The sequence below is a fragment of the Halanaerobiales bacterium genome (assembly GCA_035270125.1).
Classification (GTDB): domain Bacteria; phylum Bacillota; class Halanaerobiia; order Halanaerobiales; family DATFIM01; genus DATFIM01.
The window spans coordinates 1-40,511 of the sequence record DATFIM010000049.1 but is presented as its reverse complement, the minus strand read 5'-3'; the positions used below and the strand labels follow the sequence as shown (position 1 = coordinate 40,511).

General features: G+C 28.5%; 38 protein-coding genes. 34 read left to right on the top strand and 4 right to left on the bottom strand.

The genetic code is table 11. The features are described from left to right. The 29 genes from VJ881_02515 to VJ881_02375 all read left to right on the top strand — a co-directional run. A partial coding sequence (locus VJ881_02515; protein ID HKL74915.1) for a nicotinate phosphoribosyltransferase occupies positions 1-303 on the top strand: 303 nt, incomplete at its 5' end. Between the two features lie 119 nt (positions 304-422). Next, the gene (gene whiA, locus VJ881_02510; protein HKL74914.1) at positions 423-1,376 is read left to right on the top strand and encodes a DNA-binding protein WhiA; all 954 of its coding nucleotides are present in this window, start codon (positions 423-425) and stop codon (positions 1,374-1,376) included. Further along, positions 1,367-3,961: a CBS domain-containing protein gene (locus VJ881_02505; GenBank protein HKL74913.1), complete on the top strand. Its 2,595-nt coding sequence runs from the start codon at positions 1,367-1,369 to the stop codon at positions 3,959-3,961. Before whiA ends, VJ881_02505 begins: the two co-directional genes overlap by 10 nt. A gap of 9 nt (positions 3,962-3,970) precedes the next feature. Next, the gene (locus VJ881_02500; protein HKL74912.1) at positions 3,971-4,603 is read left to right on the top strand and encodes a site-2 protease family protein; all 633 of its coding nucleotides are present in this window, start codon (positions 3,971-3,973) and stop codon (positions 4,601-4,603) included. 14 nt (positions 4,604-4,617) lie between these two features. After that, entirely contained in the window at positions 4,618-5,355 is a 738-nt protein-coding gene (locus tag VJ881_02495; GenBank protein ID HKL74911.1) for a segregation/condensation protein A, read from the top strand. Further along, positions 5,355-5,897: an SMC-Scp complex subunit ScpB gene (gene scpB, locus VJ881_02490; GenBank protein HKL74910.1), complete on the top strand. Its 543-nt coding sequence runs from the start codon at positions 5,355-5,357 to the stop codon at positions 5,895-5,897. Before VJ881_02495 ends, scpB begins: the two co-directional genes overlap by 1 nt. Before the next feature lie 22 nt (positions 5,898-5,919). Continuing rightward, on the top strand, positions 5,920-6,639 hold the full coding sequence (locus tag VJ881_02485) for a pseudouridine synthase (protein HKL74909.1): 720 nt from the start codon (positions 5,920-5,922) through the stop codon (positions 6,637-6,639). Between the two features lie 118 nt (positions 6,640-6,757). Further along, on the top strand, positions 6,758-7,018 hold the full coding sequence (locus VJ881_02480; protein ID HKL74908.1) for a stage V sporulation protein S: 261 nt from the start codon (positions 6,758-6,760) through the stop codon (positions 7,016-7,018). A gap of 145 nt (positions 7,019-7,163) precedes the next feature. Then, positions 7,164-10,724: a chromosome segregation protein SMC gene (gene smc, locus VJ881_02475; protein HKL74907.1), complete on the top strand. Its 3,561-nt coding sequence runs from the start codon at positions 7,164-7,166 to the stop codon at positions 10,722-10,724. 32 nt (positions 10,725-10,756) lie between these two features. Next, positions 10,757-11,896 carry a peptidase S7 gene (locus VJ881_02470; protein ID HKL74906.1) on the top strand — a complete coding sequence of 380 codons (1,140 nt, stop codon included), beginning with the start codon at positions 10,757-10,759 and terminating at the stop codon, positions 11,894-11,896. Between the two features lie 44 nt (positions 11,897-11,940). After that, positions 11,941-12,903, top strand: coding sequence for a signal recognition particle-docking protein FtsY (ftsY, locus tag VJ881_02465; protein HKL74905.1), 963 nt, complete (start codon positions 11,941-11,943; stop codon positions 12,901-12,903). Positions 12,904-12,999: 96 nt separating this feature from the next. Continuing rightward, positions 13,000-13,350: a sigma factor-like helix-turn-helix DNA-binding protein gene (locus VJ881_02460; GenBank protein HKL74904.1), complete on the top strand. Its 351-nt coding sequence runs from the start codon at positions 13,000-13,002 to the stop codon at positions 13,348-13,350. Between the two features lie 15 nt (positions 13,351-13,365). After that, positions 13,366-14,709 (top strand): signal recognition particle protein, encoded by a 1,344-nt coding sequence (ffh, locus tag VJ881_02455; GenBank protein ID HKL74903.1) that lies wholly within the window; start codon positions 13,366-13,368, stop codon positions 14,707-14,709. A gap of 36 nt (positions 14,710-14,745) precedes the next feature. After that, on the top strand, positions 14,746-15,009 hold the full coding sequence (gene rpsP, locus VJ881_02450) for a 30S ribosomal protein S16 (protein ID HKL74902.1): 264 nt from the start codon (positions 14,746-14,748) through the stop codon (positions 15,007-15,009). Between the two features lie 21 nt (positions 15,010-15,030). After that, positions 15,031-15,258: a KH domain-containing protein gene (locus VJ881_02445; GenBank protein HKL74901.1), complete on the top strand. Its 228-nt coding sequence runs from the start codon at positions 15,031-15,033 to the stop codon at positions 15,256-15,258. Between the two features lie 23 nt (positions 15,259-15,281). After that, positions 15,282-15,794, top strand: a complete 513-nt coding sequence (gene rimM / locus VJ881_02440; protein HKL74900.1) for a ribosome maturation factor RimM — start codon at positions 15,282-15,284, stop codon at positions 15,792-15,794. A gap of 39 nt (positions 15,795-15,833) precedes the next feature. After that, entirely contained in the window at positions 15,834-16,592 is a 759-nt protein-coding gene (gene trmD / locus VJ881_02435) for a tRNA (guanosine(37)-N1)-methyltransferase TrmD (GenBank protein ID HKL74899.1), read from the top strand. After that, positions 16,579-17,163, top strand: a complete 585-nt coding sequence (locus VJ881_02430) for an RNA methyltransferase (protein ID HKL74898.1) — start codon at positions 16,579-16,581, stop codon at positions 17,161-17,163. The genes trmD and VJ881_02430 overlap by 14 nt, the downstream gene beginning before the upstream one ends. A 46-nt stretch (positions 17,164-17,209) precedes the next feature. Beyond that, the gene (gene rplS / locus VJ881_02425; GenBank protein ID HKL74897.1) at positions 17,210-17,554 is read left to right on the top strand and encodes a 50S ribosomal protein L19; all 345 of its coding nucleotides are present in this window, start codon (positions 17,210-17,212) and stop codon (positions 17,552-17,554) included. Positions 17,555-17,620: 66 nt separating this feature from the next. Continuing rightward, positions 17,621-18,490 (top strand): ribosome biogenesis GTPase YlqF, encoded by an 870-nt coding sequence (ylqF, locus tag VJ881_02420; protein ID HKL74896.1) that lies wholly within the window; start codon positions 17,621-17,623, stop codon positions 18,488-18,490. Between the two features lie 2 nt (positions 18,491-18,492). Continuing rightward, positions 18,493-19,272, top strand: coding sequence for a ribonuclease HII (locus tag VJ881_02415; protein ID HKL74895.1), 780 nt, complete (start codon positions 18,493-18,495; stop codon positions 19,270-19,272). Positions 19,273-19,296: 24 nt separating this feature from the next. Then, positions 19,297-19,746 (top strand): QueT transporter family protein, encoded by a 450-nt coding sequence (locus VJ881_02410; GenBank protein HKL74894.1) that lies wholly within the window; start codon positions 19,297-19,299, stop codon positions 19,744-19,746. A gap of 75 nt (positions 19,747-19,821) precedes the next feature. Further along, a complete protein-coding gene (locus VJ881_02405) occupies positions 19,822-20,703 on the top strand; it encodes a VIT1/CCC1 transporter family protein (protein ID HKL74893.1) in 882 nt (293 codons plus the stop codon). A 1-nt stretch (position 20,704) separates the two neighbouring features. After that, on the top strand, positions 20,705-21,064 hold the full coding sequence (locus tag VJ881_02400; GenBank protein HKL74892.1) for a YraN family protein: 360 nt from the start codon (positions 20,705-20,707) through the stop codon (positions 21,062-21,064). An 81-nt stretch (positions 21,065-21,145) separates the two neighbouring features. Next, positions 21,146-22,681, top strand: coding sequence for a YifB family Mg chelatase-like AAA ATPase (locus VJ881_02395; protein ID HKL74891.1), 1,536 nt, complete (start codon positions 21,146-21,148; stop codon positions 22,679-22,681). 69 nt (positions 22,682-22,750) lie between these two features. After that, entirely contained in the window at positions 22,751-23,530 is a 780-nt protein-coding gene (locus VJ881_02390; protein ID HKL74890.1) for a tRNA 2-thiocytidine biosynthesis TtcA family protein, read from the top strand. A gap of 65 nt (positions 23,531-23,595) precedes the next feature. Further along, the gene (locus tag VJ881_02385) at positions 23,596-25,887 is read left to right on the top strand and encodes a glycoside hydrolase family 65 protein (protein ID HKL74889.1); all 2,292 of its coding nucleotides are present in this window, start codon (positions 23,596-23,598) and stop codon (positions 25,885-25,887) included. A 30-nt stretch (positions 25,888-25,917) separates the two neighbouring features. Next, positions 25,918-26,613 carry an aspartate/glutamate racemase family protein gene (locus VJ881_02380; protein ID HKL74888.1) on the top strand — a complete coding sequence of 232 codons (696 nt, stop codon included), beginning with the start codon at positions 25,918-25,920 and terminating at the stop codon, positions 26,611-26,613. An 84-nt stretch (positions 26,614-26,697) separates the two neighbouring features. Then, a complete protein-coding gene (locus tag VJ881_02375; protein HKL74887.1) occupies positions 26,698-28,521 on the top strand; it encodes a patatin-like phospholipase family protein in 1,824 nt (607 codons plus the stop codon). 45 nt (positions 28,522-28,566) lie between these two features. On the opposite strand, the gene glgP is transcribed toward VJ881_02375, so the two are convergent. Genes glgP through glgB form a run of 4 tightly spaced genes read right to left on the bottom strand, consistent with a single transcriptional unit; the run spans position 28,567 to position 34,436 of the window. Further along, a complete protein-coding gene (gene glgP, locus VJ881_02370) occupies positions 28,567-30,183 on the bottom strand; it encodes an alpha-glucan family phosphorylase (GenBank protein ID HKL74886.1) in 1,617 nt (538 codons plus the stop codon). A gap of 15 nt (positions 30,184-30,198) precedes the next feature. Beyond that, entirely contained in the window at positions 30,199-31,308 is a 1,110-nt protein-coding gene (gene glgD, locus VJ881_02365; protein ID HKL74885.1) for a glucose-1-phosphate adenylyltransferase subunit GlgD, read from the bottom strand. A 43-nt stretch (positions 31,309-31,351) separates the two neighbouring features. Then, positions 31,352-32,527 carry a glucose-1-phosphate adenylyltransferase gene (locus VJ881_02360; protein ID HKL74884.1) on the bottom strand — a complete coding sequence of 392 codons (1,176 nt, stop codon included), beginning with the start codon at positions 32,525-32,527 and terminating at the stop codon, positions 31,352-31,354. A gap of 1 nt (position 32,528) precedes the next feature. Continuing rightward, the gene (glgB, locus tag VJ881_02355) at positions 32,529-34,436 is read right to left on the bottom strand and encodes a 1,4-alpha-glucan branching protein GlgB (protein HKL74883.1); all 1,908 of its coding nucleotides are present in this window, start codon (positions 34,434-34,436) and stop codon (positions 32,529-32,531) included. Positions 34,437-34,646: 210 nt separating this feature from the next. Between glgB and glgA the strand changes: the two genes are divergently transcribed. The 5 genes from glgA to VJ881_02330 form a co-directional block, all read left to right on the top strand. Then, complete coding sequence (gene glgA, locus VJ881_02350) at positions 34,647-36,086, top strand: glycogen synthase GlgA (GenBank protein HKL74882.1); 1,440 nt, start codon at positions 34,647-34,649, stop codon at positions 36,084-36,086. A 47-nt stretch (positions 36,087-36,133) separates the two neighbouring features. Next, a complete protein-coding gene (pulA, locus tag VJ881_02345; protein HKL74881.1) occupies positions 36,134-38,044 on the top strand; it encodes a type I pullulanase in 1,911 nt (636 codons plus the stop codon). Positions 38,045-38,082: 38 nt separating this feature from the next. Then, the gene (locus VJ881_02340; GenBank protein ID HKL74880.1) at positions 38,083-38,637 is read left to right on the top strand and encodes a hypothetical protein; all 555 of its coding nucleotides are present in this window, start codon (positions 38,083-38,085) and stop codon (positions 38,635-38,637) included. Positions 38,638-39,002: 365 nt separating this feature from the next. After that, on the top strand, positions 39,003-39,575 hold the full coding sequence (locus tag VJ881_02335; protein ID HKL74879.1) for a TetR/AcrR family transcriptional regulator: 573 nt from the start codon (positions 39,003-39,005) through the stop codon (positions 39,573-39,575). Positions 39,576-39,632: 57 nt separating this feature from the next. Beyond that, on the top strand, positions 39,633-40,511 hold an 879-nt coding region (locus VJ881_02330), incomplete at its 3' end, for an MMPL family transporter (GenBank protein ID HKL74878.1).

The following is a 40,511-nucleotide window of genomic DNA, read 5'->3' as shown; positions in this document are numbered from 1 at the left end:
GCCTATAAAGAATGGAATTTAAGAGGAGAAGAAAGAAAAAGAGCTAAAAAATACTGTGAAAATGTTAAAATTATAGCAACAGGTGGTTTTAAACCAGAAAAGATAAAAAGATTTGAAAAATCTCAAGTTCCTGTGGATATATATGGTATAGGAAGCTGGCTGCTTTCAAACAGTTCAGCGGAAGGAACCAATACTGATTTTACTGCTGATGTTGTAAGAGTAAAAAAAGGTGGAGAATGGATAGATATGAGCAAAGTTGGTCGAGAACCCTGTGATAATGAAAAATTAGTCAAAGTAAAATAAATATAGTATTATTAAAACAGTCCAGAATTATTTAAAAGGGCTGTTTTATTTTTTTGATTATAATCCAGTATTGTGTTAAAATTTAATCAGGAATAAATCTAAATTAGAAAGGGAATTATATGTCATTTTCAGATCAGGTTAGAAATGAAATTACAAGAGAAAAAAATTCAGAAGAAGATTGTCATTTGGCTGAATTAGCTGCTATTATAAAAGTAGAAGGAAGTTTGCAAATTGCCAATCATAAAACAGGTTTAAAAATGGTAAGTCAAAAGGCTGTTGTCGCTCGTGAATTATATAAATTGCTGAAGGAAAAATATAATTTTAAGACTGAGATAAGAGTTGGTAAAAAAAGCAGTTTTGATAAAGGGAATTATTATATAATTAATATACCTCCCCAGGAAGGTATTAAAGATTTATTGATTGAAATAGGTCTAATAGATGAAAATTTTAGTTTTAATCACAGTATAAAAAGTGAATTTTTAAAAAAACAAAGTTGTCGTAAAGCTTATTTAAAGGGACTTTTTCTAGCTACAGGAATGTTGGCTGATCCTAATAGTGAATATCATTTAGAATTTTTTGTTAAATATGAAGATTATGCTGAAGAACTTATAGAATTATTTAATAAAATAGATATTGATATAAAAATGAGAAAAAGAAAAGAAAATTATTCTCTTTATATCAAGAAAGCTGAAGATATTATAAAAATCTTGAATTTAATAGGAGCAAAAAGTACTCAATTAAAAATTGAAAATACTAGAATATTAAAAGAAGTAAAAAATGAAGTAAATCGAAAAGTTAATCTTGAAACAGCTAATTTAAGTAGAACAGCTATTGCTGCTCAAAAGCAATTGGAAAATATTGAATTTATAAATAGAACAATAGGATTAAATAAAGTGAGTAGCAGTTTACAGGAAATTGCTGAATTACGAAAAGAAAATCCTTTTGCAAGTTTAAAAGAATTAGGAGAAATGATTGGAATTTCAAAATCAGGTGTTAATCATAGATTAAGAAGAATAAAAAAGATAGCTGAAGATATAAAGGAAAATAATTTGGAGGTAGAAAAGTGGAAATAATAGTTGGACATCAACACACAGATTTCGATGGGTTGGCAGCTATGGTAGCTGCCAAAAAATTATATCCTGAAGCTAAAGCTGTCTTTCCAGGAAGAGTTCAGGATCCAGTCAAAGATTTTATGGCATTATATAAAGATGAGGTTGAGATTTTATATCTAAGTGATATAGATATAACTAAAGTTTCTAAAGTTGTAATTGTTGATACTGCTGAAAAATCTGCTTTAGGAGAGCTAAGTAAGAAATTAAATTTAGATGAAATAGAAGTTATTGTTTATGATCATCATCCTCATTCTCCAAAAGACTGGATTAATTATGATTATAGTCAAAAAGTTGGTGCCTCAGTTACTATTTTAATAGAAGAAATAATAGAAAAAGGAATTGAGTTAAATCCTCTCGAAGCAACGATTTGTGCTCTTGGTATCTATGCAGATACAGGGTCACTTACTTATGATATGACTAGGGCTAAAGATGTTAAAGCTGTATCATATTTATTAGAATATGGCGCTAATTTAGAAATAATTAGACAATTTTTAGAAGAAGCTTTAAATGCAGAACAACAAAAAATATTAGATAATTTACTTGAAAATAGAAATATTATAGAAATTGATGGTATAGAAATTAATATATTTTCCTATGAACAAGAGAAATATGTTACTGGTTTAAATAATATTACTGAAAAATTAAAAGATATTTATAATTTAAAGTCTGTTTTTGTATTAGTAAAAATGGGTAAGAAACTTCAATTGATAGCAAGAAGTAATGATGATGCAGTAGATGTTGGTAAAATATGCAAATTGATGGGAGGAGGAGGACATCAAGGAGCTGGAGCTGCTCAATTAAATGCTGATATATCTGAAGCAAAAGATAAATTAATAAATACAATTGAAAATAACATAGAACCACTTGAAAGAATAAATTCAATAATGTCAACTCCTGTCAGAACTATTTCTCCTGATACAACTATTAAAGAAGCTCAAAAGTTTATGGAAAAATATGGGCATAATGGAGTTGTTGTTTGTAATGGAAAAAGAATAAGTGGAATTTTTTCTCGAAGAGATTTAGATAAAGTAAAAGGTCATAATTTAATGCATGCACCGGTAAAGGGTTATATGTCTAAAAATGTAATTACTATTAATTATGATGATTCAATTAAAAATGCTCAGGAATTAATGGTAAAATATAATATTGGAAGATTACCTGTAATTAAAGATAAAAAATTAGTTGGGATTGTAACTAGAAGTGATATTTTAGGTTCTTATTTTGAAAAAGAAACTCCCCATCAATATCAAAATCGTTATGGAAGCAGTTTAGTTAGTATTAAAAGAAAAGTAATTGATATAAAAACTAAATTAGAATTTTTTCCTGAAAGAATATTAAATTTATTAAAAAAAGCTGGACAGATTGCTGAAAAAGAAAATAGTAAATTATACTTAATTGGTGGTATGATAAGAGATATAATGTTAGGGAGAGAAAATTATGATCTTGATCTTGTATTAGAAGGAGATTTAAAAGGATTTTTAGATCATTTTTCCAAAGAAATAGATGTAAAAATAAATTACAATGATCAATTTGGAACTGCTACTATAAATTTAAACTCAAAATTTAGTATAGATTTTGCTACCAGTAGAAAAGAAGAGTATTTAAATTCAGGAGCCCTACCTCGAGTAGAAAAAACTAATATTTTAGAAGATTTATTCAGAAGAGATTATACAGTTAATGCTCTAGCCCTTTCTTTGAATCCAAAAGATTGGGGAAAATTATACGATTTTTTTAATGCCCGGGAAGATTTAGAAAAAAGACAATTAAAAGCTTTACACAGATTTAGTTTTTTAGATGATCCAACCAGAATTATTAGAGGAGTCAGATTAGCGCTGGATCTTGATTTTACTTTTGAAGATGAAACTAAAAAATTAATAAAAGAGGCTTTAAAATTAGGAGATTTTAGTGAATTATCTTCAGCCAGAGTATTTAAAGAAATAAAGATTCTTTTTGAAGGAAGATTTGATGAAAATTCTTTAAATTATATTGAAGAATTTCCGATATTCAAATTGATTGATAATAACTTTGAATTTAAAGAAGATTATAGAGAAACTTTCTTGAACATAAAAAATTATATGAAAAAATATAAAAAGTTAGGATATAATGTTAATAAAGAATTATTATTTATGGCCATTTTCTTTAATAATATGCCAGCTGAAAAATATACAGAACTAAATCTGAATGCAAAAGAAAGAGAAATTTTTAATATAGATGTTGATAAAATTGTTAATAAATTAGGTAAAGAATTAAATAAAGTTAAGCTAACTAAAATTATTAGTAATATCAAAAAAGAAGAGTTACTATATGTGATGGCAGTAACTAAAAATGAAAAATTAAAAGAAAATGTAGATTTATATTATGATGAACTAAGACATGTAAATATTAATATTGATGGCCATGATCTTATTGAAATGGGTGTTAAGCCAGGGCCAGAGATAAAAGAAATTTTACAAAAAGTATGGCAAAAAAAATTAAATAAGGAAATTGAAACTGAAGAGGAAGAAAGAGAGTTTGTAAGTAATTTAATAAATAAAAGAATGGAGTGATAAAATAAATTGCAATTAATACAACAATTGATTTTTTTAATACCAATATTATTGATTTCATTATCTTTTCATGAGTTTTTGCATGGATATGCTTCCTATAAATTAGGAGATCCTACCCCAAAAATTAATGGTAGATTAACTTTAAATCCACTTGCCCATTTAGATCCTATTGGTAGTCTGGTTTTATTAATAACCAGAAGATTTGGCTGGGCTAAACCTGTACCAATAAATCCTAATTATTATAAAAATCCTCGTAAAGGAATGATGATTGTTGGCATTGCAGGACCAGGAGCCAATTTTATGCTTGCTTTGTTATTTTCAGCCACAATTAAATTGATATTAAACTTTAGTCAATATTCATTAAGAGGTTTTGGAGGAAATTTTGTAAACTTGTTATTACAATTTTTAGTAATGGCTATTATGATAAATTTAAGTTTAGCATTTTTTAACTTAATTCCTATTCCTCCTTTAGATGGTTCTAAAATATTAAGAGGTTTTTTACCAGCTAAATTTGATCAATATTTTAATAAATTAGAAGGACCTGCAGGAATGGTTGTTTTGATTATTCTTTTATATACAGGAATAATCTGGAATATCATTGGTCCTATTATTAATTTTTTATTGCAGATACTTGTATATTAAAAGGAGAGAATTGTATGGAATACGAAATTCAGGCTGGTGATTTTCAGGGACCACTTGATTTATTATATAAACTTGTTAAGAAAAATCAAATTGAGATAAGTGAAATATCACTAGCTAAGATAACTGAAGAATATCTTTATCACATAAAAAAATTAAATAAATTTAATTTAGATCAGGCAAGTGAATTTATGGTTTTAGCAAGTGAGCTTTTGGAAATAAAAGCTCGTCTTCTTCTTCCAAATCAAAATGAAGAAGATGATGAAGATGAATCTGATCTGGTTCAAAGATTAGAAGAATATGAACTTTTTAAAAATATTGCTGTAGAACTGGAATTATACTTAGATAAAGCTGCTCGCACCTATCGAATTCCTCCAGAAAAGGAATTGATAAAAGGAGAAGGGAAATTAAATATTGATATTTCCTTAAAAGAGTTCAAAAATCTTTACCAAATAGCCTTAAAAGCAAATAAAGAAGATAATGAGGAAAAAGAAGATCCTCATTATTCAGAAATGGATCATATTAATTCTGATCGATTAGATGTAGAAGAAAAAAGAGATGATATTAATAAAATAGTAAAAAGACATCCTGAAGGTGTAAGATTTAAAGATCTTTTATATAATAAGGATGATATTTTGGAGATAGTAGTGACTTTATTAAGTCTTTTAGAGCTTGTTCGTCTAAGAAAAGTTGAAATATATCAGGATAAATTATTTTCAGAAATGAAAATAATTGATAGAAAGCAGGTGGTTTAATGGAAGAAATTGATTTAGCCAGAGTTGAAGCTTTTATTTTTGCTGCAGAAGAACCAATGCCTATTAAAGTTATTTCAAATGCAGTAGATTTAAATAAAAGAGAATGCAGAAAATGTATTGATAAATTAAGAAAAAAATATAGTAAAAAAGAACATGGAATAATTTTAAAGGAGTATGATGATAAATATATTTTTAAAACTAAAAGTCAAATGGCATCATTTATAAGTAAATATTATGAAAAAGAACGAGAATTTAAATTAAGTAGTGCTGCTCTGGAGACTTTATCAATTATAGCCTATAAACAACCTGTAACCAGATCAGAAATAGAGGAAATAAGAGGAGTAAAAGCAGAAAAAACATTGTTCACTTTAAGTAAATATAATTTAATAAAAGAACTTGGCAGAAAAGATAGTATAGGGAATCCAATTTTGTATGGAACTACAGATGAATTTTTGGAGCATTTTGATATAACAGATCTTTCTGAATTACCTCCACTAGAGGACGGTAAAAATAATAAAGATAAATATAGTGATAATAATTAATTTCAATATGGAGGGTATTAATTTGGCAGATGATAGATTGCAAAAAGTAATGGCTCATGCAGGAGTAGCATCAAGAAGAAAATCTGAAGATATTATTAAACAGGGCCGAGTGAAAGTGAATGGCTCAACAGTTACTGAAATGGGTTTTAAGGTAGACCCTGAAACTGATGAAATAATAGTTGATGGTGAAGTGATTAGTAAAGAAAAACAGGTTTATTTACTTTTATATAAGCCAGTTGGTTATGTAACTACTGTTGATGATCCTCGTGGTCGAAAAACTGTTCTTGATCTTATAGATAGTATTAAACAACGTATTTATCCAGTAGGTAGACTGGATTACAATACCAGTGGACTTTTATTATTAACTAATGATGGAGAATTAACATATATTCTAACTCATCCTTCACATGAGATAGAAAAAACCTATTTAGTTGAAGCTAAAGGTTATGTAGATGATAATAAATTAAATAAATTAGAAAAAGGTATTAAACTTTCAGATGGGATGACTGCCCCGGCAAAAACTGAATTAAAAGAAAGAAATTCTGTTTCCACAAAATTTACAATAACAATTCATGAAGGTCGAAATAGACAGGTAAGGAGAATGTGTGAAAAAATTTCTAATCCTGTTGAAAAATTGAAAAGGATTTCTTTTGCCCATCTTAATTTAGATGGATTAAAAGCAGGTAATTACAGGAAACTTACTACTAAAGAGCTAAAAAAACTGCAGGATATGAAGAATTAATTATATTTGCAGGAATTTTTTTAAATATACAGAATATTTAAAGTATAAAGGCTATCATTTAAGTAATTTAAATAATAATTAACATGCAAAACAATTTTCAAAGGAGGAATAACTAAAAATGGAAGTATTAAAGGTTTCATCTAATTCCGATCCAAAATCAGTTGCAGGAGCTTTAGCAGCAGTGCTTCGCGAAGAAAAAAAGGCAGAAATTCAGGCAATTGGAGCTGGAGCAGTTAATCAGGCAGTTAAAGCTATTGCTATTTCTAGAGGCTATGTTGCACCTAATGGTATGGATCTTATTATGATTCCTGCTTTTACTGAAATTGAGATTGATGATGAAGAACGTACAGCTATAAGGTTTGTTGTAGAACCAAGATAGATTTAATTTAAAAAAATAATAATTTGTATTAAGTTATAGTTAAACCTATCCTTAAATGGATAGGTTTTTCTCTTGTTTTTTAGTTGATATGTGATAAAATATTATAGATAGAGGTAATTAATGTTGAATAAGGTGGAGGAAATATATGTTTTTAAAAAAGATAGATATAAAAGGTTTCAAATCTTTTGCACAAAAAACTACTATAAGTTTTGAATCTCCTTTAACAGCAATTGTGGGTCCTAATGGCAGTGGTAAGAGTAATATTGTAGATGCTGTTCGTTGGGTTCTTGGAGAACAGAGTGCTAAGACTTTAAGAGGAAGTAGAATGTCAGATATAATATTTGCTGGTAGTGAAGACAAAAAGGCATTAAATAAAGCAAGTGTTACTTTATATTTAAATAATAAGAACAGAGTTTTAGATATTGATAAAGATGAAGTTAAAATAGGTAGAAAAGTAAATAATGAAGGAGAAAGTGATTACCTTTTAAATGGATCTGTATGTAGATTAAAAGATATAAAAGACCTTATACTTGATACTGGTTTAGGTAATGATACATATTCAATAATTGGTCAGGGAAAAATTGATTCTATTATCAATAGCAGACCAGAAAAGTTAAGAGAACTTTTTGAAGAGGCTGCAGGAATAAGTAAACATAAAGCTCGTAAAGAAGAAGCTGAAAGAAGACTGGATAAAACAAACAAAAATTTAAATAGAGTTCAGGATTTAATTAGTGAATTAGAAAAACAGGTTAAATCTCTTAAAAAATCTGCTGAAAAAGCTAAAAAGTATAAGAGAATATATAGTGAATTAAAAGAAATCGAAACAACATATTTGATGAATAGATGGAATGAATATGAAGAAAAATTAAATAAGAATCTTAAAGAAAAAAAAGATATTGAAAAGAAGATTGAGAGAAAAGAAAAAGAAAAAAATAAAATTTCTGAAACAGTACAAAATAAAAGAGAAATTGTAGATGAATTACAAAATGATTATGAGGTAAAAAGAGAAAAATTTCATAAAATGCAGGCAAAAATTGAAGAAATTAATAATAATTTGAAAATTTTGGCTGAAAGAAAGAAAAATTTAAAGAGAGAAAAGAATAACCAGCAAAATAGGTTGGAAAATTTAAATCAGGAAGTCACTGATTTAGAAAATAAAAAAAGTAAAATAAAAAATAAACTTAAAAAGGCAGAAAATGATTATAATGAAATAAAAAAAGAAGTTGAAGAACAAAAAGATTTATTTAACGAAAGAAAAGATATTGTAGAAAATAAAAAAGAAAAAATAAATAAACTAAGAAATAATCTTCTTGATGAAAATGGTGAATTGAGAGATTTAGATCGAAAAAACGAAAAATTAAAAGAAAAAATAAGTTCTACTCAAAAAAATATTGCTGAAATGAAAGACGAAAAGAAAACCGTAAATAAAGAATTAAATGAAGTAAATGAAAAAATTACTAATTTAAAAGCTAAAAAAGATAAATTTTTAAATAAATTAGAAAAAAAGAATAATTTAATAGAAAAGCTAAATAAAGAAAAAGATCAAATTAGTAAAAAGCTGGACAATTTAACCGAAAATTACAATGACAAGAAAAATGAAATAAGTAGTAAAAACTCAAAATTAGAGTTTTTAGAAGATATGGAAGAAAATTATAATGGTTATTATCAAGGAGTAAAAAATATATTAAAGGAAGAAAACAAATTTAAAGGGATTAAAGGAGTAGTAGCAGATTTAATTGATACAAATAAAAAATATGAAAAAGCTATAGAGACAGCACTGGGAGCTAAATTACAAAATATAATTGTAAAAAATGATGAAGTGGCAAAAAAATGTATTAAATATTTAAAACAAAGTAAAAAAGGAAGGGCTACTTTTCTTCCATTAAATATGATTAAAGGTTATAAATATTCATTAGATAAAGAAATTAGACAAATGCCTGGATTTTTGGGACTGGGTTCAGAATTGATTTCTTATGAATCTGAATTTGAAAATGTAATGGATAATTTGCTTGGGAGAATAATAATTGCCGATAATATGGATAATGCAGTTGAAATTTCTAAAAGAATGAATAGTAAACTTAAGATTGTAACTCTTTCCGGTAATACAATTTTTCCAGGAGGAGCAATGAGTGGTGGTAGTTCTTCTAATAAGAAGAATAATTTATTGGGAAGAAGTAGAAAAATAGAAAAGTTTAAAAATAAAGTAAATAAGCTCAAAGAAGAATTAGATGAAATTTCTCAAAAAGGAATTGATTTCAAAAATAAATATAATAATATTAAAGAAAAAATCGAAACTGAACGTAATAACTATCATGATTTAGAGTTAAAGCTTAATGATATAAAAAGTGACTTAACATCAAAGCAGGAAAACCAAATTAAACTTGAAAATCAAAAAGAGAATTTAAATAAAAAAATTAAAAAATCTCAAAAAAATATTGTAGAGTTAAATAAAGAAAAAAAAGATACAGAAGATAAATTGCAATTAATAAATGATGGAAATTTTGAGAAAAAGGATTTAATTAAAAATGAAGAAGAAAAATTAAAGAAAGAAGAAAGTAAGCTTGAAGAGGTTAGAAATAATTTAACTGATAAAAAAGTTAGTTTAGCTGAAATGAAGCAAAATAAAGAAGCAATAAATAATGAAAAAAATGAATTGAATAATAGAATTGAAAAAACGATTAATAAAAAATCAGAATCTCGAGATAGAATAAATGAAATTGAAAATAAATTAAATGATCTTAAAAATAAAAAGAAAAATTTAGAGAAAAGTAATATAGATTTTAATAAAAAAGCAGATAAATTAGAAACTAAACATAAAAATTTAGAAAAAGAATTAAAAGATGAAAGAGAATTATTAAAAACTCATGAAGAAAAATTAGAAAAAACACAGGAAGTTCTTAGTGATAGTAAAGATAGATTTCACAAATTAGAATTAAAAATTACTAAATTAAATAATAAATTAGATAGAATAAGAGAAAGATTAGAGGAAGAATATAATATAAGTATAAAAGACAAGCTGGATTATAATTTGAATTCTAAAAAATTAAAAGATGCAAAAGAAAAAATTGCTGAATTAAAAAGATCATTAAAAAAATTAGAACCGGTTAATTTAGGGGCAGTTGAGGAATATGAAGAATTAAATGAACGACTCGAATATTTAAGGGAACAAAGTGAAGACCTTAGAAAAGCAAAAGAATCTATAATTGAGGTTATTACAGATATAGAGGAAACAATGGGAGAACTTTTTCATAACACCTTTTTTGAAGTAAAAGAAAGGTTTGAAAATATATTCCAAAAATTATTTGGTGGGGGATTTGCAGAATTGAGTCTGGTTGATGAAAATGATCTTTTAAATACTGGTGTTGAAATTAATGCTCAACCACCTGGTAAGAAACTGAAAAAATTATCCCTTTTATCCGGGGGAGAAAGAGCTTTAACTGCAATAGCACTGGTATTTTCATTTTTACAGGTAAATCCAAGTCCATTTTATATTCTTGATGAAATAGATGCTCCTTTGGATGATGCCAATGTTGCTCGTTTTGCTAATTATCTTCAAGAATATTCAAATATTGCTCAGTTTATTTTAGTAACTCATAGTAAACAAATGATGACTGAAGTAGACACTATATATGGAGTTACAATGGAAGAATCAGGTGTTTCTAAATTGATTTCTTTGAGATTAAATGAAGAAGAAGTATTGATTTAAATTATTATATAAAAAGTTAGGGGTGTTAAAGTTTGCAGGAAGTAAAAGGTATAGCTGAGGAGATTGTAAATAGATTAGTAGAGAGAAGTAATCAATTAGGTGAAGGACGTTCGGTAGGAACAATTGCCTATCTAGATAAAGATGGTTATATATCAAGTTACAATAAAATAATTAATGGTGGTCTTTCTGGTTTACCATATCGATTATTGCTTTCAGAAGTCTCTGAAAAAAAATGTTGTTCCTTATTAGAAATGATAAATCAACTACCAGAAAATGCTGTTATTATTTCTACTGATCCTGGTGAATCAGGTATAATAGTTAATACTGGTGGAATTAATATTTTCAATTTACCAGTGATTAAAGTTGGAGTCAAGAATGGCTCAGCAGTTGGAGTCGGTATATTATATCCTGAAAAAAAGAATTTTAATTTAGCTACTAAATCAGAAAAAGCTCAATTAGATTCTTTGACTGCGATGTCTATGGAAGCAGAAAGAGAAGCTTTGAAAATATCAACTCAAATTAAATTAAAATATCTTCATATTTCTGGAGAGTTGCCAATTGTTTCTCTAGACAAAGAAAAATATAAGAAAAAAATTAAAAATAATAAATGCTGGAAAATAAAAAGCTCAAATATTAAGAGTATAGATCAAGAATTTGCACAAAAACTTGTGAATAAATCGATTAATATCGAACAGGGCAGAGAAGTAGCAGCATTTGGAGAAATCAAGGAAAATGGTCGAGTTATACAGGCCAGTGATTTAGTAGTAGGGGGAATGGGTTATATTCCACCAAGATTGCTTGCCTCAAGTTATTGTGATATTGGTAATATTTCTTTAAGAGAAGCATATAGTGAAATTATTCCTTCCAATACGACAATAGTACACACCCATCCAGGTGGAACTGGTGTAATGCATATGAGTGATGCAATGGCTGGCCCGGGAATGTGGGGGAGACCTATTATGGCTATTGGTCATAACAAAAAAGGTAAAATACGTGGAGTTTCTGCAATTGAACTTAGTGATAGATTATGTGAACTAGCTGATGAAAATGAAGATTTAGAACAGAAATTTTTTGAGGCTGAAACACCTGAGGAAGAACTTAAGATAAGAAAAAGAAGATATAAAATAGCACAGGAGTTTACAGATCTTTGTAAACAGGTTGAACTTAATTAAATTAATTGATATAGAAATTATTCTTTTATATTGGGAGGTAGAGAATGTTATTTAAAAGTAATAAAGAAGAAAAAGAGGAAGAAAAAAATCAAGGTTTTTTTGCGAGATTAAAAAAGGGTCTGGACAAAACCAGAAGTAATTTTGTTGATAAGGTAACAGGTCTTTTTACAGGAGATGGAGCTTTAGATGATGATTTTTTTGAAGAGCTTGAAGAATTATTAATTCAGGCTGATGTAGGAATTCATACTACTATGGAATTAATAGATGATCTAAAATATATTGTAGATGAAAAGGATATTGAAACACCTGCTGAATTATATGATATATTCAAAGATGAACTGGCAGACATGCTCCAGGATGAAGAAGGTAAGCTGGAATTAAAAGATGGATTAAATATTATAATGGTAGTTGGGGTAAATGGTTCTGGTAAAACTACTACCATTGCTAAAATTGCCAAAAGATTTAAGGAAAAAGGAAAGGATGTAATGTTAGCAGCAGGTGATACCTTTCGTGCAGGAGCTATTGATCAACTTCAGGTTTGGGGAGATAGATTGGGAGTAAAGGTTATTGCTCAATCTGAAGGTTCAGATTCTGCTGCTGTGGCATATGATGCAGTCCAATCAGCTAAAGCTAAAGACATGGATTTATTAATTGTAGATACAGCCGGGAGATTGCATACTCAAAAAAATCTAATGAAAGAGTTACAGAAAGTAAGAAATGTTATTGGAAAAGAAGCTGGTGAGAATATTCCGGTAGAGGTATTATTAGTTTTAGATGCTACAAATGGTCAGAATGCTATTTCTCAGGCTAAATTATTTAATGAATCTGTGGATGTAGATGGAATAGCTTTAACTAAGTTGGATGGTACTGCTAAAGGTGGAATTGTAGTTGCTGTTAAAAATGAATTAGGAATACCTATAAAATTAATTGGAGTAGGAGAAGCAGCTAAGGATTTACAAAATTTCAATCCAGAGGAATTTGTTGAAGCCTTATTTGCAGAAGAATAGTAAGTTGGAAGATTATGAAAATTTGATTAACCCTTGACAGATAGCTAAAAATAAGATATACTATCACCTGTAAAGCTAAAATACTTAACACTGCAGGTGATTTTTTTGTTAGAAAAAACAATTGAGATTAATCTTTTATTTGATTATTATGGAGAATTATTAACTGATAAACAACAGGAAGCAATGAAACTATATTATTATCATGATTTATCTCTTGCCGAAATTTCTGAAAAACTTGATATTAGTCGTCAGGGTGTATATGATCATCTGCATCGTGGTGAAGACATTTTAAGGGATTATGAAGAAAAAATTGGACTTATAAATAGATATAATAAATTTAAAAAAGAAATTGAAAAATTAGTTATAGAAATAGATGATTTAGAGTTAAATAAAGATAAAAAGACTGACTTAAAAGAAAAAGTTAGCAATTTGAAAAATTTCCTATAAAAGGGGTGTTAATTAATGATTTTTGAAGGTTTAGCAGAAAAACTTCAGGACACTTTTAAAAAATTGAGTGGTAAAGGAAAACTTAATGAAAAGGATGTAAAAAGTGCTCTAAGAGAAGTTAAGATGGCACTTTTAGAAGCTGATGTTAACTATAAAGTTGTAAAAAACTTTATTAAAAGAATAGAAGAAAGAGCAGTAGGTAGTGAAGTTATGGAAAGCCTAACGCCCGGTCAGCAGGTTATAAAGATTGTAAATGATGAACTTTCTGACTTGATGGGTGGTTCTCGAGCTGAAATAAACCTTTCTGATAATCCTCCAACTACTATTATGTTGGTTGGTTTGCAGGGAGCAGGTAAAACTACTTTTGCTGGTAAGTTAGCCAGAAATTTCAAAAATGAAGGGAAGCAACCATTATTGGCAGCTGGTGATATTTATAGACCTGCAGCTATAAAACAGTTACAGGTATTAGGTGATAGACTTGAAGTGCCTGTATTCAGTATGGGAGATAAAAAGGATCCCAGTGATATTGCGAAAGGTGCAGTCAGTTCTGCAAATTCAAAAGGAAATGATGTTGTAATTTTTGATACTGCTGGTAGATTGCATATAGATGAAGAAATGATGGATGAATTAAAAGAAATAAAGTCAGCAATTAATCCTGATGAGATTTTATTAGTAGTTGATGCCATGACCGGGCAGGATGCTGTTAATGTTGCCGAAAATTTTGATGATGTTTTAGGAATAGATGGTGTGGCTTTAACAAAGCTAGATGGTGATGCTCGTGGTGGAGCTGCTCTTTCTATAAAAGCTGTTACAGGTAAACCAATTAAGTTTGTTGGTACTGGTGAAAAATTAGCTGATATGGAGCCATTTTATCCAGAAAGAATGTCTTCCCGTATTTTAGGAATGGGAGATGTATTAAGTTTAATTGAAAAAGCAGAAAAAAATATAGATGAGAAAAAAGCAGAAGAACTTGAAGAAAAAATCAGAAATAATAGTTTTACTTTAGATGATTTTTTGGATCAAATGGACCAGGTAAGAAATATGGGTCCTCTTGATGAAGTTCTGGGTATGATGCCTGGTATGGGCGGAGCCAAGCAATTGAAAAATATGCAATTTGATGAAAAAGAATTAGATCATATTGAAGCAATAATTAGTTCTATGACTCAGGAGGAAAAATTAGATCCTTCTATTATAAATGGAAGTAGAAGAAAAAGGATTGCTAAGGGTAGTGGTAGAAAAGTTCAGGAAGTAAATAGACTTTTAAAACAATTTAAACAAACTAAGAAAATGATGAAACAGCTAAACAATGGCAAAAAACCTGGAGGAATGGGTGGAATGAATTTACCATTCTTTGGGTAAAAAATAAATGATATCTTTTAAAAGGAGGTGAATATAATGGTAAAAATTAGATTAAAAAGATTTGGTAGTAAAAGAAATGCTTCATATCGTTTAATTGTATCTGATTCAAGAAATGCTCCTACAGGGCAGTTTATTGAAGAGTTAGGATATTATAATCCAACAGCTGAACCTGCTGAGTATGAAATAGATGAGGAAAAAGCACTTAAGTGGTTAAATAATGGTGCAAAACCTTCCAGTACTGTAAAAAGTCTACTTAAAGAAGCAGGAGTAATGTCTAAATTTCACGAACAGTCTTCCTAAAAAAGAGGGGGTTAAGTTTTGATGAAAGAATTAGTTACCAATATTGCAAAAGCTATTGTAGATGAACCTGAAAAAGTTCATGTTAATAAAGTTGAAGGAGAAAAATCAGTAATACTTGAATTGAGTGTAGCAGATGATGATATGGGAAAAGTAATTGGTAAACAGGGCAGGATTGCCCGAGCTATTCGCACTGTAGTAAAAGCAGCTGCAACTAAAGAAGGAAAAAAAGTTATAGTGGATATTCAGTAAATTTTGAGGAAGCCGGTGATTTTATGGAGGAATTAGTTACAATCGGACAGATAATAAAAAATCAGGGAAATAAAGGAGAAGTAAGAGTTTTTCCTTTAACAGATTTCCCAAATAGATTTGAGTTTCTTGATAAAGTATTTTTAGTAAAAGATGAAGAAATTATTGAGAAAGAAATAGAAACTGCTCGAATCCATAATGGTAAATATATCGCAATTAAATTTTCTGATATAAATAATATTGGAGAAGCTTTAGAATTAAAAGATTATTATCTTAAAATTCCTCGTGAATTAATGGTTCCCCTCAAAAAAAATGAATATTATATTGATGAAATAATTGGTTTTAAGGTTAAAACCAAAAAGGGAAAAGAATTGGGTGTTTTAGAAAAGGTTCAGGATACTGGTGGAACTGATATTTTTATAATAAAAGGTGAAAAGAAAGAATATATGATTCCAGCTACCAAGGAAATAATTATCGAAATAGATGAGGAAAAAAAATTAATGATAGTTGATCCAATTCCAGGATTACTTGATTTATAATAAGTAATTTTAATTTTCTTTTTATATAGGAGTGAAATAATGAATTTTGATATTCTTACTCTTTTCCCGGAGATGTTTGAGGGGCCATTTTCAACAAGTATTTTGTCTCGAGCTAGAGAGAAAAAATTAATTAATATAAATATCACAAATATACGAGATTATACTGAGGATAAGCATAACACAACTGATGAACCTCCTTATGGTGGAGGAGCTGGAATGGTTCTAAAGGTGAATCCTATTTATAAAGCCTGGAATGATATTAATGCAAAAAACAGGGAAAAAGTTCACACTGTATTATTATCTCCACAGGGTAAAACTCTTAATCAGGAAAAAGTAAAAGAATTAAGTTCTTATAACAATCTTACATTGATTTGTGGTCATTATGAAGGAGTAGATGAAAGAGTTAGAAAAAGTATTGTTGATGAAGAAGTTTCTATTGGAGATTATGTATTAACTGGAGGAGAACTTCCAGCTATGGTTTTAGTTGATGCAGTTTCCAGGATGGTAGATGGAGTTCTGGGAGATGAAGATTCAAGTAAAAAAGATTCCTTTTATGAAGGACTTTTAGAACATCCACATTACACCAGACCGAGAGAATTTGAAAATATGAAAGTTCCAGAGGTTTTGTTAAGTGGCCATCATGCCAGGATAAAGCGCTGGCGATTGAAGAAAGCTTTAAAAAGAACATTAATTAGAAGACCTGATCTTTTAGAAAAAAAGAAGCTATCAAAAAGGGAAAAAAAATTATTAAAAGAAGTTAAGCAGGAAATAAAGGGTGAAAATAATGAGCAGAATTGATGCTAATGTATATTTAGGTTTGGTTCATCATCCAATATACAATAAAAACGGTGAAAAAATTACAACTACAGTAACCAATCTTGACTTACATGATATTTCTAGGGCTGCAAAAACATATGATATAAATAAATATTTTGTAATAAATCACCTTGAATCACAGCAGGCTTTGGTCAAAAGAATGCAAAACTATTGGACCAGTGGTTTTGGATCAGATTACAATGAAAATCGCCAGGAAGCATTTTCAGTATTAAATATTGAAGATACTCTTGATGATGTATTAAAAGCTATCAAAAATGAAACAGGAAAAGAAGCAATATTAGTTGCTACTGATGCAAGAGAATTTCCGAATCAAAAATCATATTCAAAAATGAGAGATTTAATTTATAGTTCAGATAGACCATATTTATTGATTTTTGGTACTGGATGGGGTCTTACTGAAGAAACTCTGGACAGATGTGATTATATGTTGAATCCAATTTATGGACGAGGAGAATTTAATCACCTTTCAGTTAGAAGTGCAGCATCAATTATATTGGATAGATTGTTATCTTCTCCCTGGTGGGAAGAATAAAGTTTAATTTATATTTTGATTTTATTGTGTGAAAGGAGGGTAAAAAATGAATATTATAGAACAGATAGAAAAGGAACAAATGAAGGAAGAAGTTCCTGAATTTAGTCCTGGTGATACATTGAAATTAAAAGTAAAAGTAGTTGAAGGTGGAAAAGAAAGATTTCAACCCTTTGAAGGTACTGTACTTAAGAAAAGAGGAAAAGGTGCAAAAGCAACTTTCACTCTAAGAAAGATATCTCATGGGGTAGGTGTTGAAAGAACTTTTCCCCTTCATTCACCTAATGTACAGGATATAGAAGTTGTACGTCGTGGTGATGTAAGAAGAGCAAGATTATATTATCTCCGTAAGAGAAGAGGAAAAGCTTCAAGAATTAAAGAAAAAAGAGATTAAGTTTAAAAAAAGGGTGGGGTATTTTAACCTACACCCTTTCTTTTATATGGGTAGGAGGTGAATAATATGATAAATTGGTATCCAGGACATATGGCCAAAGCTAAGAGAAGATTAAAAGAGGATCTTAGTATGGTTGATATGGTTATTGAAGTTTTAGATGCTAGAATTCCTTTTAGTAGCAGAAACCCTGATCTTGATCAATTATTAGATAATCAAAAAAGAGTTATAGTTTTAAATAAAAAAGATTTAGCTTTAGAAAAAGTAACAGATGAATGGGTTAATTATTTTTCAAAAGAATATCCAACTGTTGCTTTGAATTCAAAAGAAGGTATAGGGATTTCTTCTTTAATGGAAAGAATTAATAATCTCCATTATAAACTTTTAAAAAAAGCAGAACAAAAGGGAAGAAAAAATAAAGATGCCAAAATAATGGTTATTGGAATCCCCAATGTTGGTAAGTCTGCACTTATTAATTCTCTTGGTGGTAAAGGAAGAGTAAAAACAGGTGATAAACCTGGAGTTACCAGAGGGAAACAGTGGATTAAAGTAACTAAAGACATAAGATTATTAGATACTCCTGGAATTTTATGGCCTAATTTGGGAGATGAAAACACTAGTTATAAACTTGCTATTACAGCAGCAATTGATTCTGATAGATATGATAATGAAACAGCAGCTTATAGGTTAATAAAATATATTTTGGAAATCAATCCATTTATTTTGGAAAAAAATTATGATATTGAAACTAAAGGTATTCATCCTTATGATTTAATGCTGGAAATTGGTAAAAAGCGAGGTTGCTTAATGAGTGGAGGGAAAATAGACAAAGAACGAGTTAGCAAACTTATATTAAATGATTTTCGCTCAGGAGAATTTGGCAAATTATCATTAGAAACTGTTGAAGAAATAAAAGAAATTACTGAGGGTGGTAATTAAAAATGGATGATCTTTCTCAATATACAATAAAAGAGATAAAAGATAAGTGTTCAAAGATAAAAGTTGATGAAGATATTATTGAAAAATTAGCTGCTGATTCAAGAAAAGGTGTTAAAAAGCTTGCTGAAAAATTTAAAAGAGAAAAGAAGAAAGAAGAAGAATTAAAGCAAAAATGGATAAAAATGAACAAAATAACTACAAAATTAAAAAATGATGGTCATGAAATGATTTGTGGACTTGATGAAGCCGGAAGAGGACCTCTTGCTGGGCCGGTAGTTGCATCAGCTGTTTTATTAGATCCATTTCAAAAGATTATAGGTTTAGATGATTCTAAAAAACTTTCAGAAAAAAAGAGAAATAAATTATTTACAGAAATAAAAGAAAAAGCATTGGCGGTTGGAATTGGAATAGTTGAAAATGATATAATAGATAAAATTAATATTCAGCAGGCAAGCTTTAAAGCTATGAAAAAAGCTTTAAATAAATTTAATTTTGAACCTGATTATCTTTTGGTTGATGGTAATAAAGAAATTCCAGAAGTTAATATTTCTCAAAAAGCTGTTATTGATGGTGATGAAAAAGTCAATTCAATAGCTGCAGCATCCATTATAGCTAAAGTGACAAGAGATAGAATTATTGAAAAATATGATAACAAATATCCAGTGTATGGGTTTAAAAGTAATAAAGGATATGGAACCAAAGAACATATTGATGCTTTAAAAAAATATGGCCCTACTCCTATTCATCGTTATTCTTATTCTGTAGTTAATAAATATAGTTAATATAAATTATGTGAGGTGAGATAATTGAAAACAAAAAAATTGACTAGAGGAGCTTTTATTGCTGGTTTATATATTATAATTACATATATTTTATCTCCTATTAGTTTTGGACCTTTACAATTTCGTTTATCTGAATCCTTAACTGTACTTCCAATTTTATATCCAGAAGCAGTGCCAGCTCTATTTGTAGGAGTATTATTATCAAATATATTTGGAGGCCTGGGATTGGTAGACATTATTGGCGGAAGTTTAACTACGTTAATTGCTGCTTATTTTACTTATCGTTATAGAGACAGTTTTTTTGCCTACCTTAGTCCTGTAATATTTAATGGACTGTTAATTAGTGTTTATCTACATATTCTTTTTGAATTACCATACTGGTTAACAGCGATTGAAATTGCTGTTAGTGAGGCAGTTGTAGTTTTTCTAGTTGGATATCCTTTAATAGGGTATTTGAAAAATAAAATAAAATAAAATAAAAAAGGAAAAAATTACCTTTTGTAGAAATATATAATAGATGAGTGAATTATTCAGAGGAGGCAAAAGTGCATGATAGATAAAAATATAGATGAAACTACTCGAAAAATTTTAATTAAATCTCAAAAGGATGAAATAACGGAATATTATTTATATAATAAATTAGCATCAGTAACAAAGAATGAAGAGAATAGTAAGATATTAAGAGATATAGCCAAAGACGAAAAAGAACATTATGATTTTTGGAAAAAATATACTGGAGAAGAGGTTAAACCTAAAAAATTAAAAATCTTTTTTTATTATTGGCTGGCAAGAATTTTTGGAATTATGTTTGGTATTAAATTAATGGAAAATGGTGAAGAAGATGCCCAGGAAGTATATAAAAAAGTAGCCAAAAAAATTCCTTCAGCTCAAAAAATTGTAGAAGATGAAGATAACCATGAAGATGAACTAATAAATCTCATAGATGAAGAAAGATTAAAATATATTGGTTCTGTAGTTTTGGGTTTAAATGATGCCTTGGTTGAATTAACAGGTACTCTAGCTGGATTATCTTTTGCTTTACAGAATACAAATTTAATTGCTCTTTCTGGAATGATAACTGGTATAGCTGCTTCATTTTCAATGGCTGCTTCCGAATATTTATCAACCAAACAGGAAGAAGGAGAAAAACATGAGTTAAAATCTTCATTTTATACTGGAATGGCTTACATAGTAACTGTAATTTTATTAATAATCCCTTATTTTATTTTTACTCATTATCTGACAAGTCTTGCTGCAACAATAATTATGGCCATTTTGATTATAGTTGTTTTTAATTTTTATGTAGCTATAGCCAGAGATTTAAGTTTTAAAAAGAGATTTATAGAAATGGCAACTATTAGTTTAGGGGTCTCTTTTTTCTCATTTATAGTAGGAATAATAATTAGGTCGGTATTTGGTGTTGATGTTTAAAATGAAATTTAAAAATAAAAGAGAAATTGGCAGATGGGGAGAAATAAAAGCAAAAAAATTTTTAGAAGAAAAAGGGTATAAAATTATTAGTGAAAATTTTAGAGTAAAACAGGGAGAAATTGATTTAATTGTTACGAAGAAAAAGAATTTGGTTTTTGTAGAAGTTAAAACCAGAAAAACAGAATTTTTTGGTCCTCCCCAGGCTGCTGTTAATTTTAAAAAACAAAAGAAAATAAAAACTATAGCAAAAATTTTTCTTATGAGAAATAGATACAATAATTATATAAAAAGATTTGATGTTATTTCAATTATTTACGGTAATGATAAAGTTAGTATTGAACATTTTAAAAACACATTTTAATTTTTTTTGACCACGAACTGGAATAAAAAGTAAATAAAAGAAAAATAAGTAATGGAAGTTAAATCAAAAGGAGGAATAAATATGCTGGCAGTTTTGAAAAGTTGTAGTTTGCTGGGAATAAAGGGGTTTATTATAAGAGTAGAGGTTGATCTAAATCGTGGTTTGCCTGCCTTTGATATTGTGGGTTTGCCAGATACAGCGGTTCGTGAATCAAGAGAAAGAGTAAAATCTGCAATTAAAAATTCTGGATATGATTTTCCGGTTAAAAGAATAACTATTAATCTGGCTCCGGCAAATATCAAAAAAATAGGTCCCCATTTTGATTTAGCTATTGCTGGAGGAATTTTAGCTGCTCAAAATATTATTAAAGTAAAAGAACTGGATGATTATTTAATAGTTGGAGAGCTATCATTAAATGGAGATGTTCAAAAAGTAAATGGCATTTTACCAATGGTATTAACTGCAAAGAAAAATAAATTTAAAGGTGTGATTTTACCGGAAGAAAATAAACTTGAAGCAAGTTTAGTTGAAGGAATAGAAATAATACCTGTAAGTCATATTTCTGATTTAATCCATATTTTTGGTATTAATAAAAGAAAATCTGTGTTTAATGCTCAAAATTCAAATAAGTTATTTAGTAAAAAGGTTAAAAATTATGAAATTGATTTTTCTGAAATAAAAGGTCAACATGAAGCCAAGAGAGCTATTGAAATTGCAGTTGCTGGAAGTCATAATCTTATAATGGTTGGTCCACCTGGAGTTGGTAAAACAATGTTAGCAAAAAGAATTCCAACTATTATGCCTCCACTTTTAAAAGAAGAGCAATTAGAGGTAAGTAGAATTCAAAGTATTTTAGGAAAAGTAAATCTTGCCAATGGTTTACAAACTCAAAGACCTTTTAGAACCCCGCATCACAGTATAACTGCTGCCAGTATGATTGGAGGAGGTAAAATACCTGTACCTGGAGAGATCAGTCTGGCCCATAAAGGAGTTTTATTTTTAGATGAAATATCTGAGTATAGGAGAAAAGTTCTGGAATTATTAAGACAACCTCTAGAAGAGAAGAAGGTTACTATTTCTAGATCGACAATGACAGTTGATTTCCCAGCTGAATTTATGTTAATTGCTTCCAGTAATCCCTGTCCATGTGGCTATTATGGTGATCCCAGACGTGAATGTCACTGCACTATAAACCAGGTCAGAAGATATAGGAATAAAATTTCCGGTCCACTTTTAGACAGAATTGATCTGCAATTAGAAGTGCCTTCTTTAGATGTTAATGAATTAACAGAATATAAAAAAGGAGAAAAATCTAAAAATATAAGAAAGAGAGTTATAGCTGCTCAAAAAATACAACAATTTAGATATAAGAACGAAAATTTTATTAATAACTCTCATTTGAGTGGAAAAAATTTATATAAGTATTGTAAATTACATAAAAATAATAAAATATTATTAAAAAAAGCAATAAAAGAATTAGGACTTAGCGCTCGAGCCTATGATAGAATATTAAGAGTGGCAAGAACTATATCAGATTTGGAGGGCAAAGAAAATATCAGGAGTGGCCATCTTGCTGAGGCTATACAATATCGAAGGCTTGAAGGTGAGATACATTAATTTTTATTTTTAAGAAAAATATACTATAATAATAAGAAATTAATAAATTATAAATCGAGGAGAGTATATATGGAATTATCACTGGGACAAAAATATAATAGAAAAATAATAAATGCTATTGCAGAATATGATCTTATTAAAGATGGTGATCAGATTTTGGTTGCTTTTAGTGGGGGAATTGATAGTAGTTTTTTACTTTACGCCCTCAAAATTTTAGAGAAAAGTATGGCAATTGATTTTGAGATAACTGCTTTAACAATTGATATAGGTTTTGATAGTATTGATTATAAAGTAGCTAAAAGATTTTGTGAAGAACTGGATATTAAATATTATATTAAAAATACAAATATTGCTGAAATTATTAAAGAAAAAGAAGATAGTAATCCCTGTTCTAATTGTTCATATTTTAGAAAAGGTGCAATTACAGAATTTATTGAAGATAAAAATTATAAATATGATAAAATAGCATATGGACACCATCTTGATGATGTAGTAGAAACATTTTTAATGAGTATAATATATTCGGGACAGATAAAAACATTTCTACCCAAAAACCCTCTAAAAGATGCTAAAGTTAAAGTAATCAGGCCATTAGTTAATTTAAGGGAAGATGAAATAAATGAATTTATGAACAATTTGAAATATGAAGAAATTTCTAATAAATGCCCTTATGCTAAAGATACTAAACGAAAAGAAATGAAAGAATTTATTAATAGTTTTGATGATAGAAAACAAATCTTATATAATCTTGCTGCTGCTATAAGGGAAGATAGTATAGTTGAATTATGGCCAGCTGCAGAAGATAGTAATGATATTCAAAAAATGGTCTATAATCTTTGGAAATCTTAGTTGTTAGAAAAGTGTAAATATGATATAATTAATTAATGAAAACGTTTGCATAAAGGAGCGATAATATGGATAATTATTTTAGATATGATGAATGGAAGATTATTGAAGATGGTTTTGATCCGGAAAAAAATCAAATTACTGAGAGTATAATGAGTTTAGGTAATGGTCATATGGGACTTAGAGGAAATTTTGAAGAAGGGTATAGTGGCGAGAGTTTACAGGGAACCTATATAGCCGGTGTCTATTATCCAGATAAGACACGTGTTGGTTGGTGGAAAATTGGGTATCCTGAATATTATGCAAAAGTATTAAATGCAACTAATTTCATTGGTATTAAAGTTAAAATTAATGGTAAAAAACTTGATTTAGCAAAAATGGATGTAGAACAATTCAAGAGAATATTAAATATGAAAAAGGGATATTTAGATCGAGAATTTGTGATAAAAGATTTTCAGGGAAGAAAAACTAAAGTTAAAGCTAGAAGATTTTTAAGTAGTGTTGATAGAGAAATCGCAGTAGTTACTTATAGTTTAAAACCATTGAATCACAATGCTAAAGTTGAATTAACACCTTTTCTTGATGGGACTATTACCAATGAGGATGCAAATTATGATGAGGTTTTCTGGGATGAAATTGAAAAAAATGCAGATAAATATAAGGCTTATTTGAATATGAGAACCAAGAAATCTGATTTTCATGTAAGTACTGCTATGAAATTTGAATTAAATAAAAATCCTGATAAAATTGAGACTTTTCAAAAAGAAAAATATGTTGAAAATAAAGTAAATTTAATGATAAATGAAAATGAAGAAATAACTATTAATAAATATATTGCAGTAACAACTAATAGAGATTATGATGATAAAAATTTAGTACAGGAATCTTTAGATAGAGTGAGTTATGCTTATAATAAAGGTGTAGAACAACTTTTTGATGAACATATTCAAAGATGGCAGGAGCACTGGGATGAAAGCGATATTGAAATAAATGGAGATGTAGCAGCTCAACAGGGAATAAGATTTAATATTTTTCAATTGAATCAAACTTATACCGGACATGATCCAAGATTAAATATTGGTCCTAAAGGTTTTACAGGCGAAAAATATGGAGGAAGTACTTATTGGGATACTGAGGCTTTTTGTTTTCCTTTTTATTTAAATACTACTGATGATAGTATTGCTCGTAATTTATTGCTTTATAGGTATAATCATTTAGAAAAAGCAATAGATAATGCTGATAAATTAGATTTAGATGGTGCACTTTATCCTATGGTAACAATGAATGGTGAAGAGTGTCATAATGAATGGGAAATTACTTTTGAAGAAATCCATCGTAATGCAGCTATTGCCTATGCTATCTATAATTATGTAAATAATACTGGGGATAAAAGTTATTTAGCTGATTATGGATTTGAAGTAATAACTCAAATAGCCAGATTCTGGGCTGATAGGGTAAATTATAATCCACGTAAAAATAAATATATGATTCTTGGGGTAACAGGACCTAATGAATATGAAAATAATGTTCATAATAATTGGTATACTAATCGAATGGCAGCCTGGACTTTAGGATATGCACTTGAAGTAAAAGAATATCTTTTCAAAAATAATAAAATTCGTCATGATGAATTAGTGGAAAAATTAGGTTTAAAAGAAAAAGAAATTGATAAATGGCAGGATATCAAAGAAAATATGTATTATCCTTATGTTGATTCACTTGAAGTGTTTGAACAACAGGATGGTTATATGGATAAAGAATTAAAAACAAGAGCAGATCTGGATAAAAACGATTTACCTTTAAATCAAAATTGGTCCTGGGATAGGATTTTAAGATCCTGTTATGTGAAACAGGCAGATGTTTTACAGGGTTTATATTTTCTTGGAGATGAGTATGATCAAGATACTAAAAAAAGAAATTTTGATTTTTATGAACCGAAAACAGTCCATGAATCATCATTATCTCCCTGTATCTATTCTATAATTGCTTCTGAAATTGGATATAAGGAAAGAGCCTATGAGCTTTATTTAAGAACAGCTAGGTTGGACTTAGAAAACTATAATAATGATACTGAAGATGGTCTCCATATCACAAGTATGGCAGGGACCTGGATGGCAATAGTACAAGGTTTTGCTGGAATGAGAGTTAAAGATGATAAGCTGAGTTTTTCTCCTTATTTACCAGCTGAATGGGATGATTATTCGTTTAAAATAAATTTTAGAAATAGAATTTTAACAATTCAAGTTTTTGAAGACAAAGTAAAAATTACTAAAGAAAAAGGGAAAGAAATAGCTATTATTATTAATGAAGATGAATTTACATTAACTAATAAACCCTTAACAGTCAATTTGTCTAAATAAAATTTTATAAAATTCTCAAGGAGGTTTAAAATGAAAACTATTGGTTTAATTGGTGGAATGAGTTGGGAATCCTCTCTAGAATATTATCGACTTGTTAATGAATTTACAAAAGAAAAACTTGGGAAAAAACATTCAGCAAAGTGTCTTATGTATTCAGTAGATTTTGCTGAAATTGAAAAAATGCAGCATGAGGGAAAATGGGAACTTTTAAAAGAAAAAATGATAAATTATGCTAAAAATTTAAAAAAAGGTGGAGCAGATTTCATTGTGATTTGTACAAACACAATGCATAAGATGGCAGATGATATTGAAAATGAAATAGATATTCCGTTGTTACATATTGCTGATGCTGCAGCGCATTCTATCATTGAACATGATTTAGAAAAAGTTGCTTTACTTGGTACTAAATTTACAATGGAAAGAGATTTTTATAAGGATAGATTAAAAGAACATGGTATTGAAGTTATTATTCCCTGGGAAGAAGAAAGAGAAATAGTGCATAATACTATTTACAATGAATTAATTGATGGTTTGATTTTGGAAAAATCAAAAACAAAATTTAAAAAAATCATAAATAATCTATATGCAAGAGGAGCAGAGGGAGTAGTTTTAGGTTGTACTGAAATTCCTTTATTAGTAAAAAATGAAGATAGTCCGATTCCTGTTTTTGACACTACAAATTTACATGCAAAGGCTGCAGTGGAGTTTGCAATAGAAAATAAATAATATATATTCAAATCACCTCATATATATAAAGGTAATATCTATGATAAAGAGAATTATATAATATAAGAAATGGGGTGGATTTTTATGTTTAAAAATATTATTATATCCAGTTTATTGATAATGTTTATTTGTAGTAGTCCAGTTTTAGCAGATAATACTTATACAGATACAGTAATTTATGGTGTGGAAAATACTTATATAATAGAAAAATCTGACAAATTCCCTGTTAAAGAAACCCCAACAATAGCCTTAGCTCTGGGAGGTGGTGGGGCTCGAGCTTTAGTAAATATTGGTGTGATTGATATTCTTCATAAAAATAATATTCCAATAGATATGGTAGTGGGGACTAGTATGGGGGCTGTAATTGCTGCCATGTATGGAAGTGGTATTTCTCCAGAACAAATGGAGGATATAGTTAGATCAAATATTTTTTCTTCTCTATTTGATTTTAATTTTATTTTCACTTATTCACTTCTTGAATCTAAAAAACTAAATAATTTCATTGAATTAGTTGCTCCTGAAAATAATTTAGAAGATTTTCCATTACCTACTGCTATATTAAGCATGAATTTAACTAAAGAACAAAAATATATTCATACTACCGGTAAAATAAGTGATGTTATTCAATGTTCTTATGCTATTCCATTTATTTTTCCTATAAAATATTATAATAATGAATACTTTGTTGACCCTGGTATAAAAGAATTAACACCTGCTTTAGCTGCAAGGGTAATGGGAGCTGACATTGTTATTTCAACAATGGCCAATGATGAAATGCCTTATAATGTATTTAATCTTCCTCATAGAGGATGGATGCGCACAATAAATATTATTAAAAGTGAAAATTCTAATATGATAAGTAGAAAATATTCAGATATACTAATAGAACATTTTGTTGGAGATTATTCTTTTATGGACTTTCAGTTGGCAGAAGATTTTATTGAATTAGGACGTAAAGAAACTACATCAAAAATTGAGGAAATTAAAGATTTAATAGATAGAAGAAAAACATATTCTTATGATCTTGAAAATAAAAATAATATTAAAATGATTATTGAAGATGCAAAAAATGACAGGATAATTTATAATCAAGCAATTTATAAACCGTATTTTTCATATGGGAAAAAAGATGACTATATGATCAATAGTTTATTTAATAATAATAGTAATGATATTGAATATGGTTTTGAATTAAGTTATAAAAATTTGGATTTAATTTGGATACAGGAGTATAATTCTTTTAGTAATCAATTTAAAATTAAGTATAAAAAAATAAATGATGCTATAGATTTAATTATGATTTATAATGAAGATGATAAAGAAGAAAATTTTAAAATATATTATAAGAATTATAACATAAATTTAAATACAGGTATTGGATTAGCCCAATTTGGTCATGAAGTTTTTTTTAATGTTTTAAATGAATATAATAAAAGATTTAATGATTTTTATAATTTATCTTTAAAAGCAAAAACCGATAACTACTTTTCACTTGAAAATAATAAATATAAATATCTAATTGAAGGGGAGATAGAAATTCCAGTTAAAGAAAAGTGGGATTTTAAAAATAAATTTTCTATCCATAACTTTAACTATTATTTTAACCCAGAAATATATAGAGGAACTTTGAGTAAGGAAAATAAATCTACTTTTTTAGTATCTTCTGAATTAGGATATAATAAATTTTTTAAATATAGTAAAGAAGTATTAGTTGCTTTTCAGATATTAGGTTATAGAATATATGGTTTTATTGATAGTGAACAATTTGAAAATTTTAGATATGGATCAGGCTTAGAAACTAAGATAAGAGTTATGGGAGTTAAACCAGTAGGGGTTGGAATCAATTTTTCTAATGATTTAAAAAATAAAGATCAAGAAATATCTTTAGATTTTAATATCAAATTTTAAAGAAAAAAGGAGAGGTCTAGACCTCTCCTTTAAGTAAATTAATTTTTAACTATATAGTTTTTCATAATATTTTTCTAACATATTTTTAGCAGAAAAACGATCATAAGTTGTGTCAATACTGGCCTGCATCATTTCTATCCATTTTTCTTTATTTTCATAATAAGTTGGTACTACTTCTTCTAAAAGAACTTTATATAAAGAATCAAGATCATGCTGATCCTGATTTTCTCCTACATAACCATCACCAAATTGCCAACCGTTTACTCCATGTTCACATGTTTCAGGCCACCAGCCATCAAGAATACTTAAATTTAGAACTCCATTCATAGCAGCTTTCATGCCAGAAGTTCCACTTGCTTCCTGTGGTTTTCTTGGATTATTGAGCCAGACATCGACCCCTTTAGTAATCAATTTACCTACTTCTATATCATAATCTTCAATAAAGGTAACTGATTCAGGATATTTTTGTGACATCCGAATTAAATTAGCGACCATTTCTTTACCATTATCATCTTCAGGATGAGCTTTTCCAGAGAATATAATTTGTATTTTATTATTATCTAAGTATTCCCCAATAATTTCTGGTTTACGGAAAATAAGATCAGGTCTTTTATAATTAGCTGCACGACGAGCAAAGCCTATAGTTAATCGATCTTTTCGTAAACTCACCGCATTTTTTCTTTTAATATAATCAATTAATTTCTGTTTGTGTTTTTGATGAATTTCCCACAATTTTTTATTATCATCATAATTTGTTATGATACTGTGGTCAACCCAGGTTTTGCGATTTACTCCATTAGTTATAGCTTTAATTGGAGCTTTATTTTTAACATCACCCCACATTGTATTAGCTGTTTCCCCATGAAGTTGAGATACAGCATTAGCAGTTCTCGCAAGTTTTAAGCCAGCTACGGTCATATTAAAAGGATTACCACCAATTTTTTCCATTTGGTCAAAATTAAGTCCATTAAATGCCCCTAATTCACCTAATAGCTCAAGGCTATGAGCCTCATTACCTTCTTTTACAGGTGTATGAGTAGTAAAGACTATTTCATTTCTAGTTTTTTCCCAGGCTTTTTCAAATTCAATATTTTTTTTCATTTTTTCTTTTATTAATTCAGTACCTGCCAAAACAGCATGGCCTTCATTAAAATGGAAAACATCAATATTTAAATCAAGTTCTCTAATAGCTTTTATTCCACCAATTCCTAAAATCATTTCTTGAGCTACTCTTTTTTCTTCAGAACCAATATATAATTTATCAGTTATTATTTGTTGTTCATTATTTTGTGGTAAATTTGTATCAAGCAAATAAAGTGGAGTATTACCATATCCATCTAATTTCCAAACTTTTGTGAAAATAGTTTGTTCTTTAATAGGAACTTCCACAACAACTCCAGTATCTTCTAATTCATCATATATTTCTTCATAAGTTGGATAAGAATCATAGGGATAATTATGGTCTCCGATTAATTGTTTGGTATATCCTTTTTTCCAGAGAAGACCTATACCGATTAGTGGATAATAACATTCATTAGCTGTTTTTAAAATATCACCGGCTAAAATTCCTAAACCTCCAGCATATATTCTTAAATTTTTAGCAAGTCCAAATTCCATACAAAAATATGCAACATTTGGATTTTTGTTTTTCATATTTTTCATTTAATTACACTCTCCTTAAACTTCTGCATTTTTTTCGATTATAATAGGAAAATTTCTACTTCCTTTAAGTTCTGTGCCATCTTTGATCTTTGCGTTTTTATCAGTTATTACATTTTCCACTTGTGCATTTCTACCAATTGTTGATTTTTGCATTATAATACTATTTCTAACATGAGCTCCTCGTTTAATAGTAACTCCTCTAAAAAGTATACTATTTTCTACATCTCCTTCAATTATACACCCATTTGCAGCAATTATATTTTTGGCCTGCCCTCGATCACTAAATTTTGTAGGTGCCTCATCTTTCGGTTTGGTAAAGATTTGATTTTTATAGAACATATCTTTACGATTATCAGGTTTTAAAAGTTCAAGATTTTTATGAAAATAACTGTTTAGAGAATTAATATTTGCAACATATCCTTTATAAGGAAATCCTTTAATATTATATTTATCAATATTTTTAATAATACCATCTTTTATAAAATCCCATCGACCTGTGGAATAACAATCATCTATTATATCAATTAATAATTCTTTTTTCATAATAAATTTTTCAAGAGATATTTTATTATATTTCTGACGTTCAGGATTTACTTTCATATTAGTTATTTGATCATTAATATTTGTTTCCAGCACAGTGTGATTTTTGCTTTTGGCTGGAGAAGAGATCTGTTTATATATTGCAGTTATATCGGCATCTGATTGTAGGTGATATTCAAATGCATCATTATAATTCATATTACATATAATATTTGAGCTAGCTATAACTACATATTCCTGACTGCTTCGATATAAATAATCTAAATTGGCCTGGAGACTCTCAATATCACCTTTGTAAATACCATGATTATTACTTTGACTTGCAGGGAGTAAGAAGAGACCATCTCTTTTTCGGTCAAGATCCCAGGCTTTTCCTGGACCTATATGGTCAAGTAGAGAACGAAACTTATTTTCAAGGAAAATGCCAACATTTATTATACCAGAATTAACCATATTTGATAGGGGAAAATCAATTAATCTATATCTACATCCAAAAGGTACAGAAGCAAGTGAACGATGTTCAGTTAAATCTTTAAGAACCTCTTCATTCTGTATATCATTAATTATTCCCATTACATTTTTCATTTATAATTTCCTCCTTTCAATTTTTCAAAAGGTGCAGTTAAAATTATTCAACAACAGAACCATTCTCAATATTTGATCCTCTTGAAATTGTCATATTATCAGCAATAACAGTAATATCTGGATTTATTAAATCATCAGCTCCTATATTACAATTATCCTCAATATTTACATTATGGCAGATAATAGATTTGTTTATATAGCATCCTTCACCTATCTTTGTATTTGGTAATATTACAGAATCTTCTACTATAGAATTTTTACCAACTGAAGATCCAAAAAATATTACTGAATTTTTAACAGTACCTTCAATTTCACTTCCTTTATTAATCAAAGAATGGTTAACCTCTGCATCTTCAGAAATATAAAGAGGAGGTTGATTTGGATTAAGACTAGATATAATCCAATTTCTATCATATAGATCAAGTCCTGTATTTTTATGAATTAAATCCATATGAGCTTTCCAGTAACTATTTATTGTACCAACATCCATCCAGTAGCCTTCAAATTCATAAGCATAAACACTATGTTTATCATTAATCATAGCAGGAATTATATTTTTTCCAAAATCACCTGAGGATTCTGAATCTCGACTATCAGCAATTAAATATTCTTTAAGTTTAGGCCAATCAAATATATATATTCCCATAGAAGCTAAATTGTTTTTAGCTTCATCTGGTTTTTCCTGAAATTCTATAATTTTATTTTCTTCATCTGTATTCATAATACCAAAACGATGTGTTTCTTCCCAGGGTACTTCTATTACAGCTAGAGAAGCAGCAGCACCCTTTTCTTTATGAAAATCAAGCATCTTGGAATAATCCATTTTGTAAATATGATCCCCAGAAAGAACTAAAACATATTCTGGGTCATAACGATCTATATAATTAATATTATGATATACTGCATCAGCAGTTCCTTTATACCAGCCTCCACCTTTGTCATGGAGATATGGTGGTAAAACTGTTACTCCACCATCATTTCTATCAAGTTCCCAGGAACTTCCATCACCAATATATGAATTAAGAATTAATGGTTCATATTGAGTTAAAATACCTACAGTATTAATACCTGAATTAGAACAATTACTTAAGGGAAAATCAATTAATCTAAATTCTGCTCCAAAAGGAACAGCAGGTTTAGCAAGATTATTTGTTAATACACCAAGTCGTGTACCTTTACCACCAGCAAGAAGCATTGCTACTATTTCTTTATTTGCCATCTTAACCCTCCTTAGTATTTTCATTTATTTTTAAATATAAAATAGAGAGTGGAGGTAAATCAATTTTTAATGAATAAGGTTTAGAATTACAGGATTTTTTAAAAGGAGAATATAACTTTTGATTAATAGTATTTTCCCCCCCATATTTCTCCAGATCACTATTAAATACAATTTCATATTTTTTATAAAATGGAATACCAACCTGATAATTTTCTCTGAACACAGGTGTGAAGTTACAAATAACAAGTAAATGATTTTCCTGATTATAGGGAAATCTTAAAAAACTAATAATACTTTTATCTTTATCATCTGCCTCCACCCATTCAAAGCCTTCTGGTTTATGGTCAAGAAGCCAGAGAGCTTTTTCTTCTAAATAAAATTTATTTAATTCTTTAACATAATCAGACATTTTTTTGTGTTTTTCATATTCTAATAAAGACCAATCTAATTCCTGTTTATAATTCCACTCAATAAATTGACCAAATTCTCCTCCCATAAATAATAAATTTTTGCCAGGATGGGCTAACATATAACCGAATAGAAGCCTTAAGTTAGCAAATTTTTCCCAATATTCGCCTGGCATTTTATCTAATAATGATTTTTTACCATGAACTACTTCATCATGAGAAAGAGGAAGTATGTAATTTTCAGAATATGTGTACATAATTGAAAAAGTTAATTTATTATGGACACCTTTTCTGAATAGAGGATCTTTTTCCATATATTCTAAAGTATCATTCATCCAACCCATATTCCATTTAAAATTAAAGCCAAGGCCATCATGGTATGTAGGAGAAGTTACTCCAGGCCAGGCACTTGATTCTTCAGCTATCATTAAAGTACCAGGGAATTCTTTAAAGACTACTTCATTTAATTTTTGTAAAAAAGCAATAGCTTCTAGATTTTCATTTCCACCATACTTATTAGCAGCCCACTGACCATCTTTTTTTTGGTAGTCCAAATAGATCATATTACTTACTGCATCAGCTCTTATCCCATCAATATGAAATTCTTTTAACCAGTATATGGCATTAGAGATAAGAAAGCTCCAAATTTCTGGTTGGGCAAAATCAAAATTAAGGGTATCCCACTGAATATTTTCAGCCCTTCTAGGGTCCTCACTTTCATAAAGAGGTGTTCCATCAAAGATTCTTAGTCCATGGTCATCTTTACAAAAATGTCCTGGTACCCAGTCCATTATAACTCCTATATTATTTTGATGACATTTATCTACTAAATATTTAAAATCATCAGGATTACCATAACGACTGGTAACAGCATAATAGCCAGTTGTTTGATAACCCCAGGAACCATCAAATGGATGCTCAGCAATTGGAAGTAATTCAATATGAGTATAACCCATTTTTTTAATATAATCGACAAGTTTATCAGCTATTTCTCGGTAATTAAGATAATTATTTTCCTCATCTCTAATCCAGGAACCAAGATGAAGTTCATAAATTAAAATTGCTTCTTTGTGAGGATCAAAATTATTTCTTTTTTTTATCCATTTTTCATCATTCCATTTATATTTATTATTATTAAAGACACGAGAAGCAGTATTAGGCTTTTTTTCTGCATAGTTAGCATAAGGGTCAGCTTTTATTCTAATTTCATTATTTGGTCCAGTTATTTTATATTTATATAAATCACCTGCTTTAGCTTTATTAATAAATATAGTCCATATTCCAGAGTTTTTAATTTTTTTCATTTCATCAATATTACTTTGCCAGTTATTAAAATCTCCAATAACACTTATTTTTTTTGCATTAGGTGCCCATAGTGAAAAACGAACTCCCTTTTTTTCTTTTTTTTGGAATAGATGATTACCTAGAAATTTATAACTATGATAATTTTCACCTTTATGAAATAGATAACGATTATATTCATTTGGATAATTTTCACTCATAAATTTACCTCCAGGGCATTAGGCATAATTTAACTAATTAAATAAATACAGTATTTGTTTATATAATTATAACATATGCCTGTATTTATTTCTAGATTTATGAATATTTATTTAAACTAAATTCCAGTTAATTAGCTTAAAGTTGGATTTTCTCTAAAAGTAATGATATAATAAAGAGAACAGGAGTTTTTTATTTGGGAGGTTTTTAAAATGTCTGAAAAATTAAAAATCTTATTTGTTACTTCTGAAGCAGATCCATTTGTTAAAACAGGGGGCCTAGCAGATGTTTCAGGGTCACTACCACAAATCTTACGTGAGGAAGGTCATGATGTCCGGGTTGTATTACCTGAATATCTGAATATGGATGAAAAATTTAAATTAGAATTAGAACATGTAACTGACTTTAAAACTGATGTAGTTTGGAGAGAAGAATATGTAGGTGTAAATAAATTATTAAATGAAGGTGTTCCTACTTATTTTATAGACAATAAATATTATTTTAATAGATCAACTTTGTATGAAAATAATGATAAAGAAGTACAATTTACTTTTTTTAATAGAGCAGTATTAGAAATGTTACCAGAAATTGATTTTAAACCAGATATAATTCACTTTAACGATTGGCAGACAGGAATTTTAGCATTACTTTTGGATGATAATTATCGAAAATATGATTTTTATGAAGATATAAAAACACTTTATACTATACATAACTTGCGTTATCAGGGTCAGTTTGATCCTAAAATTATTGGCGATGTACTGGGAATTAATTACTGGCACTGGAATTCAGGAAATATTCGCCATAATGGTCTTGTTAATTTTATGAAAGCAGGCATATTTTATGCTGATAAAATAAATACAGTTAGTGAGACATATGCTGAAGAAATAAAAACATCATATTTTGGAGAAGGTTTAGATTATGCCTTAAGAATGAGAAGTAGAGATTTAAAAGGGATTGTTAATGGAATAAGTTATGATAAATTCAATCCAAAGACTGACTCAGATATTTATTACAATTATGATCAAGATGATTTGGAAACTAAACTTAAAAATAAAGAAAAACTGCAAAAAGAGTTTGAATTACCAGTTAATAAGGAGATTCCTTTAATAGGTATTGTTACCAGACTTGTTGAACAAAAAGGAATTGATCTAATCAAGGCTATTCTTGAAGAAGCGATCAATAAGGAAGATATGCAGTTTGTTTTATTAGGAACCGGTCAGAAAAAATATGAAAATTTCTTTAAAAGAATATCTAAAAAATATCCTGATCAGATAGGCGTAAAAATCAAGTATGATGGTAAGCTTGCCCAAAAAATGTATGCTGGGCTTGATATGTTTTTAATGCCTTCAAGGTTTGAACCATGTGGATTGAGTCAAATAATTAGTATGCGTTATGGAACCATTCCAATTGTCAAAGAAACTGGAGGCTTAAAAGATACTGTAGAACCCTATAATGAATTTGAAGATACTGGATTTGGTTTTTCTTTTGCTAATTTTAATGCCCATGATATGTTATACACAATCAGAAGAGCAATACATTTTTATCAGCAGAAAGAAATTTGGGAAAAATTAATGAAAAGAGCTATGGTAAAAGATTTTAGTTGGAAACATTCAGCACAGGAATATATAAAATTATATAAAAGTTTGTAAATACTAGAATATTTATAATTAGAGTGGAGGAAGGATAATTGGGTATTATGAGTTTAGATAATAAAATGGATTTAAGTTTTGAATATGGTGATATTTTTTATAATGGAGATGATTTGGGAGTTATTGTGGACAAAGGATCAACGTCTTTTAAAATTTGGTCTCCTGCTGCTGAAAAAGTTGAAGTTTTAATTTTTGCAGATGAAAATGATAAATCAATAAATGATAAATTTCTATTAAAAAAAGGGGAAAATGGATGCTGGTCTACATTAGTTTCTGAAGACCTTTCTGGAAATTATTATTTATTTATAGTTGATTATGGAGAATACAGTTATGAAGTTATTGACCCCTATGCACGTGCTGTAGGTACTAATAGTAAATTAGGATATATTGTTGATCTTTCAAAAACCAATCCAGAGGGCTGGGAAAGCGATTGTAGAGTTAAGTTAGAAAAACCTACTGATGCAATAATTTATGAAGTGCATGTAAAAGATTTTTCTATTTCTTCAGAATCTGGTATAGAATTAAAAGGTGACTATTTAGCTTTTACAGAAAAAGGAACAAAAAATCGTTATGGTTTTAAAACTGGTATTGATCATTTAAAAGAATTGGGAATTACTCATGTTCACCTTTTGCCAGTATTTGATTTTGCTACAGTGGATGACACCTGGCAAAAAGATTATAATTGGGGTTATGATCCTTATTATTATAATGTTCCTGAAGGTTCTTATGCCAGTGATCCTTCTGATGAAACAAGAATTATTGAATTTAAGAAAATGGTTAAAGCTCTTCATGATGAAGGTATAGGAGTAATCATGGATGTAGTATATAATCACACTTATTATACTGAAGATTCAACTTTTTCTAAAACTGCTCCTGGTTATTTTTATAGGAAACATGAAGATGAGCATAATTTAGCTAATGGATCTGGAGTCGGTAATGAATTTGCTACTGAAAAACCTATGGCTAGAAAATTTATTATTGATTCATTATCTTATTGGGCAGAAGAATATCATATTGATGGATTTAGATTTGATTTGATGAGAATAATAGATAAAGAAACAATGGATTTGGCTGAAGATAAATTACATGAAATAGATTCATCTATTCTTTTATATGGTGAACCCTGGTCAGCCTTACCTCCTCAACTTCATCATGATGAACAAATGTTAAAAGGTGCTCAAAAGAAAATGAATATTTCAGCTTTTAATGACCATTTCCGTGATGCAATTAAAGGTGATACTGATGGAGATACTAGAGGATTTGTTAATGGTAAAAAAGGTCTTTCAAATGAGATAAAAAAAGGCATAGTTGGGGCAATCTATTATAACAAAGAAATTCATGATTTCACTGTAAGTCCCAGTGAAACTATTAATTATGTCAGTGCTCATGATAATCTTACACTCTGGGATAAACTTAAAAAAACTAATGGGGAAGAACCCAGACATATTAGAATTAAAATGGACAAGATGGCCCAGGCAATAATTTTTACTTCTTTAGGTGTTCCTTTTTTACAGGGAGGAGAGGAATTTTTACGTACTAAATATGGTAATTCCAATAGTTATAATGCCGGAGACTATATTAATATGTTAAAATGGGAGAGAAAAACAAGATTTCATAATACATTCAAATATTATAGTGGTTTAATAGATTTACGAAAAAGTTATGAAATTTTTAGAATGGATGATGCCAAAACGATACGAAATAATCTTGAATTTTTAGAATCACCTTCAAATACTGTAGCTTATAAAATAAAATCTGAAATATCAAATTCAAAAAAAGAGGAAGAACTATTAATTCTTTATAATCCAAATCGAGAATGGATTGATTTTGAAATAGGTGAGGGTAGATGGGGAATAATAGTTGATGATAAAAAGGCTGGGAATGAAGTATTCAATATTTTTAAAGATCATCATATAAAAGTACCTCCTATTTCAGTTATGGTTCTTATTTCTAGGTAAAATAAAATTTATATAAATTATATTAAGGAGGGATTTTCATGAAAAAAAAGAAAATGAAAATTACTGATCGTAAAATTATGGAACTACTTGGTGATCCAATATCTATGGATATAATTGGTGTAGTTGAAGATGAAACTGTAACTATTGACTATATTGTAAAAAAATTAAATGAAAAGCAGTCATTAATAAAAAATTATGTTAAAGAAATGGTAAAAGCAGGGATATTAGAAGAGACAGAAAATGGTTACAGGACTTCTGCTGATAGCTTTGAAGGACAGGAGTTAATAAGCAGTACTAACAAAGATAATGCTGATTGGATCAGAGGATTTATCAATCATATGGAAAATAGTTTAATAAATAATTTAGACAAATTATATGATAAAGATGATTTAAGTGAAAAAGAAAAGTTTGAAAAATTTTATAAAAAAATAAAAATGAGTTATTCGGGTATTTATTTAACTGATGAAGAAGCTGAAGAATTCAATGAAATAATTAATGACTTTTTAAGTGATAAAGATGAAAAGAAAAGAAAAAATAATTCTAGCTACCATAAATATTATTTATATAATTTCTTTTTTCCAGAGATGGACTAGTGATTTTGAGGTGGTATTATTTTAACTATTAAATGTGCTAAATGTAAATCAAAATTATTTAAATATAAAAAAATAGGCAAGGGAAAAGTCTTAAGATGCTGGAAAAATAGAATCACTAGAGCATATGATGCAAAAGAAGTAAATGATAAATTAGTATGTTCTGAATGTGATAATATTATTGGTGAATTAGAAGAAAATAATAGAGGTAAATATTATAAGATGAATAGGGATGAATTTACTTTTACTGGCAAAAAAATAAGTAAATAACAGTATATAAAAGGTGGGAAATAATCCCACCTTTTTGACATAATGATATTTTTATGTTATATTATGAATGAACAATCATTCAGAAAGGGGATCTACTAATGACTGATAAAAAGGAATTAATCAGAAAAGCAGCTATAAATGTAATGTCAAAAAAGGGCTTTTATAATACAAAAACTTCTGAAATAGCAGAAGAAGCAAATGTTGCAGTCGGTACAATTTATAATTATTTTAAAAATAAGGAAGACATTTTAAATTATATTTTTAAATATGAGTTAGAAAAAAGAATGAAAAATTTAAAGAAAATAAAACAGCAGAACCTGAATTTTTGGGAAAAATTAGAAAAATTCTTGAATTTTCACTTCAAAGAAATTAAAGAAAATATTGCAGTTGGTGAAATTTTAGTAAGAGAAAAAGATTTTCCTAAAAAAGAAGGTTCTGATTCTATAAATGAATATTTAACTATGATACCTGAAATCTTAGAGAATGAGTTAAAAGATGCTATACAAAGAGGAGAGATAAATGAAAGTTATGATCCGGAGATTAGTGCAAATATTATTTTTGGCTCAATACAGGGAATAGTTGAAAAAGCAATAAAAAATGAAGATAAAAATATGTTAATGAAAGCACCAGAGGAGTTAATAATGATATTGAAAAAAGGTTTAAGAGAATGAAAAAAATTTACACATTAATGAATGATTGTTCATTCATTAATTCTAGGGAGGTATAGAATGAATAAAATTAACGATTTTGTACTAAAAAAACCAATAATTACTTTATTAATTTTATTTGCAATTACAGCATTTTTTGGTTTTGAAATTTATGATAAAGCAAGAATAGAAACAAATCTAAATGAATATATGCCAGAGAATCATCCGGCTTTTGAAAAAAGTGAACATTATGAAGATCTTTTTGATATAAATGATGCAGTGATTGTAGCAGTTGAAAATGAAAATGAAATATATAATAAAAAAACAATAGAACAAATATTGGAAATAAGTGATAGATTATCTTCTTTAGAAGAAATAAATGAAGAGGACATAAAAAGTATAGCTACTGCAAATAATATATCTGCTTCAGATTTTGGTTTAGAAGTTGAAGAGTTTTTTAGTACTATACCTGATAATGAAGCTGAATTTGAAGACTTAAAACAAACTGTTAGCAGTAATAATATGGTTTCTGGAAGGCTTGTTTCTGAAGATAATACAGTAGCACTAATTCAGGCTCAATTGGTTGATGAAGGGATTGATCGTTTAAAACTATATGATAAAATCCAGGAAATTTTAGCTGAAGTAAATGGCCCGGGTGAAATGTATATTGCAGGTCAACCGGTAGTTGAAGGAACACTGGCAAATTTAATGCCTCAGGATATGAAAGTAATGATACCATTAGTAGTTTTAATTATAGCTATAGTATTGATAATTGCTCTGAGAAGTATAAAAAGTACATTGCTAACTTTAAGTGTAGTTTTATTTAGTACTATCTGGGCCTTTGGATTAATGTCAGCAGTTGGAATTCCAATTTATGCTGTGTCAACTATGATTCCAGTAATGCTTATAGCTTTAGGGGTAGCAGATGGTATACACTTACTTACAAATCTAAATGAAAAA

Excerpts from the sequence above, each read along its gene's own strand:
- glgD (HKL74885.1), bottom strand. The coding sequence starts at position 31,308 with ATGAAAAATGTAATGGGAATAATTAATGATATACAGAATGAAGAGGTT.
- VJ881_02405 (HKL74893.1), top strand. The coding sequence starts at position 19,822 with ATGATAGATAAAAATATAGATGAAACTACTCGAAAAATTTTAATTAAA.
- VJ881_02340 (HKL74880.1), top strand. The coding sequence starts at position 38,083 with ATGAAAAAAAAGAAAATGAAAATTACTGATCGTAAAATTATGGAACTA.
- ffh (HKL74903.1), top strand. The coding sequence starts at position 13,366 with ATGATTTTTGAAGGTTTAGCAGAAAAACTTCAGGACACTTTTAAAAAA.
- smc (HKL74907.1), top strand. The coding sequence starts at position 7,164 with ATGTTTTTAAAAAAGATAGATATAAAAGGTTTCAAATCTTTTGCACAA.
- rimM (HKL74900.1), top strand. The coding sequence starts at position 15,282 with ATGGAGGAATTAGTTACAATCGGACAGATAATAAAAAATCAGGGAAAT.
- rpsP (HKL74902.1), top strand. The coding sequence starts at position 14,746 with ATGGTAAAAATTAGATTAAAAAGATTTGGTAGTAAAAGAAATGCTTCA.
- trmD (HKL74899.1), top strand. The coding sequence starts at position 15,834 with ATGAATTTTGATATTCTTACTCTTTTCCCGGAGATGTTTGAGGGGCCA.
- VJ881_02385 (HKL74889.1), top strand. The coding sequence starts at position 23,596 with ATGGATAATTATTTTAGATATGATGAATGGAAGATTATTGAAGATGGT.
- VJ881_02395 (HKL74891.1), top strand. The coding sequence starts at position 21,146 with ATGCTGGCAGTTTTGAAAAGTTGTAGTTTGCTGGGAATAAAGGGGTTT.
- VJ881_02430 (HKL74898.1), top strand. The coding sequence starts at position 16,579 with ATGAGCAGAATTGATGCTAATGTATATTTAGGTTTGGTTCATCATCCA.
- VJ881_02480 (HKL74908.1), top strand. The coding sequence starts at position 6,758 with ATGGAAGTATTAAAGGTTTCATCTAATTCCGATCCAAAATCAGTTGCA.
- ylqF (HKL74896.1), top strand. The coding sequence starts at position 17,621 with ATGATAAATTGGTATCCAGGACATATGGCCAAAGCTAAGAGAAGATTA.
- pulA (HKL74881.1), top strand. The coding sequence starts at position 36,134 with ATGAGTTTAGATAATAAAATGGATTTAAGTTTTGAATATGGTGATATT.
- VJ881_02380 (HKL74888.1), top strand. The coding sequence starts at position 25,918 with ATGAAAACTATTGGTTTAATTGGTGGAATGAGTTGGGAATCCTCTCTA.
- glgA (HKL74882.1), top strand. The coding sequence starts at position 34,647 with ATGTCTGAAAAATTAAAAATCTTATTTGTTACTTCTGAAGCAGATCCA.
- VJ881_02390 (HKL74890.1), top strand. The coding sequence starts at position 22,751 with ATGGAATTATCACTGGGACAAAAATATAATAGAAAAATAATAAATGCT.
- scpB (HKL74910.1), top strand. The coding sequence starts at position 5,355 with ATGGAAGAAATTGATTTAGCCAGAGTTGAAGCTTTTATTTTTGCTGCA.
- VJ881_02415 (HKL74895.1), top strand. The coding sequence starts at position 18,493 with ATGGATGATCTTTCTCAATATACAATAAAAGAGATAAAAGATAAGTGT.
- glgP (HKL74886.1), bottom strand. The coding sequence starts at position 30,183 with ATGAAAAATATGAAAAACAAAAATCCAAATGTTGCATATTTTTGTATG.
- whiA (HKL74914.1), top strand. The coding sequence starts at position 423 with ATGTCATTTTCAGATCAGGTTAGAAATGAAATTACAAGAGAAAAAAAT.
- rplS (HKL74897.1), top strand. The coding sequence starts at position 17,210 with ATGAATATTATAGAACAGATAGAAAAGGAACAAATGAAGGAAGAAGTT.
- ftsY (HKL74905.1), top strand. The coding sequence starts at position 11,941 with ATGTTATTTAAAAGTAATAAAGAAGAAAAAGAGGAAGAAAAAAATCAA.
- VJ881_02335 (HKL74879.1), top strand. The coding sequence starts at position 39,003 with ATGACTGATAAAAAGGAATTAATCAGAAAAGCAGCTATAAATGTAATG.
- VJ881_02360 (HKL74884.1), bottom strand. The coding sequence starts at position 32,527 with ATGGCAAATAAAGAAATAGTAGCAATGCTTCTTGCTGGTGGTAAAGGT.
- glgB (HKL74883.1), bottom strand. The coding sequence starts at position 34,436 with ATGAGTGAAAATTATCCAAATGAATATAATCGTTATCTATTTCATAAA.
- VJ881_02445 (HKL74901.1), top strand. The coding sequence starts at position 15,031 with ATGAAAGAATTAGTTACCAATATTGCAAAAGCTATTGTAGATGAACCT.
- VJ881_02375 (HKL74887.1), top strand. The coding sequence starts at position 26,698 with ATGTTTAAAAATATTATTATATCCAGTTTATTGATAATGTTTATTTGT.
- VJ881_02400 (HKL74892.1), top strand. The coding sequence starts at position 20,705 with ATGAAATTTAAAAATAAAAGAGAAATTGGCAGATGGGGAGAAATAAAA.
- VJ881_02495 (HKL74911.1), top strand. The coding sequence starts at position 4,618 with ATGGAATACGAAATTCAGGCTGGTGATTTTCAGGGACCACTTGATTTA.